At 61.0% G+C, this 53,915-nt stretch carries 44 protein-coding genes and 5 pseudogenes; 28 read left to right on the forward strand and 21 right to left on the reverse strand.

Translation table 11 applies throughout. From position 1 onward, the window contains the following. Positions 1-1,127 precede the first annotated feature (1,127 nt). From NKJ46_RS27460 to NKJ46_RS27500, 9 genes and pseudogenes are all read left to right on the forward strand, one after another. Positions 1,128-2,099 carry an AraC family transcriptional regulator gene (locus NKJ46_RS27460; RefSeq protein ID WP_352669125.1) on the forward strand — a complete coding sequence of 324 codons (972 nt, stop codon included), beginning with the start codon at positions 1,128-1,130 and terminating at the stop codon, positions 2,097-2,099. A gap of 116 nt (positions 2,100-2,215) precedes the next feature. Then, on the forward strand, positions 2,216-2,959 hold the full coding sequence (locus NKJ46_RS27465; RefSeq protein ID WP_352669127.1) for a nitroreductase family protein: 744 nt from the start codon (positions 2,216-2,218) through the stop codon (positions 2,957-2,959). A gap of 34 nt (positions 2,960-2,993) precedes the next feature. Continuing rightward, positions 2,994-3,539 carry a carboxymuconolactone decarboxylase family protein gene (locus NKJ46_RS27470; protein ID WP_352669129.1) on the forward strand — a complete coding sequence of 182 codons (546 nt, stop codon included), beginning with the start codon at positions 2,994-2,996 and terminating at the stop codon, positions 3,537-3,539. 44 nt (positions 3,540-3,583) lie between these two features. Beyond that, positions 3,584-4,015 (forward strand): NAD(P)H-dependent oxidoreductase, encoded by a 432-nt coding sequence (locus NKJ46_RS27475; RefSeq protein WP_352669131.1) that lies wholly within the window; start codon positions 3,584-3,586, stop codon positions 4,013-4,015. After that, complete coding sequence (locus NKJ46_RS27480; RefSeq protein ID WP_352669134.1) at positions 3,927-4,187, forward strand: NAD(P)H dehydrogenase; 261 nt, start codon at positions 3,927-3,929, stop codon at positions 4,185-4,187. The genes NKJ46_RS27475 and NKJ46_RS27480 overlap by 89 nt, the downstream gene beginning before the upstream one ends. 855 nt (positions 4,188-5,042) lie before the next feature. Continuing rightward, on the forward strand, positions 5,043-5,531 hold the full coding sequence (locus NKJ46_RS27485) for a DUF3788 domain-containing protein (RefSeq protein WP_352669136.1): 489 nt from the start codon (positions 5,043-5,045) through the stop codon (positions 5,529-5,531). 231 nt (positions 5,532-5,762) lie between these two features. Beyond that, the gene (locus tag NKJ46_RS27490; protein ID WP_352669138.1) at positions 5,763-6,698 is read left to right on the forward strand and encodes a VPGUxxT family thioredoxin-like (seleno)protein, type 2; all 936 of its coding nucleotides are present in this window, start codon (positions 5,763-5,765) and stop codon (positions 6,696-6,698) included. A 2-nt stretch (positions 6,699-6,700) separates the two neighbouring features. Further along, positions 6,701-7,513, forward strand: a complete 813-nt coding sequence (locus tag NKJ46_RS27495) for a transglutaminase family protein (protein WP_352669139.1) — start codon at positions 6,701-6,703, stop codon at positions 7,511-7,513. A 357-nt stretch (positions 7,514-7,870) separates the two neighbouring features. After that, positions 7,871-8,158: pseudogene (locus NKJ46_RS27500) on the forward strand (DUF6088 family protein); the annotation flags it as partial. Between the two features lie 547 nt (positions 8,159-8,705). Here NKJ46_RS27500 and NKJ46_RS27505 read toward each other — a convergent pair. Together NKJ46_RS27505 and NKJ46_RS27510 are read right to left on the reverse strand one after the other, a co-directional pair. Then, positions 8,706-9,047, reverse strand: coding sequence for a hypothetical protein (locus tag NKJ46_RS27505; protein ID WP_352669141.1), 342 nt, complete (start codon positions 9,045-9,047; stop codon positions 8,706-8,708). A 251-nt stretch (positions 9,048-9,298) separates the two neighbouring features. Further along, positions 9,299-9,546, reverse strand: a pseudogene (locus NKJ46_RS27510) (PLP-dependent aminotransferase family protein); the annotation flags it as partial. Between the two features lie 482 nt (positions 9,547-10,028). On the opposite strand from NKJ46_RS27510, the gene wrbA reads away from it, so the two are divergent. The 5 genes from wrbA to NKJ46_RS27535 all read left to right on the forward strand — a co-directional run bounded on the left by wrbA (position 10,029) and on the right by NKJ46_RS27535 (position 13,151). Next, positions 10,029-10,628 carry an NAD(P)H:quinone oxidoreductase gene (gene wrbA / locus NKJ46_RS27515; RefSeq protein WP_352669144.1) on the forward strand — a complete coding sequence of 200 codons (600 nt, stop codon included), beginning with the start codon at positions 10,029-10,031 and terminating at the stop codon, positions 10,626-10,628. 6 nt (positions 10,629-10,634) lie between these two features. Continuing rightward, positions 10,635-11,201 carry a DUF1003 domain-containing protein gene (locus tag NKJ46_RS27520; RefSeq protein ID WP_352669146.1) on the forward strand — a complete coding sequence of 189 codons (567 nt, stop codon included), beginning with the start codon at positions 10,635-10,637 and terminating at the stop codon, positions 11,199-11,201. 115 nt (positions 11,202-11,316) lie between these two features. Beyond that, on the forward strand, positions 11,317-11,922 hold the full coding sequence (locus tag NKJ46_RS27525; RefSeq protein WP_352669148.1) for a sulfite oxidase-like oxidoreductase: 606 nt from the start codon (positions 11,317-11,319) through the stop codon (positions 11,920-11,922). Further along, the gene (locus NKJ46_RS27530; protein WP_352669150.1) at positions 11,915-12,661 is read left to right on the forward strand and encodes a ferredoxin reductase; all 747 of its coding nucleotides are present in this window, start codon (positions 11,915-11,917) and stop codon (positions 12,659-12,661) included. Before NKJ46_RS27525 ends, NKJ46_RS27530 begins: the two co-directional genes overlap by 8 nt. Positions 12,662-12,779: 118 nt before the next feature. Further along, a complete protein-coding gene (locus tag NKJ46_RS27535) occupies positions 12,780-13,151 on the forward strand; it encodes a hypothetical protein (RefSeq protein ID WP_352669222.1) in 372 nt (123 codons plus the stop codon). Positions 13,152-13,224: 73 nt separating this feature from the next. On the opposite strand, the gene NKJ46_RS27540 is transcribed toward NKJ46_RS27535, so the two are convergent. The 4 genes from NKJ46_RS27540 to NKJ46_RS27555 all read right to left on the reverse strand — a co-directional run bounded on the left by NKJ46_RS27540 (position 13,225) and on the right by NKJ46_RS27555 (position 17,479). Next, on the reverse strand, positions 13,225-14,745 hold the full coding sequence (locus tag NKJ46_RS27540; protein WP_352669153.1) for a protein adenylyltransferase SelO: 1,521 nt from the start codon (positions 14,743-14,745) through the stop codon (positions 13,225-13,227). 49 nt (positions 14,746-14,794) lie between these two features. Continuing rightward, positions 14,795-15,091, reverse strand: coding sequence for a hypothetical protein (locus NKJ46_RS27545; protein WP_352648199.1), 297 nt, complete (start codon positions 15,089-15,091; stop codon positions 14,795-14,797). 54 nt (positions 15,092-15,145) lie between these two features. Further along, entirely contained in the window at positions 15,146-16,633 is a 1,488-nt protein-coding gene (gene gorA / locus NKJ46_RS27550; protein WP_502903461.1) for a glutathione-disulfide reductase, read from the reverse strand. Positions 16,634-16,963: 330 nt separating this feature from the next. Beyond that, a complete protein-coding gene (locus NKJ46_RS27555; protein WP_352669157.1) occupies positions 16,964-17,479 on the reverse strand; it encodes a Dps family protein in 516 nt (171 codons plus the stop codon). Between the two features lie 542 nt (positions 17,480-18,021). Between NKJ46_RS27555 and gnd the strand changes: the two genes are divergently transcribed. Beyond that, positions 18,022-19,044, forward strand: a complete 1,023-nt coding sequence (gnd, locus tag NKJ46_RS27560) for a phosphogluconate dehydrogenase (NAD(+)-dependent, decarboxylating) (RefSeq protein WP_352669159.1) — start codon at positions 18,022-18,024, stop codon at positions 19,042-19,044. Positions 19,045-19,212: 168 nt separating this feature from the next. Beyond that, positions 19,213-21,843, forward strand: coding sequence for a leucine--tRNA ligase (leuS, locus tag NKJ46_RS27565; protein ID WP_352669162.1), 2,631 nt, complete (start codon positions 19,213-19,215; stop codon positions 21,841-21,843). A gap of 88 nt (positions 21,844-21,931) precedes the next feature. Here leuS and ileS read toward each other — a convergent pair whose 3' ends face one another. Continuing rightward, positions 21,932-24,901, reverse strand: a complete 2,970-nt coding sequence (gene ileS, locus NKJ46_RS27570) for an isoleucine--tRNA ligase (RefSeq protein WP_352669164.1) — start codon at positions 24,899-24,901, stop codon at positions 21,932-21,934. A gap of 268 nt (positions 24,902-25,169) precedes the next feature. Continuing rightward, entirely contained in the window at positions 25,170-25,544 is a 375-nt protein-coding gene (locus NKJ46_RS27575) for a Na+/H+ antiporter NhaA (protein WP_352669166.1), read from the reverse strand. On the opposite strand from NKJ46_RS27575, the gene NKJ46_RS27580 reads away from it, so the two are divergent. Beyond that, positions 25,479-26,018 carry a hypothetical protein gene (locus tag NKJ46_RS27580; protein WP_352669226.1) on the forward strand — a complete coding sequence of 180 codons (540 nt, stop codon included), beginning with the start codon at positions 25,479-25,481 and terminating at the stop codon, positions 26,016-26,018. The genes NKJ46_RS27575 and NKJ46_RS27580 overlap by 66 nt on opposite strands. An 18-nt stretch (positions 26,019-26,036) precedes the next feature. Here NKJ46_RS27580 and NKJ46_RS27585 read toward each other — a convergent pair whose 3' ends face one another. From NKJ46_RS27585 to NKJ46_RS27595, 3 genes are all read right to left on the reverse strand, one after another. Further along, positions 26,037-26,300: a thioredoxin domain-containing protein gene (locus tag NKJ46_RS27585; RefSeq protein WP_352669168.1), complete on the reverse strand. Its 264-nt coding sequence runs from the start codon at positions 26,298-26,300 to the stop codon at positions 26,037-26,039. A 35-nt stretch (positions 26,301-26,335) separates the two neighbouring features. Then, positions 26,336-27,439: a site-2 protease family protein gene (locus tag NKJ46_RS27590; protein ID WP_352669171.1), complete on the reverse strand. Its 1,104-nt coding sequence runs from the start codon at positions 27,437-27,439 to the stop codon at positions 26,336-26,338. A gap of 130 nt (positions 27,440-27,569) precedes the next feature. After that, entirely contained in the window at positions 27,570-28,061 is a 492-nt protein-coding gene (locus NKJ46_RS27595; protein ID WP_352669173.1) for a TlpA family protein disulfide reductase, read from the reverse strand. Positions 28,062-28,556: 495 nt separating this feature from the next. Between NKJ46_RS27595 and NKJ46_RS27600 the strand changes: the two genes are divergently transcribed. The 7 genes from NKJ46_RS27600 to NKJ46_RS27630 all read left to right on the forward strand — a co-directional run bounded on the left by NKJ46_RS27600 (position 28,557) and on the right by NKJ46_RS27630 (position 33,771). Next, a complete protein-coding gene (locus NKJ46_RS27600; RefSeq protein ID WP_352669175.1) occupies positions 28,557-28,805 on the forward strand; it encodes a hypothetical protein in 249 nt (82 codons plus the stop codon). A gap of 31 nt (positions 28,806-28,836) precedes the next feature. After that, complete coding sequence (locus tag NKJ46_RS27605) at positions 28,837-29,130, forward strand: hypothetical protein (protein WP_352669178.1); 294 nt, start codon at positions 28,837-28,839, stop codon at positions 29,128-29,130. An 84-nt stretch (positions 29,131-29,214) separates the two neighbouring features. Continuing rightward, positions 29,215-29,658: a hypothetical protein gene (locus NKJ46_RS27610; protein ID WP_352669181.1), complete on the forward strand. Its 444-nt coding sequence runs from the start codon at positions 29,215-29,217 to the stop codon at positions 29,656-29,658. 37 nt (positions 29,659-29,695) lie between these two features. Next, positions 29,696-30,886, forward strand: a complete 1,191-nt coding sequence (locus NKJ46_RS27615; protein WP_352669184.1) for a mercuric reductase — start codon at positions 29,696-29,698, stop codon at positions 30,884-30,886. Between the two features lie 85 nt (positions 30,887-30,971). Next, on the forward strand, positions 30,972-31,541 hold the full coding sequence (locus tag NKJ46_RS27620) for an RraA family protein (RefSeq protein WP_352669187.1): 570 nt from the start codon (positions 30,972-30,974) through the stop codon (positions 31,539-31,541). 1,027 nt (positions 31,542-32,568) lie between these two features. Beyond that, positions 32,569-33,204, forward strand: a complete 636-nt coding sequence (locus NKJ46_RS27625) for a nitroreductase family protein (protein ID WP_352669189.1) — start codon at positions 32,569-32,571, stop codon at positions 33,202-33,204. A gap of 21 nt (positions 33,205-33,225) precedes the next feature. Beyond that, on the forward strand, positions 33,226-33,771 hold the full coding sequence (locus NKJ46_RS27630; RefSeq protein WP_352669192.1) for a carboxymuconolactone decarboxylase family protein: 546 nt from the start codon (positions 33,226-33,228) through the stop codon (positions 33,769-33,771). Positions 33,772-34,396: 625 nt separating this feature from the next. Here the strand turns inward: NKJ46_RS27630 and NKJ46_RS27635 are convergent. Further along, positions 34,397-35,075: pseudogene (locus NKJ46_RS27635) on the reverse strand (IS110 family RNA-guided transposase); the annotation flags it as partial. A 293-nt stretch (positions 35,076-35,368) separates the two neighbouring features. Here NKJ46_RS27635 and NKJ46_RS27640 point away from each other — a divergent pair. After that, positions 35,369-35,650, forward strand: coding sequence for a DUF427 domain-containing protein (locus NKJ46_RS27640; RefSeq protein WP_352669195.1), 282 nt, complete (start codon positions 35,369-35,371; stop codon positions 35,648-35,650). 330 nt (positions 35,651-35,980) lie between these two features. On the opposite strand, the gene NKJ46_RS27645 is transcribed toward NKJ46_RS27640, so the two are convergent. The 3 genes from NKJ46_RS27645 to NKJ46_RS27655 form a co-directional block, all read right to left on the reverse strand. Further along, the gene (locus NKJ46_RS27645; protein WP_352669197.1) at positions 35,981-36,172 is read right to left on the reverse strand and encodes a hypothetical protein; all 192 of its coding nucleotides are present in this window, start codon (positions 36,170-36,172) and stop codon (positions 35,981-35,983) included. Between the two features lie 1,114 nt (positions 36,173-37,286). Beyond that, entirely contained in the window at positions 37,287-39,155 is a 1,869-nt protein-coding gene (gene nhaA / locus NKJ46_RS27650) for a Na+/H+ antiporter NhaA (RefSeq protein ID WP_352669200.1), read from the reverse strand. 31 nt (positions 39,156-39,186) lie between these two features. Further along, entirely contained in the window at positions 39,187-40,248 is a 1,062-nt protein-coding gene (locus tag NKJ46_RS27655; RefSeq protein WP_352669203.1) for a sensor histidine kinase, read from the reverse strand. A gap of 1,141 nt (positions 40,249-41,389) precedes the next feature. Between NKJ46_RS27655 and NKJ46_RS27660 the strand changes: the two genes are divergently transcribed. Both NKJ46_RS27660 and NKJ46_RS27665 read left to right on the forward strand, forming a co-directional pair. Continuing rightward, positions 41,390-41,743, forward strand: a complete 354-nt coding sequence (locus tag NKJ46_RS27660) for a zinc metalloprotease (protein WP_352669206.1) — start codon at positions 41,390-41,392, stop codon at positions 41,741-41,743. 113 nt (positions 41,744-41,856) lie between these two features. Next, entirely contained in the window at positions 41,857-47,781 is a 5,925-nt protein-coding gene (locus NKJ46_RS27665) for an AAA family ATPase (RefSeq protein ID WP_352669209.1), read from the forward strand. Here NKJ46_RS27665 and NKJ46_RS27670 read toward each other — a convergent pair. After that, positions 47,747-48,136, reverse strand: a complete 390-nt coding sequence (locus tag NKJ46_RS27670) for a response regulator transcription factor (protein WP_352669212.1) — start codon at positions 48,134-48,136, stop codon at positions 47,747-47,749. The genes NKJ46_RS27665 and NKJ46_RS27670 overlap by 35 nt on opposite strands. 273 nt (positions 48,137-48,409) lie before the next feature. Here NKJ46_RS27670 and NKJ46_RS27675 point away from each other — a divergent pair. Then, a pseudogene (locus NKJ46_RS27675) lies at positions 48,410-48,550 on the forward strand (IS5/IS1182 family transposase); the annotation flags it as partial. A 13-nt stretch (positions 48,551-48,563) separates the two neighbouring features. On the opposite strand, the gene NKJ46_RS27680 reads toward NKJ46_RS27675, so the two are convergent. The 5 genes and pseudogenes from NKJ46_RS27680 to NKJ46_RS27700 form a co-directional block, all read right to left on the reverse strand. After that, entirely contained in the window at positions 48,564-49,475 is a 912-nt protein-coding gene (locus NKJ46_RS27680; protein ID WP_352669224.1) for a vitamin K epoxide reductase family protein, read from the reverse strand. 9 nt (positions 49,476-49,484) lie between these two features. Continuing rightward, positions 49,485-51,095 (reverse strand): NAD-dependent epimerase/dehydratase family protein, encoded by a 1,611-nt coding sequence (locus NKJ46_RS27685; protein WP_352669215.1) that lies wholly within the window; start codon positions 51,093-51,095, stop codon positions 49,485-49,487. A 676-nt stretch (positions 51,096-51,771) separates the two neighbouring features. Then, entirely contained in the window at positions 51,772-52,185 is a 414-nt protein-coding gene (locus NKJ46_RS27690; protein ID WP_352669218.1) for a cupin domain-containing protein, read from the reverse strand. 426 nt (positions 52,186-52,611) lie between these two features. Then, positions 52,612-52,770, reverse strand: a pseudogene (locus NKJ46_RS27695) (IS6 family transposase); the annotation flags it as partial. A 123-nt stretch (positions 52,771-52,893) separates the two neighbouring features. Continuing rightward, positions 52,894-53,388, reverse strand: coding sequence for a hypothetical protein (locus NKJ46_RS27700; protein ID WP_352669220.1), 495 nt, complete (start codon positions 53,386-53,388; stop codon positions 52,894-52,896). Between the last annotated feature and the right edge of the window lie 527 nt (positions 53,389-53,915).

The raw sequence follows: 53,915 nt of genomic DNA on the forward strand, positions 1-53,915 counted from the left end.
GGCCATCGTGATCTCCATCGAATCTCGCAAATCCGACAGAATCACAACCTGCTGAAATCACTCAACTCTTTTTGGAACGGACACTTAGAGAGGGTATCGTGTGCATGCGGCTTTTCCAATGGCGTTCGCTTGGATCTGTAGCAAGCGCAGCGGCCTAAGCATGGCTGACCCGAGATTTGCAAGGAGCAGCGATCCACATCGGCCGCGAGCCGTGCGCAGGCGTCCGCGAGGATGTCGGCGGAGCGTCGGTAGGGGTGCGCGTAGGCCAGCCATTGAGCCACGAAAGGGAATTCGTTCCGGATGCCGACCCCGTTAATTTGGCAGAAGGCGAAACGGACAAGCGCGATCTTCGCGAGCGCCTCTTCCGATCCCGTGGTCTGAGACCCCTGGCATGTGCGGAAGCTCCTTGTAGGGGAACCGGGAGATCTCTGGATCGGCCATACACCCCAAGACTACGGAGTGGATGGTCCGCAGCGGGAAGGCGAGGAGCCGTAGCGCTTCATCCCGGCCGTTCCCGCAGCCTGGTCTTGTCACGACGATTGCTTTCAGCTTCCACCTCTCGGGCCGTGGGATGTCGTCATTTTTGGGAATTTCTTTACAGGTGAACGAAAATAGAACGGCGAAAACCGATGGTCCAATGACCTTCGGCTATGGAATCGATGCCACCCCCCGACGCGAAAAAATTTTCAATCAATGAGGTTTGATTTTAACTGGCACCACTCTCGCAGGCGCGCGGTGTTTGAGACTTGCCGATGAGGATGATATGGCCTCACGAGGCGAAAACATTCACGACAACCGGGCTTACGCCCTGGGTTTTCAGAAATGCTCCGCCTTTTTGACGTTCGCCTCGTGCCGACAATAGTATGACCGGCCGACCGAAGGAGGGGAACCAGCGAACGGTCAATGACACCGGTTGCCCCGGCCAGAAATATCCTCGCAGTCACACCATTGCCCTCGTTTGAAACGCAATGTGCGTAATCTCGCCCGCGATGGGTTGCAAGAATTGCGATGCCGGCCGTCCGGCTTTGCAGCACTCTAGTGCCCGATCCCCTGCCGTCAGCAATCGGTCAGCAGCTTGGTGAACCAATGTGCGATTACGATAAGATACTACAGCGTTTCGAGGTCCCATGCCTGAAGTCGACTGGTTAAGCCATCTCCTCCAAATCATAACCGTTACCGGTCAGCTCGAGGTCCGCTGCGTCTACGGTGCACCGTGGCGCGTTGCCTGGAGCCAGGCTGCGGCGAACGAAATTCCCTACCACGTCATAGTCAAGGGACGAGCCATTCTCGAGGATCCGGAGACGAGAACAGCGCGAGAGCTGCTGAGTGGAGATATCGTTCTGCTGCCACACGGTGCAGCGCATGTGCTGCACGACGGTAGCGGGCAAACACCAATCCGTACCCACGAAAGCCGGGCCTCTGCCGGATGGATGCTGAGCGAGAACGATGGCCAGGGCGAGCAACTCGATCTGTTGTGTGGGCGATTTTTCATTGCCCCACCTCATGATCGGCTGATCCGTAATTACATGCCGGCCAATCTCGTGGCGCGAGCTATGGACGGTCATGGAGAAGAGGGCATCGGGTCCGCCACCAACCAACTGGCCAGCCTGGTGGGGCTGATGCGAACGGAGTCCGCCCGCGACCGAGCGGGGGGACGCGCAATTCTCAACGCTCTTTCTTCGGCACTGTTCACGCTGGTGCTGCGAGCGGCGAGCGAAGCCGAGAAAGCCCCCGAAGGCTTGTTGGCGCTGGCCGGCCATCCGCGGCTGGCTCCGGCAATCGCCGCGATGTTCGCCGATCCTGCGCGGTCTTGGAAACTGCCTGATCTGGCGGACTTGTGCGGCATGTCACGCGCGACCTTCATGCGGCACTTTCAAGACAGGCTAGGCTGCTCCGCCCTCGACCTGTTGACCGATCTCCGGATGAGTCTGGCTGCCAACGAGTTGAAGAAGCCGGCGATCAGCACCGAGACCGTGGCCGAGACGGTCGGGTATCAATCGGTTTCCGCATTCCGGCGTGTGTTCGCTGAAAGGATGGGGATGACCCCGGGGGAATGGCGCCGGCTGTCGCACAAGGGCGAGTATCCAGCCCCTGCCTAGTACCCATGTCGCGCAGGTTGATCCTTTCACGCATCTTTTTGAGCAAATTCAGTCTCGAAATTTGCACTGTCGGCCGTAAATTGGGCTCCGTAATCAACTGATGAGGGAGCCACCCAATGAACTACATCGCCACAGCCGCCGCCGAGCCCGCAACCGGCGCCATCGCGGAAATCTACGCACGGGCCGAAAAGAGCGGAAGCACTACCGCGCCTCAACCCTCCCCTTCAACCGCGCGACCAACCCCGACGAACGCCGTCATCGAAACTATCCTGAGCCGTAGCGCCGCCAAGTATTACGACGCTACCGCCACCCTGAGCGACGACCAGATCCGCGACCTGGTGCGCATCGGCACCGCCGCGCCGACCTCCTTCCACCTGCAGAACTGGCGCTTCATCGCCGTACGCTCGCCTGAAGCCAAGGCCCGACTACGCCCGATCGCCTGGGACCAGCCTGCGATTACCGACGCCGCCGTTACCTTCATCATCATCGGCCAGTTGGCCGATGCCAGCACCGTCCCCGAGCGCCTGGCGTCGGTGGTGGAAGCCGGCATCATGCCGGCACACCTGGTGCCGGAATGGGAAATCCCCGCTCGCGGACTGTATGACGATCAACCGCAGCGCCAGCGCGATGAGGCTGTGCGCTCCGCGACCTTCGGCACCGCGGCGATCATCTACGCGGCCCGCTCGCTTGGCCTGGGTTCCACGCCGATGATCGGTTTCGACGCAGAGGCCGTGCACAGCGAGTTCGGCCTGCGTGAAGACGAAGTCCCAGTCATGCTGCTGACCGTAGGACCGGAGCGAGCTGGTAACTGGCCGCAGAAGCCGCGCATGCCGGTGGCCGATGTGCTGGACTTCGCATAATCCTCAACCAAACCAATAACTTATGGAGACTACGATGCCAAGAACTACTGCTCTGAGACCGGAACACGTGCCGGCTGAATCGAAACCGACTCTCGATGCGTTCACCAAGAACATCGGGTTCACCCCCAACATGATGGCGGCCTTCGCGCAGAGCCCTATCGCGTTTAACTCGTGGGCCGCCCTGCTCGGCTCTCTGAGCAAAGCGCTCGACGTGAGGACACGCGACAGTATCGGCCTCGCCGTTTCCGAAGTGAATGGTTGCAACTATTGCCTGACGGTTCACAGCTTCACGGCCGAACATATGGCCAAGCTATCAGCTGATGACATCATTCTCGCCCGGAAGGGCCACGCCAGCGACCCGAAACGGGACGCCGCTGTCCAGTTTGCGCGTAAAGTCATCGAGACCCGGGGGCACGTCAGTGACGCCGATCTGAAAGCTGTCCGCGAGGTTGGCTACACCGATGCGAACATCATCGAGATCGTCGCATTGGTGGCCATGTACTCCCTGACGAATTTCTTCAACAACGTGTTCGATCACGACAAGGACTTCCCCGCCGTCGCGCCGGCCGGCTCAATCTGAGCTCTGTCCGTTCGCAACTTCTTGAAGCCATTGGGATCGATCACATGAAAATTCTCCATGTTGACTGCAGTCCGCGTCAAGAATCGCATAGCCGCGAGCTTTCGGCGGCGATCGTCAAAAAGCTTCTCGAGGTTGCGCCGGATGCGAGCATCAGCCGGCGTGATTTGGGGGCCGAACCCTTGCCGCACACCGTGGCTGAATACGCTGCTGCGTTATCGATGCCAGCCACGTTAGCGGCTCCGCCGGAGGGCGTCCTCGATCTTTCCGAAGCACTTATCCGGGAAATCGAGGGTCCGGTGATTGTTATCGGAACTCCGATGTACAACTTCAGCATTTCCCTCGACTCTCAAGGCGTGGATGGATCAAATCCTGCGTGTTGGTGCCACGATGAAGTCGACGCCGGTCGCGAAGGTGGGAATGCTGCGGGATCGTCCGATATTCGTCGGTGTCACTTCCGGTGGCGTCTTTACCGGTGACCGAGCCAACCAGCCCGATTTTCTAATGCCTTATCTGTCGTTGGCATTTAGCTCCATTGGGCTGAAGGCCCTGCAATTCCTGCCCATTCAGGCCGCAGCGTTCCTCGACAGGGACCAGACCGCATTAGCGAGAGACAGGGCCCTTGAGGAGATTGATCGGACGGTCATATAGGAGAGCTTCGAGGCGCCTATGGCTACCCGGCAGTGCCCTCAAGCGCCGCGTGATGCACAAACAACAGCCGGGCGATTTCCTCAACGGGCTTTTTCTCCGGATCGATGGGACGACCTGCGTGCGCGAGCTGGTCGGCCAACACGGCCAACAGCCTGCCGCGTCAAGCCTAGGGCGCTGCTAGCCAGATCCTCGTGGGGCGTCGAGACGCGAGCATATCCGCTAACCTTCACTCAAGCGACCAAGCCTGCCGGCCAGGTTTTTTCGAGGCGTAAGAACGGCCTGGATTTGCTCAGGCGGGTTCACGCTGCTCGACACATCGGCGTGGGTAGTTCCCACGCCGCGAGAAAACTGGCGGTCACGGAGAGAAGACCTTCAGCGCCTCTTATAACGTTCGGCTATCGACTCCATGGCCAAAGGTGATTTTTCTTTGCGCTGTCACAGCTCCAAGCTTCGATCCGTCATCGCCCGTTTTCGTGCCCGACCCACATCGTGCACCGTTGAACGATCGCCGGATAAAAAGGTCGAACATGCAGATCAAAGAGGCTCCCAATTGTCCTTCACCGGCTGGCGCGAGAGCCTTGTGCCGGAGGACGTCATGGTATTCGCAGACAGCTCCGGCGTCGAAGTTGGAGAACCGCGCCGATTCGGCCGGACGGTTCAGAATGGTCGGCGGTGTCGTCGCTGGCATCGTCACGTCCAAGTGGACGAGATTCGCCGCGCAACCGATTTTCGGCCGCGAAGATCGCGCTGTTCTGGGAGCGCCGCGTCAGGAGCTTTCTGAGCCCAGCGCAAGTCGTTGGCTCATCCGCACCATAAACCTCCGGCCCCGCCGGACCATGAACACGAGGTCGTTTGATGATTTTACCTACAAGAGCAACAGCGGCTGATGGCGGGACGCTTCCCCAGATCGGCGACAGGATCACCGACAAATCAACACCGCCCGATGACAGCGCCGTCCGCGACTGGATCGGACCGGAGGCGTTCGAGCATTGGGCCGAGCTGCGGAACTGGATCGAGGAATTCTACCCCGGTGTTTTCGCGCCGGACTGGCTCTATGGTGGCAAGAACCGCGGTTGGTCCCTGCGCTACAAGAAAACCAGGGCGTTCTGCACCTTGGTGCCCGAATACCGGCTCTTTTCGACCGTGGTGGTCATGGGAGGAGCAGAACGAGAGAAGTTTGAGGAGCGGCGTTATGTCTGGCGCCCGCAATTGGTCAAGCTCTACGATGAAGCCAAAACATACATCGACGGGAAATGGCTGACAGTTGCCATCTCATCGGCAGATGACCTGCATGATGTAACGGAACTGTTGATTATGAAGCGCCCGCCACCGTCGCGCGGTTGAGTTGTTACGGAAATCCTAGGATCGCCGCGAATACAACGCAGTGGTCCCCGGGGAATCCTCTCATCGTCGTCGTAGGCGGTCTAGTCGGCATCACGGGGCAACTCGACATTAGGTTCGCCGAGGAAGGCCGTCGGGCCCCATGACCTCAGGTGAGATGGGGTCTACTCGATCAGCGATGCAGTTAGCTGCCATCGTTGTTGTATTGCAAACTGGCTTCACCATATTATTGCCATGCAACAAAATGGAATTTCCTATCGCGAGCATCGTGAGCTCGGCGAAGTCGCGTGGCTGCGCGATCACGATCGCGGCTTGGCGCTGGCTGCCGAACAGGGCAAACCTGTTCTGCTGTTGTTCCAGGAAGTGCCCGGGTGTTCGACTTGCGTAGGCTTTGGGCAGGATGTCCTGACGCATCCGTTGATGGTGGAGCTGATCGCCGAGCGGTTCGTACCGGTGGCGATCTTCAACAACCATTCCGGTGCAGACGCCGAGATCCTGCGCCGCTACGACGAGCCACCCTGGAACAACCCCGTGGTGCGGTTTCTCGGGCCTGATGGAGCCGAGCTCCTACCCAAGCTGGCCGATCGCAACGATGGGCTGGGATTGCACGAACAGATCACTGCCGTTCTCGAAATGCTCGGCGATGATGTCCCCGGCTATTTCCGCTTATTGGGGCGCGACCTGCTGATCGAATATGGCCTCAGCAAATGCGTCACCTACACAACTCCGTGCTTCTGGTCGGGCGAAACGAGCCTCGCGCAGCATCCAGCGGTAATCACGACCGACGCCGGTTGGGTCCATGGCGAGGAAGTGGTGCAGGTGCATTTCGATCCGCACGAGGTCTCGCGCCCTGATTTGGATGCTTATGCCCGCGCGGAAGGGTTCAATCCGACCGAAAGCGGCGGGTTCGAGTTTGACCGTGAGCCGCAGTTCTACCTGCGCAAGTCGCCGGCCCGTCATCTGCCTTTAACCCCCGCCCAGCGTACGCGGATCAACCTGGCCGTGCCCTATCGCGGTTGGCTCGCGGGCCTGCTCAGCCCACAGCAATCCGCATGGCTTGTCGATCCGAAGTTGCAGCGGTCGAGCGGGGATGAAACCTATCGCCACGACATTCGCCAGAGCTGGCCGGCACTGATGGCACAGCTTGGTCTTATCGGGAAGGAGAAGTGATCATGGATGTCGCCACCATCGGCCTCATCGAGGATGAGGATATCCTGCTCGACCTGGCATCGCTGTCGCTGAGCCATCTGGATCACGAGAGTACGGATATCGCGCCCTATCTCGAACGGCTGGAAGAGATCGAGGACCGGGTGTGCGATGAAGGGCGGACCGCGGTTCTTTCGAGAGAACGCGCCGCCGTGCTTTCGCGCGTGCTGCATGGGGAGTTCAGGTTTGTCGGCGATACCGAAACTTATGATGCGCCGGTCAACGGCGATTTTAGCTGTGTGCTCGACCGTAAGCGCGGCCTGCCGATTGCGCTGTCAATCCTCTATGTCGCAATGGCCCGCCGGGCTGGATGGAGTGCCTATGTGCTCAATCTGCCGGGCCATGTGCTGGTCCAGATCGGCGAAAACAGCCCCGTGGTGATCGATCCCTTCGCAGGCGGCTGCCTGGTGTCAGAAGGGAAGATAAGGGCAATCTGCCGGGCTTACCTTGGCGAAGAAGGCGACGCTTCCGCACTCAACGTCGTGCGGATGAGCAATCGTGACGTGCTGGCACGTTTATTGAACAACCAGGCTGTTCGCGCGGAGAATGACAACGACCCTCATCGAGCCCTTGCGGTGTATCAGCGGATTACCCAGATCGCGCCGGGAGTGCTTGATGCCTGGCAAAAGCTTGCGCGTCTGCAGTTGGCGTTCAACGATGTTGCGGGGGCCAGGGCAAGCCTGTTCGCCATGTCGGAAGTCTCGCCCGATAAGAAAACGCGCGATCGGATCATGGATGCATTTGAAGCGCTTGGTTCAGCCAGACCGGTCTCACTATAGAGCTCATCGCCTTTCGGATCGCCTCCTCGTGGAAATGGCACCGGCCGGCGGCATTGTATCCTACCGTCCGCCTGTGATCCGGATGGTGCATAAGACGAGGCGGTTCGTCCGGGGTCCGCGCGCGGCAGGAGATCTGCGATGCTTCATGTCACCGGATTTCGCCGGACACGCTCGCCGATTACCAGAGCCGGGGCATGAACGACCGAGTGGCTGACCACGCAGGATAGGCGGCACATTCATAATCCCACCGAAGGTCAACCAGACCAGCCCTGGCCAGCGGCTTTTTCGATGCTGGGCGCCAAGGGAAATCATTCAATCGGGAGAATATGTCGTGGATTCAGTGATCAGTTTCTAGGATCGCCGCTTCTGACCAACGGACCCTCGCGCCGGATCGTGCTGGGCAAACGCGTGGTCGATCTGCGTCACGCGTCGCCCAAGCACCTGATCGCACCGGGTAGTCCAGCCTGCACCGTTGTCCAGGCCCTTCGCCACGTGGGTGCGGGGCGTGCTGCCGACGTTGCCCAGGTCGCCGCACGCCGGCTGTCGGCCAATGACAAGAAGGTGCTCGCCTCCAGTGCCATCCAGGCTCCGGCCTGGATGCGCCCCACGCTGATCTCGATCGGCAGCACAGCCTCGAGCTCGGTTGCTTCTGGCAACGGTGGCAAAGCACAAGACGATTTTCTTTCGCTCGGTCTGGGCCAGCTACCATAGCGCGGGCCCCGGTAGCGATCGCGTCGCTGCGTGGGTTTCGTCCCTTATCGCTACGCGGTCGGGCCCGTTCTTTCCGAGGCGAGGGAGAGGAGCGCAATGCGCCCGAAGCCTGTCCTGATCGGGATCGTGAATCCGACTTGATGCCGAACTCGGCCGCCTCCCCCGCGATCCTCCGACCGGGTGCCACATCGTTGTCACGACACGCTTTACCCATTCGCCTATGTCCGCGTCCGACTGAACGTGGGTGCCGGGTTCCAACTCGTCCTCGAATACCGGCGCCAGCGAGGCCTGAGACATGACGCATAGCCGCGAAGGCACACGCAACAAGATATCTGAAGCGCCCCTCGTCAACCCATGCACCTCGATGGCACGCTCGTTGTCGAGCGCGAAACTGCGCCCGCACCTTCACATCGCCCTCGATACAATGGTAAATCATAGCGAAGGCGTGACCGCCTTGGGTAGCTGACGCTAGACCGGGAGTTCAGGCGAGTCCCGGCGTGTATCGACCGTCGAACGTTGTCCCTCGATTTGCGTCGGCGAATCTGATCCCGACGGCGTCGCCGTCAGGACCCGCGATCCATGAAACATCGTAGGTAGCGTAATACGACGGCGGCCAGAACGACTGGAACCGCCCGTCATCGTCTACTTTCCATTCTCCAGACGACTGAGCCCCGTTGTCGGTGTACACGGTGCGCCCGTCGGGAGTGAACACCTGCGTCGCGCCGTCGGCGTAGGTAAAGGGTGCTCGCGTCAGTGCGGCGGCGATGCCGGCCGGGTCGATACGGTCGCCGTCGCTGACAGCGGGTGATTCTGTAGGGGACATCTCCTCCTCCTTTCGAATGGGTGTCTGTCAGGCGCTCGTCCGCCGACCCCAGGATGCCAAGCACAGGTGGCTCGACGGAATTGGCCAGGCGAGATTGTCACTCTTGCAGGATCGGTCCCCGTATTCAATTTAGTGGCAGGTATCGTTTTCATAGCGACTGGGAATTGGCCGACGACAGAAGGGGAATTCGGTCGAAAGGTGAACCCGCACGACCGGCACCCCGTCGAGCCAGCTTAATGAACGGCACGACGCGCGAGGCATGCCGCGACTTCCGCAAAGCGGGTCGCTAGCGCGGGAGGTGCGACGAGGAGACCAAGACGCAGAGTTGGACTGATGGTTTTGCTGAAAGATCCGATGTGAATGACACATCCGCTCCGATCCAGGGAGGCGAGTGCCGGAGCGGCGCGACCATTGAGCTGCAATTCGCTCAGGTAGTCGTCTTCGATTACCCAGCTTCATTCCTTGCCGCCCAATCCAGAAGTCGCAATCGTTGCGTCATCTCTCACCGACATTCTCAGCAAGGACGGGCGAGTTGCATCCGTTCGTGTGAAAAGCCAGTTGACCGTGACAATCAACGAGGGCGCGATTGCCGAGGCTGGGATGGGTTTGTCGCCACGGCGTTCAATAGCGCGAGAGCTGAGTTGGAAAGCGGCGCCCTGGTTCGCGTTCTGTCCGACTGGGACTTCGGCTCGATGGAAGTCAACGCATTGTTCCTCATCGGGAAGACCATCAAGCCAGCGGCACGCGCGTCCACGGACTTCCTGATTGAGAAGCTTCGAGGTGACCTTCTTCGGCATTCCTACCGCTTATCGATACGATAGCTTTACCCGAACGTTCACCGGATTTACGTTCCAAAACTACCGGCTGGGCTCGGTACGGCGCTGATTTATCCAAATGTGTCAGACGCTTACGCCGTTTTGCGACCGATCTGCGCACGAAATCAGCTGTGTGGAACAATATTCGAACGATAGGAGTTCAATCGTGGCCAAGGTACTCGTCCTTTATTACTCTTCTCACGGGCACGTCGAGACGCTGGCGCATGAGATTGCGGCTGGGGCGACTGCTGCAGGCGCGAGCGTCGACGTCAAACGCGTCCCCGAACTCGCGCCTGAGGAAGTAGCCAAGGCTTCCGGATACAAACTCGATCAGATCGCGCCCGTGGCTAAGATCGAGGATCTGCCGAACTACGACGCTATCGTCGTGGGCACGGGTACTCGCTTTGGGCGCATCTCGTCCCAGATGGCAAGCTTCCTTGATCAAGCCGGCGGCTTGTGGGCGAGCGGTGCCCTGCATGGGAAAGTGGGCGGCGCTTTCTCTTCATCTGCGACGCAGCACGGCGGCCAGGAACTGACACTGTTGGCGATCATCACCAACCTGTTCCACATGGGGATGACGGTCGTAGGGCTCGACTACGGTTTTGCAGGCCAAAGCAAAGTCGACGAGATCACGGGCGGCGCTCCGTATGGCGCGACGACCATTGCTGGTCCGGACGGCAAGCGCGAGGTCAGCGAAAGCGAGCTTGCCGGAGCGCGTTATCAGGGTCGGAGGATCGCCGAGGTTGCAGCCAAGCTCCACGGCTAGAGTCCCATGGAAGTCGCGAACCCTGAAATCGACGACATGGAGCCGACCGAGCGTGAGTTGCTCGCTGAGTTGCGACGGCTCCGTCGCTCATTGCGTCTTAATCCGAACGATATGCCTGATCCAATGGAGGCACTTTCAGTCGGTCAACGCGTGGCAGACTCGGTCGCAAGCGTCATGGGCTCCTGGAAATTTATCATTTTCCAGAGCGTCATCCTCGTGGGATGGGTTTCGATCAACCTTGTCGCTGTGGCAAAAAGCTGGGACCCCTATCCGTTCATTTTGCTGAACCTGATGCTCTCATTTCAAGCCGCCTACGCGGCGCCGATCATTGTGATGAGCCAGAACAGGCAACAAGATATCGACCGGATGGCGGCGGAGAATGACTACAAGATCAACATCAAGGCGGAGCTTGAGATCGAGCTGCTGCACGAGAAGATAGATGAGCTTCGACAGCAAGAGGTGCTGCGACTGTCCGAGGCCGTTAAATCTCTCACTGATCTGCTTCTAGTATCCAGGGAACCGCCCCGCTCGGATTTTGCCGGAGCCGTCGAACCACTGGATGGTGCCTCATAACCCGCCATCCAAACAGTGCCGCAATCTACCTTGTCCGTCAGTTGCCTTGCCACAAGTCTCAGACACGAAGACAGACAAATCCGCTGATCCACATCACGCTACAAAGGAGTCCGACATGGTCACCAGAGGCTTTTTCGGCCGAAATTCAGGAGGTGTGAAGGCCGATCGAATTCCACCAGGCCAGCACCTCGTCGAACACTGGCCTGTCCTCACAGCGGGACCAACGCCGCGCATCGAGACAGCCGACTGGAAGTTCACGCTCAAGATCGGGCCGAGGCCCGTCAAGGTTTGGAACTGGAGCGAATTCAACGCACTCCCCAAGACCAAGATGACAAGAGATATTCACTGCGTCACGACGTGGTCGAAACTTAATACGGCTTGGGAAGGCGTGATCATCGACGACATTCTTGCCGATGCGAGGGTGGAACGTCCCACTGATTTCATGCTCGCGCATTGCTACGATGGCTACTCAACGAACGTTCCCCTTGCAGATCTGGCGTCTGGAAAGGCCATGGTCGCTCTAAACTACGAAGGGCAGCCGCTGCCGCGCGACCATGGTGGCCCGGCCCGGCTCCTCGTCCCGCACCTTTATTTCTGGAAGTCCGCCAAGTGGATAAACGGACTTCAATTTACAGAGCGCGACGAGCTGGGTTTCTGGGAATTGCGCGGATACCACAAATATGGCGACCCGTGGCGTGAGCAGCGGTATACCAATGACTGAGCGAAGCGCACGGTCGGCGGTTTGGCAGACATGCACGATTACCGAGATCGTTGAGCAGACGCCCAGTATCAAGAGCTACTTCCTGCGGCTGAGCAAGCCATTTACATATATGGCGGGTCAACACGCCGATGTGCGACTGACTGCTCCGGACGGCTACGTCGCAATGCGTAGCTATTCGATCGCATCGGCACCGAGTGCCTCGCATATGATCGAGCTTGCGATCGAACGCCTCCCGGATGGTGAAGTCTCGCCGTTCTTCCATGATATTGCAGCCGTGGGCGACGAGATCGAACTCCGCGGGCCGATCGGCGGCCATTTTCTGTGGCCGGAACGCCCAACCGCACCGATTCTGTTGATTGGGGCCGGCTCCGGCATCGTTCCGCTGATGGCCATGCTCCGACACCGCCGCGATCTGGCTCAGACTGTGCCGACTGCGCTGCTTCTGTCATCGCGGACAGAGCGTGACGTGTTGTTCGGCGATGAGCTACTGTCATTGGAGACGGCCGACCCCAACTTCGAGTTGGCACTGGCGATTACTCGTGAGAGCCCAAAGAGCACCACTGATTTTGGCCGGCGCATCGACAGCGCCATGGTCGCTGAGGTTATTGGCCGGCTTCCGCGTATTCCGGAGCACGTTTTTGTCTGCGGATCAAACCCCTTCGTCAATATCGCGGCCGATGGCGCGCTAATGGCGGGAATGGACGCCTCGACTATCAAGACCGAACGATATGGCGGTTGATGGTACCCACGCGCATTCACCACACAGAAAGCAAACAATGTGACGCCAGAGGACAACGCACTGGATCGCCAGCGAAGCCGGCCTCGCGCGGCTGCCGGCGAACACGCCGTATCTCCGCCTGGTCGATTACGATAGCGGTCGATCTCCATACAGGGGGCTGCTGATGGCGCCGTCTTATGCCATTCCTCGTCTGCTCGCGCGGCATGGCCTGGGCTTTGAAGACGTTGATTCTCCGGGAGATCCACGAAGCCTTCGCGGCCCAGGTGCTGGCGAATGTCGCTGCGATGCGAATTTCGGCACCTTCCCCTGGGATCGGGTCAATCCGGATGACGGCTCGGTCGCGATCGGCCATCCCTTCGGCGCAACGGGGGCGCGGGACCTGAGTCAGGCAGTGAAGGAGCTTTGGTCGCGACCGGTGGGCTCGCGGGCAGTCATCAGCGTCTGCGCCGATGGTGGCCAAGGGGCCGTGGCGCTGCTCGAACCTGTTTAATAAACTGTGCCCCATACCCCGCTCGGCCATAACGAGGAGCTCAGCGATGCCGCGCTGATGGCCGTTTAACGCTCTACGTCCCGCAAAAAGTCTGCAAAACCCGCTCGTCCTCCCGCGGCGGCAAGGCGTAGTCTGACCGCTCAGGCTGCTCGTCGAACGGCCTGACGACCACGTCCAGCAATTCTTCGAACGGCCGGAAGTCGGCGCCCTCGACCGCCGCCTTGATCACCGCTTCGATGCGGTGGTTGCGCGGGATGTATCTTGGATTGGTCGACAGCATGACCTGCCGGCGCTCGGCGGGAAACGCCGACTCTTCGGCTAATCGCAGCCGCCAGCGCGTTGCCCAGTCGTCGAATTCCTTCGGATCCGCAAAGAGGCGGCGAACGCCGCTGTCGCCGGGCGGCCCCTCGATTTCTCTGGCCAGCCCCCGGAAGGTCAGCGAGAAATCGGCCCGGTTGCGCGCCATAATTCTCAGTAGATCGCCGATGAGCTGCAGGTCGCTTTCCTGCTCCGCGAGCAAACCGAGCTTGCGCCGCCAGCCGCGGTGGAATGTCTCGTCATGGGTGGCCTGGAACCTCTTGAGGGCCTCCTCAGCGAACCGCATTGCCTCGTCCTGATCCTCATGAATGATCGGCAACAGGGTTTCCGCGAAGCGCGCAAGATTCCAGACGGCGATGCCTGGCTGGTTGGCATAGGCGTAGCGGCCCTGCCGGTCGATCGAGCTGAACACCTTTGCCGGGTCGTACTCGTCCATGAACGCGCACGGGCCGTAGTCGATCGTCTCGCCTGAGATCGTCATGTTGTCCGTGTTCATGACGCCGTGGATGAAGCCGACCAGCATCCAGCGTGCGACCAGATCGGCCTGGACGGCAATCACCTGCTCGAGAAGAGCGAGATACGGCTGGTCGCATTTGGCGAGGTCGGGGAAATGGCGGCCGATGACGTGGTCGGCCAGCAGCCTGATTGCCTCCAGGTCTTCGCGGGCGGCGAAATACTGAAATGTGCCGATGCGGATGTGGCTGGCGGCGACGCGCGTCAGCACCGCGCCCGGCAGCGGCGTCTCGCGATAGACCGTCTCGCCGGTCAGAACGGCGGCGAGTGTGTGCGTGGTCGGGATCCCCAGCGCCGCCATGGCCTCGCTGACGACATATTCGCGCAGAACCGGCCCGACGGCGGCGCGCCCATCGCCGCCGCGCGAGAACAGCGTCCGCCCAGATCCCTTGAGCTGCAGGTCGCGCCGCTTGCCTAATGTGTCTATGATTTCGCCGACCAGCAACGCCCGGCCATCACCGAGCTGCGGTACGAAATTGCCGAACTGATGTCCGGCATAGGCCAGCGCGACCGGCTCTGCACCCGCCGGGAAACTGTTTCCGGCCAGCATGGCGATTCCGTCGGAGCTCTCCAGCCAATCGGCGCTGAGCCCAAGTTGCGCTGCCAGCGGACGGTTGATTCGGATCAACTTCGGCGCCGACACGGTATTGGCTCCGGGCCGCGTGAAGAACCGGTCGGGCAGGTGTGTGTAGCTATTGTCGAAGACCGGCGCGGCGACGTCCGCCTGCCTTCCCGACTGTCTCGCTGCCGTCGATTCCGCCATGGAAAACCTACTCTCCGAATGAGCTGCTGTGTCTTGAAAGTGACAGCGGCTACTGGTCTTGATCGTCTTTCCCTAACTCACCCGAATCCCGTCGGAACCCTAATACGAAGTCTCTGACCTTATCCGCGGACATCTCGCATGGCTTGAGGGATGCGTCATCCGTTCCCAGGCGGTAGAGGTTGAAACTGATGATGTCGGTTCCAGCCAATTCTCGCGCAAACAGACTGTTGCGTCGTCCGTCACCGGATCGGCGAAGGGTCACACCATATCGCCGATCCTCGTAGATCCCTTCGCTGTAACCCTCGGGGAACACGGCTAGCGCGCCCTCGAACTCAGCGCTCTCCATCCAACACTCCCTTTCTACATAGTGGCGAGCCCTTCTTAGCACGGAACGACGGCGTCAATGGGCGACACTTGTGACGAGTGGCATCGAAGCCTCGCGCCCATCGTATCGAACCGTCGGCGTGAGCATTCCCACGATCTCCTCGCCGATCGTCGGGTGCACGGCCATGACAGATGCGAAGCGCTTCATCGTGGCTCCGCTGCCGATGGCGATGGCCAGCACCTGGATCATCTCGCCGGCTTCCTCGGCGAAGATGTGTATCCCGAGGATCCTCTCCGACTCGCCGTCAACGACGACCTTCAACAGCGAGGTTTCGCAGGCCGTCACCGCCGCAGTCAAAGGGCGGAAACGGACTTTGTAGATATCGACAGCGGGGTATTGCGCCCTGGCCTCCAGCTCGGTCAGCCCAACCGTTCCAATTTCCGGGCTGGAAAAGACCGCAGTCGGGATATTGGAGTAGTCGACCTGCCAGGCCTTGTTGCCGAAAGCGCTGTCGGCGAAGGCATGTCCCTCACGGATCGCGACCGGCGTGAGATTGAACTGGTTGGTCACGTCGCCCACTGCATAGATGTTCGGGATGTTCGTGCGCGAGTTCGCGTCCACCGCGATGGCGCCGTCCCTCCCAGTCTTGACGCCAGCGCGCTCGAGTCCAAGCGCCGTCGTGTTCGGAGCGCGGCCGAAGGCGAGCAGCACTTGGTCGGCCATCAGCCGCCCACCCTGCTCGGTCGTGACGTCGATTCGTGCGGCTTTGTCGCCTTCCGCCTTCCGCTCAAGGCGGACGATGCTGTCACTGAGCATCAGCTTAATCCCGCGGTTCGTGTAGGATGCGGCGACCGCCTGGCGGGCGTCCTCGTCAAAGCCGCGGAGCACATTGCTTCCACGGCAAACGACTGTGATGTCGCTCCCCAGCGCGGCGAACAGGCCTGCAAACTCCATGGCAATGTACCCGGCGCCGCCGACGACGAGCTTTCTCGGGAAGGTCTTCAAGTCGAAGATCTCGTTCGACGTAATGCCGTGCTCAATCCCCTCAAAGGCAGCCAATTCGGGTCGTGCGCCAGTCGCGATCAGGATCGTGCGCGCACGCACCCGTCGCCCATCACCGAGAAGATGCACCGTATGGGCGTCCTCAAGTATGGCGCTGGACCTCACGACCTCGACGCCAGCAGTCTCTTGCCCAGCGCTGTACAGCTCTTCGAGACGCGCGATTTCATGGTCCTTCGCCGCAACCAGGGAAGGCCAGTCGAAACGCGGGACCGACAGACGCCAGCCGAATGCCGCAGCCTCGTCGAACTTGTCGCTGAAACGCCCCGCGTAGACGAACAGCTTCTTCGGCACGCAACCGCGAATGACGCATGTCCCTCCGAGCCGGTACTCTTCGGCGAGCATGACTTTGGCGCCATGTTTCGATGCCACGCGCGCCGCGCGGACCCCTCCCGATCCGCCCCCGATGACGAAAAAGTCGACGTCAAACTCAGGTTGATGCGGAACCACAGAAGCCCTGGCCGCCGTGGCTGAATGGGTTGACGTCGGCTGCACCAAATCCATGTCGTTCAAGTCAATATCCAATTCATTCCGCGTGGCCTGGCATGATCCAGGCCATCGTGTTGTCGGGGCGCAGCGTCCATCGCGCGCCCGTTGAATCCGGATTTCACCCTGAAATCGAACGGTCTCGATTCCTAGCGCGAGCCCTGAAACCTCGGACTCGCGGCGTCGTGTTTTGGACTTTCGGGGCAGATTGCTCGTCGGAGGTCACACGGCTGGCGCGTTCACACGCGGAAATTCGCTATGAGGCGGCGACTACGCAGCCGGCACGCCCGCTCGGCGCCATCGCCGTCCGCTTGTTCTACGTGCTTGATCCCGGTCGTGCGCTGAGGATCAAGCTCTCCTGGTCGACTCGAACAGGAACCATATACGGCGCTCTGCCTCGTCGATCCAATTTTCGATCAGGCTGGCGGTCGCGACGTCGCCATGCTCGTCGCAGACATTGTGGGTTTCCCACAGGCACTGGGCGAGCACCAGATTGTCTTCCTTGAGTTCGGCCAGCATGTCTCCGGGCGAGACGAAATCCGCATCATTGTCCTCGATGTGCTGCAGCCTGGCGATATGGCCGATCGAGCGGATCGTCGTTCCACCGATCTTGCGGGCTCTTTCCGCAACGTCGTCCGTCATCGCCAAGATCTGGGCTGCCTGCTCGTCGAGGAGGAGGTGATAATCCCGGAAATGCGGGCCTGAGATGTGCCAGTGGAAATTCTTGGTCTTGACATAAAGCGCGAACACGTCTGCCAAAAGCGCTGTGAGTGCGGCGGCGATATCCTTCGTGGCGTTCGAGCCGAGATTGCTCGGCGTGTTCAATGGTCCCTTGCGTCGACTTTTTGCGTCTTCCATACTCATTCTGACCTCTCCTTCAGGTTTGATGCACTCATATCGTTCGCCGAAGGATGGTAGTGCCCGCAAGAACGATGGCCGCATCTGGCAATGAGATAACGGCGTTTACCCCACCACCAGGAAGCGTGACGACTCCGATCTCGTTCTTGCTTTTGCATATCGACAATCCTCACTTTTCAATCTGACATCATGTTCCGCGTGTCGGTCGCGGCACCGACATTTCGGTACGACGATGCGTTGGAAACTGACGTTGAAACGCCGGCAAGGGAAATCACCTCTCGCCATTAAGTCGATAGACAATCGTTATTGCGTTTGGCCGCGCGGCGTGATGCCGTCGCGTGCGCAGTCTTCTTTGATTTACGAAAGGCTGTGACGGGCGCAGCACTATTTCCTGCTGCCATGGAAACTATGCATACCGGCTATTGGAAAATTTCGTCCCGCGCTGCTTTCAATGGGTATTGCAAATCGAGCATCGGCGGCACTCTTGACAAAGGATGGTCGGAGCTCAGTGCGATGTTGCGCGACACTATCACGTAGAGACCCGTCGGATGCAGATTGGATTGATCGGATTGGGCCGCATGGGCGGCAACATCGCTCGCAGGCTCATTGCCCGTGGTCGGCACGACGTCGTTGTGTACGCAAGAAATGGCAACGCGGTCGAAGGCCTCCGTCGAGAAGGGGCAACGGCGGGCTCGTCGCTGAAGGACCTGGTCGGCCAACTTGCCCCGCCACGGACGATCTGGCTCATGTTGCCGGCAGGTCCGGTCACCGAGGATTACGTATCCGAGCTCGGCGATCTCCTTAGTAGCGGTGACACGATCATCGATGGCGGCAACACGTTTTGGCAGGACGATATCCGTCGCGCCGCAGAACTGCGCAAGAAGAGCATTCACTACATCGATGTCGGAACCAGCGGCGGTGTATGGGGGCTTGAGCGCGGCTACTGCATGATGATCGGCGGCGAAAAGGCCATCATCGACCGCCTGGACCCGATCTTCGCGACGCTAGCGCCCGGCATCGGCCAGATTCCGCAGACTGAAGGCCGTGATGGTCGCGACCCCCGAGTCGAGCAAGGCTACCTTCATGCCGGGCCAAGCGGCGCCGGCCATTTCGTGAAGATGGTCCACAATGGCATCGAGTATGGCCTGATGCAGGCTTACGCGGAAGGGTTCGATATCCTGAAGAATGCGAATATGAACGCGCTGCCCGAACGACATCGGTTCGATCTCAACATCCCGGACATCGCCGAAGTGTGGAGGCGTGGAAGCGTCATCAGCTCGTGGCTGCTCGATCTGACCGCATCGGCACTTGCCAAGAGCGAAGCGCTGGAAAGCTATTCCGGATTCGTCGATGATTCTGGCGAAGGCCGCTGGACCGTCAACGCGGCGATCGACGAGGCCGTCTCGGCGGATGTGATCACGGCTGCACTCTACGCACGGTTTCGCTCGCGCAAGGATCATACCTTCGCGGAGAAAGTTCTTTCCGCGATGCGACATGGCTTTGGCGGTCATACCGAGCCTCCGTCGCCGGAACCCGTAGGGCAGTCAAAAAATCATCCCACGAGTTCGTGACATGAGTGCGGATGCGTTTGCGGAACCCAAGATTCCGTCTCCTGCTGTTTGCTTTGTTCGGAGCAACGAGGGATCTCGCGCAAGAAGTTTTGCATGGCTGGCGCAATGGGCAAGCCAACGCCGGCCCGCCGTCGCGTTTTTCTTGCCTCTAGCGAGTGAAAATCGGACATGACAATCGAACGCTACAACCCCCGTACATCCGAGCCCAAATGGCAGACGGCCTGGGACGAGGCGAAGCTCTTCGAGACGAGGAACGACGCACCGGGCGAGAAGTACTACGTGCTCGAGATGTTCCCGTATCCGTCGGGCCGCATCCACATGGGCCATGTCCGCAACTATGCGATGGGCGACGTGGTCGCGCGCTACAAGCGCGCCAAGGGCTTCAACGTGCTGCATCCGATGGGCTGGGACGCCTTTGGTCTTCCTGCCGAGAACGCCGCGCGCGACAACCGCGTCAATCCGCGCGACTGGACCTATGCCAACATCGAGACGATGAAGGGTCAGTTGAAGACAATGGGCCTGTCGCTCGACTGGGCGCGCGAGTTCGCGACCTGCGACCCCTCCTACTACCGCCACCAGCAGAAGATGTTCCTGGACTTCTGGAAGGCCGGATTGGTCGAGCGGCGCAAGGCCAAGGTTAACTGGGATCCGGTCGACATGACCGTGCTGGCGAACGAGCAGGTGATCGACGGCCGCGGCTGGCGCTCGGGCGCGCCGGTCGAGCAGCGCGACCTGACCCAGTGGTTCTTCAAGATCACCTCGATGGCGCAGGAGCTGCTCGATGGGCTGGAGACGCTGCCGCGCTGGCCGGACAAGGTCAAGCTGATGCAGTCGAACTGGATCGGCCGTTCCGAGGGCCTGCAGATTCGGTGGAAGCTGGACCCGGCTTCCGCGCCTGATGGGGAGAGCGAGCTGGAGGTCTACACCACCCGGCCCGACACGATCTTCGGCGCGTCGTTCATGGCGATCGCCGCCGATCATCCGCTAGCGAAAAAGGTGGCGGAAAAGAACCCGCAACTGGCGACCTTCATCAATGAGATCAAGCGATCCGGCACGTCGGCGGCGGAAATCGAGACCGCCGAGAAGAAGGGCTTCGACACCGGCATCCGCGTGGTGCATCCCTTCGACCAGAACTGGACGCTGCCGGTCTATGTCGCCAACTTCGTGTTGATGGACTACGGCACCGGCGCGATCTTCGGCTGCCCGTCCGGCGATCAGCGCGACCTCGACTTCGCCAACAAATATGGCCTGCCGGTGGTGCCGGTGGTGATGCCGGAAGACGCCGACGGGGCGACGTTCCAGATCACCGAGGAAGCCTTCACCGACGACGGCGTGATGATCAATTCGCGTTTCCTCGATGGCATGACGACGGCGGAAGCGTTCAACGAAGTAGCCCAGCGCCTTTCCGGCGTGACCATCGGCGGCAGGCCGCGGGCGAGCCGGAAGGTGCAGTTCCGCCTGCGCGACTGGCTGATCTCGCGCCAGCGCTACTGGGGGTGCCCGATCCCGGTGGTCCACTGCGTCAATTGCGGGGCGGTGGCGGTCACCGCCGACCAGTTGCCGGTGCGGCTGCCCGATGACGTGTCGTTCGACAGGCCGGGCAACCCGCTCGACCACCACCCGACGTGGAAGCACGTCGCCTGCCCGAACTGCGGGAAGGATGCGCGGCGCGATACCGACACGATGGACACGTTCGTGGACTCCTCGTGGTATTTCGCGCGCTTCACCGATCCGTGGAACGAGGCACAGCCCACCGACCTTGCCTATGTCGACGGCCCGAAGGGCTGGCTGCCGGTCAACCAGTATATCGGCGGCATCGAGCATGCGATCCTGCATCTGCTCTATTCGCGCTTCTTCGCGCGGGCGATGAAGGTCACCGGGCACCTGAACAGCGTCGAGGAACCCTTCCAGGGCCTGTTCACCCAAGGCCTTGTCGTCCACGAGACCTACAGGCTGGGCAACGGTGCCTGGGTCACGCCGGCGGAAGTCAAGGTCGAGGAGGCCAACGACAGGCGACGCGCCAACATGATCAACTCCGGCGAGGAAGTCACGATCGGCCCGATCGAGAAAATGTCGAAATCGAAGAAGAATGTCGTCGATCCCGACGACATCATCGCAAGCTACGGCGCCGACACAGCGCGCTGGTTCATGCTGTCGGATTCGCCGCCCGAGCGCGACGTCATCTGGACCGGGGCCGGCGTGGACGGGGCGCACCGCTTCGTCCAGCGGGTGTGGCGGCTCGTCTCGGAGATCGCGCCGGCGATGGCGGGCGTTCGGCCAGCCCCTGCGCGCGTCGGCGATGCGGCTACGGTCTCGAAAGCGACGCACAAGGCGGTGAAGGCAGTCGGTGAGGATATCGAGCGACTGGGCTTCAACAAGGCGATCGCGCGCCTCTACGAGCTGGTCAACGTCCTGTCACCTCAGGTGGCGGGTGCATCCAGTGCCGATGCCGCCCTCAGGGCGGCGCTGCGCGAGGCGGTTGAAGCGCTGGTGCGGATGATCGCGCCGATGGTGCCGCACCTGGCCGAGGAGTGCTGGGCGGCGCTGGGCGGTGATGGTCTGGTAGCGAATCTGCCCTGGCCGGACTTCGATCCGGCGCTCGTCGTCGACGACGAAATCGTGGTGCCCGTGCAGATCAACGGCAAGAAGTGCGGAGATGTGACAATTGCCCGCGATGCGGACCAAGTCGTCGTCGAAGAAGCGGCGCTAGCGCTCGATTTCGTCCGCAAGGCACTCAACGGTGCCCCGCCTCGTAGGGTGATCATCGTGCCGCGCCGTATCGTGAACGTCGTTCCCTAAACGGATGATAACGTCAGACACTGTTCGATGACTGGAATGCCAGTGCTCAATCCATTCAAGCTACGCGAGCGAATTGCAAGGGGCTGATTTACAGCCGCCCGAGTTCCCTTAGTTCCCGCAAGGCTGCCGCATCGCGCGCGGTGACATCCGGAAATTCTAGATCGGACCCGACATCGTCGGTATAGCGCCAAGAGCGGGCACATCTTTTCCCCTTCGCTCTGTCGGAGACGACGGCGACACCCTTGACGTCCTCCAGCGAGAAAGCGCCGGACGGCGCTACCTCGGCTCGGATGTCGATGCCGCTGGTGATGCAGATCTCGGCCATATTGACGCCTTCGATCGCAGCCCCCAGGACGGGGTCGGCAACATATACCACTGGAGCTGCCTCCAGCGACGACCCGATCCTCTTTTCCTTGCGCTCAATTTCCAACGCACCGGTGACGACGCGGCGAACCTGCCGGATTTTACGCCACTTCCGCGACAATGCGTCGTTCCGCCATTCTTCTGGCAGTTCTGGAAACTGCTCGAGGTGCACTGAGACCGCATCCCGCTTGCGGTCGAGCCAGGCTTCTTCCATGGTGAAGGGCAGCATTGGGGCGAGCCACTTCACCGCGCAGTCGAACAGGGTGCGCACGACCTCGATTGCCGCCTTGCGACGGGTGCTGGATGGCGCGTCGCAGTAGAGCGCGTCCTTGCGGATGTCGAAGTAGAATGCCGACAGCTCCACCACCATGAAATCGAGCAGAGCGCGGCTGATGTGGTTGAAGTCGAAGGCGTCGTAGCCCTTACGCACCAGCTCGGCGAGCTCGGCTAGGCGATGCAGCATCAGGCGCTCCAGCTCCGGCATCTGGGCAAGCGGTACATCCTCGCCCTCGTCATGCGCGAGCGTGCCCAGCATCCAGCGGATGGTGTTCCTGAGCTTGCGATAAGCGTCGATATTGGTCTGGATGACGTTCCTGCCCAGCCGCTGTTCCTCCCGATAGTCGGTGGTCATCACCCACAGCCGCAGGATATCGGCGCCGGACTGCTTCATCACACCCTGCGGCGCGATCGTGTTACCAAGCGACTTCGACATCTTGCGGCCCTCCTCATCCACGGTGAAGCCGTGGGTGATGACAGAGTCGTAGGGTGCGCGTCCACGCGTGCCACAGCTTTCGAGCAGTGATGAGTGAAACCAGCCGCGATGCTGATCGGAGCCTTCCAGATAGACATCGGCCGGCCATTTCAAATCCTGCCGATCTTCCAGTGCGTATGTGTGGGTAGAGCCGGAATCGAACCAGACGTCGAGGATGTCCATGACCTGCTCCCACTCGGCCGGATCGTGGACTTTGGCAAGGAAGCGCTCTTTGGCGCCGTCGGCGAACCATGCGTCCGCGCCCTCGGCCTCGAATGCCTCAAGAATGCGGGCGTTGACGGTCTCGTCCTTCAGCACCTCGCCGTTCGCGTCGGCAAAGACGCAGATCGGCACACCCCAGGCGCGCTGGCGCGACAGCACCCAGTCGGGCCGGTCCTCGATCATCGCACGCAGACGCGCCTGGCCGGCAGCCGGCACGAAGCGGGTGGCATCGATGGCCTTGAGCGCGCGGCTGCGCAGCGTGGTGCCGTCGCCGAGCTCCTTGTCCATGTAGACGAACCATTGCGGTGTGTTGCGGAGAATCACCGGCTTCTTCGAGCGCCACGAATGCGGATACTGATGCTTCAGCCGCCCGCGGGCAAACAGCATGTTCGCCCCGATGAGCGCCTCGATGACGGTCTCGTTGGCGTCGCCCTTTTTGCCATTGTCGTCTATGACGCGCGCGGCACCACCCTCACGATCCGGGCCGAAGCCCGGCGCATCGTTGGTGAAGAAGCCGGCATCGTCGAGGGTGAACGGGATGTCGGTGTCGATGCCACGCGCGGCAAGCTCCTTGGCCGCGTCCATCCACGCGTCAAAGTCCTCGCGGCCATGGCTCGGCGCGGTGTGCACGAAACCCGTGCCGGCCTCGTCGGTGACGTGATCGCCGGGCAGCATGGGGACGACGAAATCATAGCCGCCGCCAAGCCCCTTGAGGGGATGGACGAGCGTCATCGATGCAAGCTCTTCGGCCTTCACCTCGCGCAAGCGTTTGTATTGCAGCTTGGTCTTGGCGAACGATTCCTCGGCCAGTGCATCCGCTAAGATCAGCTTTTCGCCACGCTGCGGGCCAAATTCGTTTTCTGTAGCCGTGACCTCGTAGAGACCATAGGAGATGCGCGGTGAATAGGAGACGGCGCGGTTGCCGGGAATGGTCCAGGGCGTCGTGGTCCAGATGACGACAAAGGCCTTCGCGAACTCGCTCTTGCTCTGATCATGTTCGGCGCGCGTGGTCTCGGGCTCGAGGTGGGTGACCATGTTGCCGAGATCTACTGGAAACTTCACCCAAACCGTATCGCTCTCGTAGTCATGATACTCGACTTCGGCCTCGGCCAGTGCCGTACGCTCGACCACGCTCCACATCACCGGCTTGGAACCGCGATAGAGCTGGCCGGACATGGCGAACTTCAGAAGTTCGCCGGCGATCCGCGCCTCGGCATGGAAGGCCATGGTCGCATAGGGATTGTCGAAGTCGCCCTCGACGCCGAGGCGCTTGAACTCCACCGTCTGCACGTCGATCCAGTGCTGGGCGAATTCGCGGCACTGCTTGCGAAACTCGACGACTGGCACCTCGTCCTTGTTCTTGCCTTTGGCGCGATACTGCTCCTCGATCTTCCACTCGATCGGCAGGCCGTGGCAATCCCAGCCGGGCACATAGTTGGAGTCGTAGCCGCGCATCTGGAACGAGCGGGTGATGACGTCCTTTAGGATCTTGTTCAGCGCATGGCCGATATGGATGTTGCCATTGGCGTAGGGCGGCCCGTCATGCAGCACGTATTTTTCACGGCCGGCCGCGCTCTCGCGCAGCCTGCGGTAGAGGTCCATGTCCTGCCAGCGCTTGACCAGCAGCGGCTCCTTCTCGGGCAAGCCGGCGCGCATCGGAAAATCCGTCTGCGGCAGATAAAGCGTTTTGGAATAGTCGATCTTCTCAGCGGCCTTGGTCATTGCTTCGCCACGACAGGTGAAACCTTGCTTGATTGCAATTTGAGTTGGCGCCTCTCAATGACGTTCTGTTTCGTCCAGCGAGTCGGGCGTGTGGAGCCGCGGGGGATTCCTCAAGCTCTTTCGGCCAACTCAAGCAGTCCGCCAACTCGCGCATGCAGCTTTTGTTGTCTTGTCGTCTTGCAGGATAGCTTCAGTGATACGCACCGCGAATCCACAATCTGTCGCCGTTCGTCCAGAGGCGGAACTCGCCCCAGGAGCCCGAGCATGTTTATGCTTCGCTCGGCGATTTTGCGTTCCAGAGGATGATCGTGCCGATAGTTCCGGCGCACACCGAGGCCACGAGGATAGCGATCTTGGCGGCCGCAAATTCACTGGTGGATGGAAAAGCCTGACCAGCGATGAAGAGCGACATGGTGAAGCCGATGCGCGCGAGCGCCCCGGCACCCGCGAGTTGGCGCCAACTATAGGCTCCTGGTTTCTCGGCTATACCGGTTCGTACCGCGATCATGGAAGCGCCGATGAGGCCGAGCGGTTTGCCCAACACCAGCCCTGTCATGATCGCCAGTACAAGGGGACCGTGGCCATCAAGACCGTCTGCGGAAAGGACGACGCCCGCATTCGCCAACGCAAAGATTGGGAGCACAAAAAAGCTGGATCGTGCCCCGGGAGCGAGCTCCCAGTGACAGAATTCCGCGAAGGCATCGCCAACGGGTGGTTCGAGAACACGAGTGCCAGCACGGTCGCAATGAATCCAAGGACACCCGCAGACGGACCCCAGCTTGCAAAATCGAGTGCGGTTGCCCTGACACGATGGCCGAGCCTACCGAGCATCGCATCGCCGAGCGTGACATCGTCCCATGGCCCGTCGTACCTCCGCCGTCGGCGTGAAAACCACGCCATTGGCGTTGGCTGGGCGTTCATCCTCATCAACACGCGCCCGCGCTCGCTCGGAGATTTCCGGAGATTCGAGATCGAGTTCGGCCTTGACCGCGAGGAGATCGTCTTCAGTCAATTCCGACGAACGCGTCATCAGTTCCAGCTGAACTTTCCAGAATTGTTCCGGCGTGGCGTACTCCGCGATTTCCGCCGCGCGGCGTGCGAGGTCGTTGTTCGCTAGTGGACGATGCCGAAACACCTACCGTATGCGGTCGCCGAACCGATCACACAGTGAGGCGATGGTCTCGTTCGCCACTCGGCAATGGGGACACGCGTAACTCCCGTATTCGACCAGCGTAATTGGGGCATCGGAAGCGCCAAGGATATGGTCGCGTGTCTCGTCTACAGGTGGGTCAAGACGGCGGGATAAGCAAGAAGAGAAATCTCCGTTTCCTGGTCGTACTGACGGGCAAGCAGGATTGTGAGCAAAGACATGACCCACCGCACCTACCGTACGAGCCACACCGACCGTCGCCAGCCCATCGTTTGCTCATTGGATCAGGAAACCGAACTGTCTAAGCCTCGAACCCGACGCGTAACTGAGCTGAAAGCCCCTCCACTCCCGCCACGGCCTGGAAATGCCATAAGCGCCATCATTTCCGCGAGCGTCTCGCTCGTCACGAGACCGACCAGCTTCCCGGTGGCGTCCATCACCCCCACAGTCGACGCGGAATTATCCTGCATGGCTCTGAAAGCATGCTCGAGGGTGGCGCGACAGTCGACCGTCGGAGCAGGCACGCTCATGGCGTCGGCCACCCGTGCATCCGGCCCCACCTGTTTCCTCGACCGAAGGATGTCCGTGCGATCCAGAATGCCGACGAAACCTCCATTGCCGTCGACCACGGGAAATGTTCTTTGTTCGGTCCGCAATAGAGCCTCTACAGCGTCGTCGATGTGAGTATCCGGCTGGAGCGTCACGAACTGAGTCATCATCGCCTGGCGCACCGGCACGCCATGCGAGACCGCGCGTAACGCGACCGAATGGGCTTCCGAGGAGGCAGCCAGATAAACCAAGATGGCGATGAAGACGAGTATCGGATTGTGGAAGAGCCCGAGGAAGCCGAGTACGAAGGCGGTGAATTGGCCGATCGAAGCGGCGCGCTCAGTCGCCCGCACAAAGCCCATGCGGCTTGCGAGCGCCGAACGAAGCACGCGGCCACCATCCATGGGGAAGGCGGGAATAAGGTTAAAGAGCGCGAGAATGAGATTCACCGTAGCAAGCCGGTCCACCATTGGAACCTTCATGTCGTCGATACCCATTGCGGCAGTTGCGCTCAGGTGTGCATGGGCAACGACGATCAACGCAGCGGCGATGGCCACGTTCACGGCTGGACCTGCAATCGCGATGAGCAATTCCTCCCAAGGCTCCTCCGGAATACGTTCGAGCTGCGCGACACCGCCAATTGGCAACAGCGTCACGTATGGCGTCGGCACACCGAAAGCCCGGGCGGTAAAGATGTGCCCGAACTCGTGCAGCAGTACGCACAAGAACAGTAGCACCACGAAGAGCAGCGTGTTCCACGCCATGGCGGCGCCGTTCGACGCGTAGCTCGAGGCGAAGATCCACGCGAGAAACAGCACGAACGTGATGTGCAGTCGCACTACTGTTCCCGCTACCTTTCCGATGTTCAGTGACCAGGACACATAAGCCTCTTATTGCTAGTTATGTCTGTTGTGATGGACAGGAAATGTCCGGTGCGAGTGAGGTCGGCAGACTTCTTCCCGCGCATCTTCACGGGGCGGCCGGACCGCTCCCGCTGACTGCTCTAATAAACCTGTCGGTGTCGATGCTGAATCCGTCCTGTAGAACCACGCCGTCGGGGTCTATCGCCACGAACCACGGCGTGCCGCCGGTGCAGTAGTTTTCCATCGTCCTCGGATTGACGCCAAGCGGCGAGCGGCCCTCGTGGCCAAAGGGAATTCGCAGGCCGTACCGTTGCTGGTCTAAGGGCAGCTTATCTCGGGTGTTGACATAGGTGCCCTCGAACGCGGTCTGGACTGCTGCAAAGCCGACGTTCTTGGTGCTGGGATTTTGAACCAGCGCCTGGAGAGTCGGGAATCCGGTCGAATGGCAGCCGTCGCACCAATGTTGATAGAAAAACAGTAGTCTATAGCGCGCACCGAGCTCCTCCATGGTAAGAGGCGGGCGCTGCTTCCCGTCAGCATCGATCCAGTACGGAACAGCGAGTTCCGGGGCAGCTCGTCCTGCGATGGTCTGGATCATGTCGTTGCTCGCAATCCTGATTGCGGCCAAGTGCCGGCCGTCGGCAGCGGTCTCTCCACGCCCCCTCTGCAGTCGGAGTTATTGCCGTGAAATTCGCCGGTAAAGGTATGATTTTAATAACCGCATGTAATGCCGCGGCCGGGATGATCGTAGCGTGAAGAGACCGCTGTCGCCGGCCGAGTGTGCCGCTCGAGGGAATGCTCGTGAAATAGGCGCCTCACTCTCGCTACGGGGCCCAGGCGGACCTCGCCGTTCCGGGAAAAGCCGGCGTCCGCTCGGCAGACGTGATCTTAAATTTCAACGGGATTGAACTCAATCCTCAACTCATTATCGCCCGCCGCCCGTTGGCTCCGGAATTGGCGTTCCATTCTACCCATCTACTCCCTCGGCCCCATCGTCGATGTGAACGCCTGGGAATGGATTCGATAACAGTCGGATATTTCCCAGCGAGAGGCTGCTGACGTACCGTCCGCAAAGACTCACTAGGAGTTTCGGATGAGTTTAAAAATAGCTGATGTCGTGGACGTCGTTTCGCAGCTCGTCGACCAGGGTTACGAACGCGAGTTTCGCATAAAGGATGGTCGCCTTTTCGACCTGGCACGTAGTTCGGCGCTGGACACGAAGGACATCCACGTGGACACCGCCCTCCGGTTGGCGAGCGGGAGAGACGGCGAGGATGCCTCCAATATCTATGCCATTTCGGATCTGAAGTCGCACAGCAAGGGATTGCTCGTCGACGCGTAACGACATTTTCGACGAGATCTGCGACCGGGGATTGGCGGATCGGCTGGCGGAGAACCGCAAAGCCGAGTTTGTCGAAGGTAGTGATGTCCCGAGCCGCTACGGCTTGCGCAAGGTCTACAAGCGCGAGTTCGACCGCGATCCAGAGCGCTACGTCCTGCGCATCGACTACCCGGACTTTCCGGAATGCCCCTTCGGCGAGTCATTCTCGATGCTCGGTTTCGATACGGCCGAGCAGACATATGTTTGGCTGGTGACCAGCATACTCCAGGATTCGCGGCTGAACCAAATTCCATATCAGGGCGCGGATGTTCCCGACAACGAATGAATTACGTCCGCGACCATGGCGATACTCCTCAAACCGCAGTGGATAGCCGGACCGAGCGGAACAAGATCCCTGAGGGAGTGAACGATGGACAAGAACGTCATCAAAGAGACGATGCTCTCGCTTGAGGCCGCCGCCTTTCAAAGTGCCCGCGAAAAATACTTCGATTATGTTGCTGACGCTCGGCTCGACCGCAGTGAGCCGATAGAGAACGATGAGCACGCACAGGCGGAGGTCGCCAGTGATTTTTCCGAAGCACTGGACGATACGGTTCACGATCACAGCGACAAGCTCGATAAGCTTAGAAAGATCGACTTCGGGCCAAAAACGACCGTCACCGAGGGAGCGCTCGTGCAGCTTTCCGGTCGCTACTTCATCATTGCGGTCTCCACGGCCAAGTTCACATGCGAAGGTCGGGAGATCATGGGGATTTCCACAATGGCTCCGATCTTCGAGGCAATCGAAGGAGCACGGGCCGGAGAGACGGTGGAGTTCAAGGAGAGGAAGCTTGTGATCGAAGACATCGCATAGCGATGCTCACCGAATCTCCTGCGAACGAGAGAACCGCATGGCAGAAGAATTTGACGCGATCATAGTCGGCGCAGGCCAATCCGGTCCCTTCCTTGCGGTCCGTTTGGCCGAGCAAGGTCAGGAGGTTGCCCTTATTGATCGTGAGCATCTCGGGGGAACCTGCGTCAATGACGGCTGCACGCCGTCAAAGACGTTGATTGCGAGCACGCGGGCTGCATGGACGGTTGGCGTCGGGAACCTCACGCTGAGGGCCGGGCAGATCTTCATCAATACAAGCGCATCGGCCGCCATCCCGGATTGGCCTGGTCTTGCTGATGTGCCCTACCTCACCAACACGACGATGATGGAACTCGAAGCGGTTCCGGATCACCTCGTGATTGCCAGCGCGAGCTATGTCGGTTTGGAGTTCGCCCAGATGTACGCCCGCTTCGGGGCCAAGGTGACTGTCATAGAGCGGGCGAAGCGGCTTGCGCCGCGCGAGGACGAGGACATCTCCGCAGCTACCCGTGCGATATTGGAAGCAGGTGACGTCAGCTTCCTGGTCGACAGTGCGATCGAAGAAGCAACGGCGACGAAGCGTGGCGTCCGTATCTCATTCAGATCGAACGATCGGATCGGTTCTGTCGAAGGAAGCCATCTTCTTGTTGCACTCGGGCGGTCGCCAAATTCGTCCGACTTGGATCTCTGTGCTGCCGGGCTCGATACTGGTGCCCGTGGTTACATGTCCGTCGACGATCATCTGCGCACGAAGGTGACCGGGATTTGGGCCATTGGTGACATCAACGGCCGCGGTGCCTTCACTCACACCTGGTACAACGACTATGAGATCGTTGCGAATAGCGTGATCGATCGCCGTTCGATTGCGAATCGAATCCCAGTCTATGGCCTTTTCATCGATCCTCCGCTTGGCCGCATCGGCATGACCGAGGCCGAGGTGCGCGATTCAGGCTGGGCTGCAATGATCGCCACCTATCCTATGGCGAATGTTGCCCGCGCTCACGAGCGTGGCGAAACGCAAGGGCTGATAAAGGTTCTCGTCGACTCAAGTTCCGGGAGAATCCTGGGTGCGGCAGTCCTCGGAATAGGGGGTGACGAAGTCGTACACTCGCTTCTGCAGCCGATGGCGGCCGGAACATCGTACGAGCAGATGATGCAGACGGTACACATTCCTCCGACGGTAAGCGAGCTCATTCCCACGGTGTTGGCCGGCCTCAAACCACTTGAGTGATCGACTTGAACCGGGGCCAAGGTATCCGGGCGACGGCTGCGAAAAGAGCGTCGCCACGGTCTGAAGCGCGGAAGGAGGCGCAGCGTTGATCGGCAGCGTGCAGGAACGGCAGGAGCGCCCAAGTGTGGCGGCTGTGACCGACGCGCTTGGACGGGTGCTCAATCACCAGGCCAATGCACTGGACCTCGTCTCGCCGACGCCCGGACGCGTCCTCTTCGGTGTTGCCGTCACAATCCGTTTCCTTCCCTATCGGGACGATCTGTTCCAGGAAGAGGCCAACAGCTTCGCGCGATGCTTCTATGCGGCGATCGGCAATGAGCCGCAGGGAAAGGTCATTGTGTTTGACAGCGCCGGGTACGGCAATACGTCGGTAGGCGGCGGCACGAAACTTTCCAGGCTAAATAACACTGGCGTCGCCGGATTGATAACCGACGCACGGCTGCGCGACTTTCGCGAGCTGGTCTTGCACGGTGTCACCGTCGTCCCCGGAGATTATGTGTACGCCGACTCCTCGGGTGCCGTTATTATACCCGCAACGCACTTCGAGGAGGTGTGGGGGGCAGCCACCAAAATCGAAACCAACGAAGTAGTCCAACGGCAATCGATCCGAGAGGAAAATCCGGAAGACGTGAACGTGGGAAGCCGCGAACACTGAAGCGGGTGGCTCTCTTGGCGCGATCAAGCCCTTGAGTTGGTGCTGCGATGTCGGAAGCCGAAACGACGCTTCTGCACTCGCCCGCGAGATGGCGGCTTTCCTTTGGGCCATCGGCCACCAGGTTGAGCCAGTGCGCTGAAGATGCGGTGCGCTTCCCCCCGTGAAGATCGAGCTTCCGGCAAACGCTCGTCTCCCGCTGGGGTCGCCGCTAATTGATCGGCTTCAATCCGGCGGAACAACCGGGACAGCACTGAGACGGGATGTGGCAACGGTGGGGGATTCCCGCGCTAGCTATGTGGCTGGGCAACGGCCCAACGCCCGATTCTAGACAAGGACAGCCCAAGACGGATTACGGAAGTGCGGTAGCCAACCCGCGGATAAGAGCATGATCGACCGTCGTCTCAAGGGCTCATCCCGTCCCCGGGCTGTCCATCAAAGGCAAACATCCTGTGGCAAAGACATGGGACGGAACAGTTCATCTACCACGCTTGACCATGGTCATAAGAGCTAGCCGACCGCGCCGGACGCACGCGCGCATGATGCTTTAAGGCGACGATACCCTCGTCTATCGAATGCATGTCCAAACGGAATTTCCAATGCCCTCTGCAGCGTCCGATCATGAGATCCACTGGGTTGGCCGAACATCCAACCGCCTCGACGTTGGATGAAGTCATTGCGCTGAGCTGTTTGCGCACGCGGGCTATAAAGGAGGACCGAATGAACCACAGAAGACCGTCGGCCCGGCTGTCGCCGTCTCGCTGGTCGCGTGCAAGCGTGGCGGCGCTCGCGTAGATGAGCAGACCCGCGGCCCGATCGCGAACGTCGTGGACGCTGATATGTCACCTGTCAAGCCGTCGCGCTGCGCCGAGTAGTCCTCGAAGCGAGGCCACATGGTTCACCTTTGCTTTCGGACACGACCCAAGGCCTCCGGCATTAGATGTCTACGCGCCTCGTTGCCGCGGCATTTTCAACAAAGAGGGCGAAAGCACTCTCGTACCTCAGCCTATCCTGAACAATAGGAATCTTCATGACCAACGGAACGACCATGACCAACGCCGTCATTGACTGCATTCTGAGCCGCAGCTCTACCAAATACTACGATCCCACCGCCGCCTTGAGCGACGACCAAATCCGCGAGCTGGTGCGAATCGGCACCACCGCGCCGACATCTTTCCACTTGCAGAACTGGCGCTTCATTGCCGTGCGCACCCCGGAGGCCAAAGCCAGGCTGAGCCCAATCGCATGGAGTCAGCCCGCGATCACCGAAGCGGCCGTTACCTTCATCGTCTGCGGACAGTTGGCCGATTCCAGCGTAATACCAGAGCGTCTGGCACCGCTGGTGGAGGCCGGCATCATGCCCGCAAAGATGGTGCCGGAATGGGAAATCCCCGCACGCGATCTGTACATGGAGTACCCGCAGCGCCAGCGCGACGAGGCAGTTCGCACCGGCACGTTCGGCGCGGCGGCGATGATCTATGCGGCCCGCTCGCTAGGCTTGGGTTCGACGCCGATGATCGGCTTCGATGCCGAGGCGGTGCACCGCGAGTTCGGACTGACCAAGGATGAAGTACCGGTCATGCTCCTGTCCGTAGGGGCGGAGCGTCCGGGAAACTGGGCGCAGAAGTCGCGCCGTCCGGTCGCCGATGTGCTGCATCTCGTATGAGTATTAGTTAGGAAGAACACGATGCCAAGAACCGCTGCCCTAAAGTCGGAACAGGTACCGACCGATTGCAAACTGACTCTCGACGCGTTCTCCAAGAACATCGGGTTCACCCCAAATATGATGGCGACCTTTGCGCAGAGCCCGATCGCGTTCAACGCGTGGGCCTCCCTGCTCGGCTCCTTGAGCAAGGCGCTCGACGTGAAGACGCGCGACAGCATTGGCCTCGCAGTCTCGGAAGTGAATGGCTGCAACTACTGCCTGACGGTTCACAGCTTTACGGCCGAGCACATGGCTAAGCTTCCGACCGATGAAATTATGCTCGCACGGAAGGGACACGCCAGCGACCCGAAGCGGAATGCCGCGGTCCAGTTCGCGCGCAAAGTCATCGAGACCCGAGGCCATGTCAGTGACGCCGATCTGAAAGCCGCTCGCGATGCTGGCTACACGGATGCGAACGTCATGGAGATCGTCGCGCTGGTGGCTATGTACTCCCTAACGAACTTTTTCAATAACGTATTCGATCCCGAGAACGACTTTCCGGCCGTTGCGCCGGCGGGCGCGATCTGAATGCTATCCGGTCTCATCGACCATTTGCTAGAGCACTTGGAGGCGTCGTTTGATGCGAGCGTGACGTCATCGCCCAGATGCACCGAGGACCGTTTCTCGGGAACGCGTCTGGGCTTTTCGGATCTATCGAGAAGGTTAGGGTAAATTTCGCACCAAATCAGGATTGCACAATTATCCCCACGGCCGATCGCGCAAAGCCATGTGCTGCTTCGGAAGATCGAATGGGGAAAACGGAAAACAAAGAATGCGGCGGCGCTACGGTCGTAGCAAGGCGTTGCTTCCAAGAGCGCTGGATGCCGTATAGGGAGGGTCCAGCATCAGTCTCACGAGAACGACGCTGTTTATCGGTCCTTCTGCCATGCATTCGGCACAAGCGGTGCAATCCGTCCCGCTCAATGAACCTCAGGTTTGAGCCCGTTTCCTGATCCGCGCTGATGCACATATCAACCTCACATCCGGTCGCCGCTCGTGCGGCCGCACCATAAAATCCAGCCTTCGGCGGCAAGGGCTCAGGGGGACGAGACCAGTTTGATGACGGCGTTTAACGCATGCCGCAATGCGGTCGTCTACCTGGTTCCGGCGGGACTGATCAGCCCCGGGGCCGAACTGCGATTCACCAAGGTCGTCATGGCCTGACGACAGCTCCCTCTATCACCACGCCGGCGCTGACATACTTCCACAAAGCCACGACCAGCTTGCGGGCCAACGCCGTGATCATCACCTTCTTGAAGCGACCGCCATTCTGGGCAACGCGCTAGTCGAACCATCGACTGAGCAACGAACCTGGTTGGTGTCGCAGCCAAAGCCAGGCCATTTCCAATAGCGTCGATCGCAATCGCGGATTTCCGGACTTGCCGATCCCTGTTCCCGGTTGATCGATCCGCTCTGCCAGGGCGTCGGCGCAAGACCGGCATAGGCAGCCACCTGCCTTCGTGCCAAACTGACGGAATAGCTCTTCGCCCCAGAGAACGGCGGCAAATTCCGGCCCGACACCGACGACCTTCGACAGCAAGGCAACTTCCCGCGCGGATTGCCGTTCTTTTGCAAGCATGGCGTCCCGCTCGGCTTCTGCTGCCTTGATCTGATCGAGCAGCATCTCCATCCGGGCGAACTCGCGCAGGACCCGGAGCTTCATGTGTTCGGGCAAATCCTATTCATCGCCTCTGCGAAGTGCCTCCAACCGATCGCACGATCACGCCGTAGAGGGTCGGCGCCGGTGATGCCCTGTGAGAAGATGAGCCCCTTGGTCCGGTTGCTGTGCCGGATGCGTTCCTCCATCAACCCTTGCGTTCCCGTACGATGCGGCACAGACGCGCTGGCACGAAGTCCAACCGTCTTGATTGAAGAGCACTCGATCCCATCCGGCCCTGCCTCGACGATGACCAGGTCGCTGAGATTTTGCGCGAACGGACCTGGAGAGGTTTGGATCGAGCGCTTCGGTCAGTCGTCGATGGAACGTCGCGATGTCCCAAGCCTGACGGTGGCATGACCTGGCGAAGCGTAGCGTCATGCAATCCATTCCCGATCGTTATTTCGCTGCGGCGACGGCTCGCGATAGTGTCGCGGTGAATGTGGCTATGACTGCGAGGAGCAGGAAATGAAGACGGCGACTTGGAACGGCGCGACGATCGCGGAGTCCGATAAGACAATCGTCGTCGAGGGAAACCACTACTTCCCGCCAGGGAGTGTCCGCAAGGAATTCCTGCAGGCGAGTTCGACGACGAGCCGATGCCCATGGAAGGGCACGGCGAGATATTATTCGTTGCTGGTGGATGGAAAGACCAATGAGGATGCCGCGTGGTACTACCCGGAGCCGTCCACGGCGGCCGCGAACATCAAGGACTACGTGGCTTTCTGGAACAGCGTCGACGTCAGATAGCCGAACCGCCTGTCCTCCAAGAACGTGCCGGGGGTCCAGATTCCGTGTCCACGAATCCTCGGAGTGGCTTCTGCTTTGACGGCAATTCGCCTACGGGTCAATACTCGTCTGAGGACGGAAAAAATATCAGGCGCAACACCGATTCGAAACTCGGGAACATTTGCGACAGATCCTTTGCGCAAGATCAAGTTGCAGCCAGCCAAGTCCTCCGAGGCCGCGGAATTCCAGACTTTTAGCGCGAATTCAGGATTTTATCGGCAGCATATAGCTGGATGCCGTGTTGAATGATGCATCGGCCGGCCTCCAACGACCTGGAGCGATTTTGCGTGGTCAGGTTGGACAGGAAAAGCCGAAGCGGAGCTCGTCGGAGGCGAGTCGAACCACTGTCATGCGCGTCGAGTAGCGAAACTTCGGCCATGGCCAACCGAACCGGATTGCCGGGCCGTCCACGATCCATATGTTCCGCGCGCCGAGTTTCAGCGTGTTGAGCGGCGGATAGGTGATCTGTGCATCGTCGAGCATCGGTCGGAAGCGTTGGCGTCTGAGGCGGGCTAGGCCGCGACAAGCCCGAGCGTGCTGTCGCTCATCTATGCCGGAGGCACCACCGCCGTGAAGACGATTTCGATGAGCTGCTCGGGAAAAGCCAGTCTCGAAACGCCGATCAGATTGCTGGCGCACTGAGGCCGCGCGGTGGCCTAGGCTTCCTTGCGTACCTTGCCCGCAACCCGCAAACGCTTCATCGACGTCGAGGACATAGAGTGTCTCTTAAACTACGTCGTCGAGGGTGCGCCGAAATGCGCTAGAGTCTTTGCCGCGTTGGCATAGGTCACCCGCATCTGCTCTGCCATCATCGAGAAGTCGGCCGTTAGCCGGATTCATCGAGCGCCGCGGGCGCGATCATGGCCGCCTCGGCGGAAAAGCTAGCCGCACTCAAACTTGCGTTCGACAAGGAAAAGCGGACAGGTAACGCTTACAGCAGGGAATTCGTAACCTATTACCGACGGCGCCGCCGGTTGCTGGATCACCAACGAGGCCGGCCTTGCCCGGTTGCCGTCAAATACGCCCTATCTGCGACTGGTCGATTACGAGATAGCAGCGGTTGACCACCATACCGCGCGCCCTCCTATGCGATTCATCGCCTGCGCGCCCGCCACGGTCTGCGTTTTGACGATATAGATGATCTCTGGGAGATCCACGAAGCTTTCGCTGCCCAGGTGCTGGCGAATGTCGCTAAGAGGACGCCTGCTGAAGTCCTTCGCGAGCTCGCCTATGATCTTGCCTCTCAGGTCGCGATGGAAGTGCTTGCGCATCTCGCCTAGGGTCCTGGGGTCGGACACAACGACCAGGTGTTCTATGGTCCCTGTCCAGGCTGAGCTTGTTCAGGAACGCGGCCGTCGCTGCCGCGAAGTCGTCCTCGACGAGCCGCCTGCCATCGGGGTTGGCAAAGCCGGTCTGATGGCGCTGAGTGGGCGGGCGCAGGCGGAGCCGCCGTGATCTCGACCAAATGCACCCCAGGTTTCACGCCAGTATTGTGGAACAGGCGGACCGTCTCGCGGTCAGCGACTACAACTGTTGTAGCGGTAGGTAGCATCATCCAAAGACCTCCTGTTGACGATCCCGCAAAAACGCCTGCCGGCTATGATACTTGCGTGCCGACGCTCTGCGGCGCCTCTTCGATAAGCTCTTGGCGCGTAGCTCCCCAGAGCAGGGTAGTCCCAACGACGGCCGAAAGAATCGACGCGGCAAACACGGCGATCTTGGCGGACGAGAAGTCACTGGTGCTTGGAAACGCCTGCCCGGCGATGAAGAGCGACATCGTGAAGCCGATGCCAGCGAGGGCACCTGCCCCGGCCAACTGCCGCCACGTGTACTCCGCCGGCTTGACAGCTATGCCTGCGCGCACGGCCGCGGCGGCCGCGAGGAAAACGCCGAGCGGCTTTCCTACGGCGAGGCCGGCGATGATCGCGGCCATGAGCCAGCCATGCCCAACGAAGAGAACCGGGCTGATCGCCACACCCGCATTCGCCAGTGCGAAGATCGGGAGGACAGCGTAGCTCGACCGCGCACCGGCGTGCCGCAGCAGCCGGTCGGCGGGCGATTCAAGTCTGTCGTAGATCGCGTCGAGCGCGTGCAGGGCCGGGGTGGAGGGGCCATGCCTGAGAACCTCGCCCTCGTGCCGGGCCTCGGAGGCGATGATGGTGCTGGCCTGCATCATCAAGGCGGCCAAGTCGGCGGGCGGCCGTGTCGGAATGAACAGCGCAAGTACCACGCCGGCCAGCGTAGCGTGGAGGCCGCCCGCGTAGACGAACGCCCACAACACGACGCCCAACAGGATATAGGGCGACAGCAGGTAGACCCTCGACCGGCTCAGCAGCGCCAGCGCAACCACAACCGCCGCGGCCGCGGCAAGGTAGGCCAGATGGATCTCGCCGGAGTAGAACACAGCGACGACCACGATCGCGCCGATGTCGTCGACGATGGCCGCAGCGGTGAGAAAGATGCGCAGCTCCACGGGGACGCGCGCGCCCATTACGGCGATCAAGGCGATCGCGAACGCCGTGTCCGTCGCCATCGGGATGCCCCACCCGTGCGACCACGGCCCCGCTGGGATGACCAGCGCATACAGAAGGGCGGGCACGACCATGCCGCCGAGCGCGGACGCAATCGGAAGCGCGGCGGAGCGGCGGCTCGCAAGGTGGCCGACCGTCATCTCGCGTTTCACTTCCAACCCAACGACGAGAAAGAACACCGTCAGCAGGCCGTCGTCGACCCAATGGAGGATGGACATCCGGAAGGCCGCGTCACCCAAGCTCACACCGAGCTCCTGGCGCCAGAACGCGTCGAACGCCGGCCCGAGCGGAGAGTTCGTCAAGACGACCGCCACCACGGTCGCGAGGACCAGCAAAATGCCGGCGGAGGCGCCCCAGCTGGCGAAGTCCAGGGCTGCTGTACGGACCCGGTGGCCGAGCGTTCCAAGCATCGCATCGACGAGAGAGCTCTCGTCCCAGGGTCCGTCGTAGCGCCGGCGGTTGATGTAGAAGGTCGGCGTGAACCTCACGCCGCTTGCGCGTGAGCTTGCGACATCCGCCTCCACCCTCGCCCTCGCACGCCGCACGGCGTCGCTGTCGCCGACCGCGAAGTCGGCGTTCACGCCGAGGTCCGCGGCGACTGCCAAGAGGTCGTCCTCTGTGAGCTGCATCGACCTCGTCATCAGTTTGATGTGCGCGGACCAGAACGCCTCGGGCGTATGGGCAAGCTCAGCGAGTTCGGCGGCCCGAAACGCTAGACTGTTGTCCGTGAGCGGCCTGTGCCGGAAGGCGTAACAGACGCGGTCGCCGAGTTGGTCGCGTGCTTGCGCGATGCGCTCGTTGGCAGCCCTGCAGTGTTGGCATGCGTAGCTGCCGTACTCGACGAGCGTGATCTCGGCATCGGCGGGGCCGAGCACGTGGTCCGTCTCGTGGTCGACGGGACGGTCGAGGCGGCCGGGCGGGATCATAAGCTGCATCGCTGAGCCGGTCTCCGGGTGTTCGCGCCGGCTACGACGTCGGCGCAGCCGTCCCTGGGTTGATGACGTGGAATTCGCCGCCGTCAGGTGACGACGTGTACGCGATCTCCCTGCGGACGACGCTGCTGGGGAGCCCAGCTGCTTGCACCCGCGGCAGGAAGAGCCGCACCAGCGTGCCGGCACCCCGCCCGCTCTCTATACGGACCGCGCCGCCTCGTCCTTCGGCGAAGCGCTGGACCTGGGGGAGCCCGAGGCCGGAGCCGCGGCCCGCGGGTTTTGTCGTGAAGTACGGGGTGAAGGCCTGCGAGAGGACCTCCTCGGGCATGCCCACCCCGTCGTCGGCGACGACGATCTCGACGAATCCCTGCGCCGTGCCATGTTCGACGTTCCGCGCCGCAACAGTAATCACGCCGCCGTACGGCATCGCATCGGCCGAGTTTCGGCAGAGGTTCAGCAAAGCAAAGTACAGCTCTTCCGGGTCGGCATCGAAGGCCCATAAGTCAGAAGCGATCTCGCTGCGGACTGTGACGTCTGGATGCAACGCCCGGTCAAGCGTTCCTGCTATCGCTGCGAGGCGACTGCCTGCGACAAACCCGTCGATCGACTTGGGGCACGGCCGCGCAGCGTCGAGCAGCTGCCGGCTGAGCAACGCGCCTCTCGTGATCGCCTCCTGCATTTTGCCGACGATGACCTTTCGGGAAGCGGCATCGCTCTGGCACTCGAGCAGCCGCAGGCCGCTGCCGATCACGGCGAGAACGTTGTTGATGTCGTGGAGGACAAACTGCGCCACGCCCGCTATCGCCCTCACCCTGTCCCGCCCGCCAGCGACGACCGCGCCAAGCGTGTCGGACTGCGAGCCGGTGTGGCACAAAATCCCCGAGACCTCGCCGTCGGACCCCAGCAGCGGGATCTCCACGCACCTGGACGCAATGAGACCACTACCGCCATCTTGGACGACCCGGACCCTTGCACTGAACGCGCGCCGCACTCCAAGCGCGACCCCGGCGCTGTCCACGAGCACGACGACATCCTCCAGCGGCGGGCTTTCGATCGAGCCGGGGAACGAAACGCCAATTGTCTCTTTGATCTGCATGTCGGATCTCCTAGCCTGCGATCGTTCGATGGATCGAAGAGTGAGTCCATGACGGTCGAAAGGAAAATCACCTCTCGCCATGGAGTCGATAGCTGGCCGTTATCGGAATGACCCAGGGCGCCTGGGGCGCGCCCGGAGATGTGCGCCGCGCCTCTCTGCGAGGACTCGCCGAGCAGCACTCTTGGCCGCGGAGAAGAGGTCCTCGGCTATCCTGCCGGCTGCGGGGCATTACGGGCGGTTATCGAGATCATAGCTTTACCAGCCGATTCCACGGCAATACCGCTGGTGCCGCGAGCGCGGTCGTGAGACCGAACCGACCGCATCCACCCGCCGCAGTCAGACTTGCGAGTATAGCCATGACTCATTGCATCGAAGGACAGCCTGCTCCCGAACTCACGGTCCCCTGCTGGATCGATGCTGAGGGAAAGGAACGCCCGCCTCTCAGCCTGAAGCAGCTCGGCGCGCGGTACAGGCTGCTCTTTTTCTACGAGCATTGGTGCGGTGGCTGCCACTCGCACGGATTTCCAACTCTCGAGGCGTTGGTTCAAGATCCCGCGCCACGGATGTCGGGGTCGCCGCAGTCCAGACCGCATTCGAGGGCGTCTACGTCAATACGCGCAACAAGCTGCCCGTGGACCAGCAACGCTACGGCCTCCGAATTCCCTTCGGCCACGAGGGCCGCTCGCCGCTCGGCGTTCATCCCATGACGATGGAAACTACCGCACTGGCGGCACGCCGTGGTTCTTTGCCATCGACCCTGACGGAGTGGTCCTTCAGGACGGCTTCGTCATCGACGCCGACAGGTTTGCCCGAGCGCTCGGCGAGAGCGGTCCAGCTGTCCCGTGAAGGTGTGCGGGACGCGACCGATTCTTGGCCCACGAAAGAGACAATCGCCCCTGTCCCGCAGCAGTGTGCTGCGCAGTCCTTGGTCTCACCCGCCGCACCCGCACACACCGTGCATCGGCGTCGCTCGCGCCCGGACGCCTCCTGTCCATAACAACAGACATAACTAACAAGTTGAGGCTTATGTGTCCTGGGCAATGAACATCGGAAAGGTAGCTGGCACCGTTGTACGCCCGTCTTTGCCCACGCGTACCCGCGCGCCACTGCCGCTATCGGTGTCGACGACGTGCAGGTTCCAATGGTGGACCGGCTTGCCGCGGTGAACCTCGTTCAGGCGCTCTTCAACCTATTCCCGCCTTCCCCATGGACGGCGGCCGCGTGCTTGCGCGGCTCTCTCGCAAGCCGTATGGGCTTGTGCGGGCGACTTGAACGCGCCGCTTCGATCGGCCAGTTCACAGCCTTCGTACCCGGCTTCATCGGCCTCTTCCACAATCCGATTCTCGTCTTCATTGCCGTCTTCGTTTATCTGGCAGCCTCCTCGGAAGCCCATTCGGTTGCGTTGTGCGCCGCCGTAGCGAGTAAAGCCGGGCAAACCGCTCCAAATTGCCGCTATAAAGGAAGGACCGCCGTATCCGGCAAGACCAACGGCTGACATTTCTCGGGCGATGGAGTACGATTCCTCCAGGCTGGAGAGAGCCCGCGTGTGGCGCACGAAGAGCTTGATCAGCCGACGTCAAGCCGAAGCCCGACGCCGGAGTCTGACAGATGGTGCAGCAGTCGCTGAACCTCGCGTACTCGGATGGTAGCTCTCAGGTGCTGTGGGAGGACGGCGAGCGCGTGTTCAGCCGTGGCTGGCGACTGGACGACGATGGCAACCGGCTCGCCGTGCTGCTTGTTACCCCTGCCTCCGACCACCCGTCCCGGTCAAGACTCGATCGCCTCACGCACGAATACGAGCTGAAAGAAGAGCTCGACGGGGCATGGTCGGTGCGGCCGCTGGCCCTCATGAGCGACGCCGGTCGGACGGTGCTGGTGCTCGATGATCTGGGCGGCGGGCCGCTCGACCGTTTGCTCGGTGAGCCCATGGAGATAGGACGCTTCTTGCGCCTGGCTATCGCCCTTACCTTGGCTCTGGGCAAGCTCCATCAGCGCGGGCTCATCCACAAAGACATCAAGCCAGCTAATATAGTGGTGGACTGCGCGGATGGACACGTGCGGCTCACCGGGTTTGGCATCGCATCGCGCCTGTCCCGCGAGCGGCAGGCGCCCGAGCCACCCGAGACCATCGCCGGTACGCTCGCCTACATGGCACCCGAACAAACCGGGCGGATGAACCGTTCGATCGACGCCCGCAGCGATCTCTACGCACTCGGCGTCACGCTGTACCAGATGCTCACGGGCGTTCTACCCTTAACGGCGGCCGATCCCATGGAGTGGGTGCACTGCCATATTGCCAAAAAGCCGGTGCCGCCCGGGGAGCGGTTAGAGAGTGTCCCAGCGCCCGTCTCCGCGATCATCATGAAACTGCTCGCCAAGACACCCGAGGATCGTTACCAGACCGCCGGCGGTGTCGAGCGCGATCTGCAACGCTGCCTGGCGGAATGGGAAGCGCGCCGCCGCGTCGATCACTTCCCGCTCGGCCTGCAGGACACGCCAAACCGGCTGCTGATCCCCGAAAAGCTATACGGACGAGATCGTGAGATCGCGACGTTGCTTTCCTGCTTCGATCGCATCATCAAGACCGGTGTGCCAGAGTTGGTGCTGGTCTCAGGATATTCCGGCATCGGCAAGTCCTCAGTCGTCGACGAACTACACAAGGTGCTGGTGCAGCTGCGCGGCCTGTTCGCGTCCGGCAAGTTCGACCAGTACAAGCGCGATATCCCTTACGCGACACTGGTGCAGGCTTTTCAAAGTCTCGTCCGGCCTCTCCTCAGCAAGAGCGACACCGAGTTGGCAAGCTGGCGCCACGCGCTTCTAGAGGCGCTGGGATCGAACGGGCGGCTCATGATCGACCTCATACCCGAACTCAAGCTAATCATCGGAGACCAGCCACCGGTTCCTGAGTTGCCGCCGCAGCAGGCGCAAAGCCGCTTCCAGATGGTGTTCCGGCGCCTGCTCGGCGTCTTCGCCCGGCCGGAGCATCCGCTGGCGCTGTTCCTCGACGACCTGCAATGGTTCGACGCGGCGACGCTCGACCTGCTCGAGGATCTGCTGACCCGGGCGGAGGTCCGCCAAATCCTGCTGATCGGCGCCTACCGGGACAACGAGGTCGATGCCGCGCACCCGCTGGCCCGAAAGCTGCGGGCGATCCGCAACGCCGGCGCCAAGGTGGCGGAGATCGCGTTGGCGCCGCTCGCCCGCGCGGATCTCGGCCAGCTGATCGCCGATGCGCTGCGCTGCGAGCCGGGGCGCGCCGCGCCGCTGGCGGCGCTGGTGCAGGAAAAGACCGGCGGCAATCCGTTCTTCGCCACGCAGTTCCTGGCGGCCCTCGCCGAGGAGGGATTGCTCCGCTTCGACCATGAGGCGGCGGGCTGGTGCTGGGATACCGGTCGCATTCACGCCAAGGGCTACACCGACAATGTAGTGGACCTGATGGTGGGGAAGCTGACCCGCCTCCCGGCCCCGACGCAGAGAGCGGTGCAGCAGCTCGCCTGCGTCGCCAACACCGCCGAGATCGCGCTGCTTGCGATCGCGTTCGGGACCTCGGAGGCGCCGGTCCATGCGGCCATGTGGGAGGCTGTCCGTGCCGGGCTGGTCGAGCGGCAGGGCGGCTCGTACCGCTTCATCCACGACCGCGTCCAGGAGGCCGCCTACGCGCTGATCCCCGATGACGCGCGGGCGGCGGCGCATCTGCGGATCGGCCGGCTGCTCGCGGCGCATACCCCTGCGGAACGGCGCGAGGAGACGATCTTCGACATCGTCAATCAGCTCAACCGCGGAGTGGGCCTGATCACCTTGGATGAAGAGCGAGAGCAGCTTGCCGAGTTCAACCTGATCGCGGGCAATCGCGCCATGGCATCGACCGCCTACGCCTCGGCGCTGAAGCATTTTATCGCCGGTCTGGAGTTGTTGTCGAAAGATGCATGGGAACGTCATCATGAACTGACCTTCGCGCTGGAGCTGCAACGGGCGGAATGCGAGTTCCTCACCGGTGCGCTGGCGGCGGCGGAGGAGCATCTAGTGGAGCTGTCGAGCCGCGCCTTAACGTCCGTCGAACGCGCCAGCATTACCTGCTTGCAGGTGGATCTTTACACTACCCTCGACCAAGGCAGTCGCGCGATAGCTGTTGGTCTCGATTACCTGCAGCACCTGGACATCGACATCAACTGGTCACCGCACCCGCCGGAAGACGAGGCTCGGCGTGTGTATGAGCGGATCTGGTCCCAGCTTGGCCCCCGCACGGTCGAGAGTCTCATTGGTCTACCATTGATGACCGATCCCGCAACGCTCGCCACTCTGGATGTCCTGACGAAACTCGGACCGCCAGCACACTACACCGATGCGAACCTACGTTCCCTGATCATCTGCCAGGCAGTCAACCTCAGCCTGGTAAACGGCAATTGTGACGGGTCGTGCTACGCCTATGCCGTGCTTGGCGGGATTGCCGGGCCCTACTTCGGTGATTACCAGGCCGGATTTCGGTTCGCCCGTCTCAGCTATGAACTGGTCGAGCAGCGGGGTCTGAAGAGATTCCAAGCAAGAACCTATCTGAACTTTGGATATTTGCTCATGTTCTGGACGAGACACGTCCGGAAAGGTCGCGAGCTGCTGCAGTGTGCGTTCGACACGGCAAACCAGACCGGCGATCTCACCTATGCGGCATACTACTACACTCACCTGAACACCTACCTTCTCGCGGTGGGCGATCCGCTCGAAGAGGTGCAAGTCGAGGCCGAGCGTGGCTTTGCGTTCGCTGAGAAGATGCGGTTCGGTTTTGCGATGGACTCAATCGCCGGGCAGCTTGGGCTTATTCGGACACTCCGCGGCCTGACGCCGCTTTTCGGCCGCTTTGACAATGGACAGTTTGACGAACTCCAACTTGAACGCCAATTCCGCAGTAACCGCGATCTGGCGATGGCGGAGGGCTGGTACTGGATCCGGAAGCTGCAGGCGCGTTTTTTCTCCGGCGACTACGCCGAGGCGTTAGCAGCGGCCGCGAACGCGCAACGCCTCCTCTGGACAACTGACTCCTTCTTCGAAGGGGCTGAATACCACTTCTATGGTGCCCTCGCGCAGGCGGCCGCTTGCGATTTTGCAACCGTGGAGGAGCGGCATGGGTGTCTCGAGACTTTAGCTGATCATCGCAGGCAGCTGGTGCTTTGGGCCGAGAACTGTCCCGACCACTTCGAGAACCGCGCCGCGCTGGTCGGCGCCGAGATCGCCCGCTTGGAGGGCCGCGACCTTGATGCCCAACGTCTGTACGAGCAGGCCATCCGCTTGGCTCGCGCAAACGGCTTTGTCCACAATGAAGCCCTCGCTTACGAAGTGGCCGCGCGCTTCTATGCGGCACGTGGCTTCAATGAAATCGCGCGTCTCTACCTGCGAAACGCCCGCGACTGCTACCTGCGCTGGGGCGCGGACGGCAAGGTGCGCCAACTTGATGCGATGTATCCGCGCCTCAGAATGGAAGAGCCCGCACCTGCTTCGGCAAGCACGATCGCAGCGTCGGTCGAGCAACTCGACCTCGCAACGGTGATCAAGGCGTCGCAGGCCATATCGGGCGAGATCGTGCTGGAGAAGCTGCTCGAAATGCTTATGCGCACGACGCTTGAACAGGTCGGTGCCGAAAAAGGCTTGTTGATTTTTTCACGCGGGGCTGAGCAGCGGATCGCGGCGGAAGCCACCACCAACGGCGACGCCATCACCGTGGATCTGCGCGACCAGCCGGTGAGCGCGGCCGTGCTGCCGGAGTCGGTGCTCCACTATGTCCTGCGTACCCAGGAAAGCGTTATTCTCGACGATGCGTCATCTCACAATCTATTTTCTGCCGATCCCTACATCGTTCAGCGTCGCGCGCGTTCCATTCTTTGTCTACCGTTGATCAACCAGCGAAAGTGCATCGGCATTCTCTACCTTGAGAACAATCTCACCCCGAACGTGTTCACGCCAGGGCGTGTCGCTCTATTGAAGGTGCTTGCGTCGCAGGCGGCGATCTCGCTCGAAAATTCGCGGCTTTATGACGACCTGGCGGATCGGGAAAGGAAGATTCGACGTTTGGTCGACGCCAACATCATCGGGATCTTCATCGCCGACCGCGAAGATCGGATTCTTGAAGCCAATGACGCGTTTCTACGTCTCGTAGGATATCGCCGTGAAGACTTGGTTGCGGGCCGCGTGCGCTGGACCGAGCTGTCCCCGCCCGAATGGCGCGAGCGCGACGTACTCACCCAGGCTGAACTAAACTCAACCGGCATCGTTCAGCCCTTCGAGAAGGAGTATTTTCGGAAAGACGGCAGCCGCGTTCCGGTGCTTGTTGGCGCCGCGCTGTTCAAGGAAGGAGGCGACCGCCTTGCGTTCGTGCTGGATTTGACCGAACGCAAACGTGCCGAGGAGGCGCTCCGTGAAAGCGAGCGGAGTTTGCGCTCGGCGATTGACGGGATACCGGGCCTCGTTGCGATCTTGGCCCCGAATGGTGACCTCGAAGCCGTAAATCGTCAGATCTTTGAGTATTGTGGCCAGTCTCTGGAAGAGCTGAGGAACTGGGGCACAAACGGAACGATCCATCCTGATGACTTTCCCCATCTCGCTGAAGTTTTCACAAAATCGATCGCCGCCGGCGTTCCCTATGGGACCCAAGCACGCGTCAGGCGCTTCGACGGCGAATTTCGTTGGTTTGATATCCGAGGCATTCCGGTCCGGGATGCCTCCGACCGCATTGTTCGCTGGTATTCTCTGCTGACTGACATCGAGGATCACACACAAGCGCTGCTGCGACTGCAGCAGATGCAATCGGATTTCGCTCACATGAACCGCGTGAGCATGATGGGAGAATTGGCCGCCTCGCTTTCACATGAAATCACGCAGCCGATTGCCAGCGCGCGCAATAACGCGCGGGCGGCACAGAATTTCCTGAAGATGCAGCCGCCGGACCTGGGCGAGGTCAGGGAAGCACTTTCCTGTGTCGTCGGAGATGCTGATCGGGCCGGAGAAATCATCGATCGTATCCGAGAGCAAATCAATAAAGCGCCGCCGCGAAAAGAGTGTTTTGATCTCAACGTGGCAATCCACGAAGTGATCGTATTGGCTCGAAGCTTGACCCTCAGGAATGGCGTTTCGGTCCAGACCCGGCTTGCGGAGGGGGTACTTTCGGTTCTGGGGGATCGCGTTCAGCTGCAACAGGTCTTGCTGAATCTGATTCTGAATGCGGCTGAAGCAATGGGTTCGATGGAGGAGGGGGCGAGAGAGCTGTTGATCAGCACAGAGGAGGATCAAGCAGGCGTCCTCGTGGCCGTGCGCGATTCCGGGCCGGGCATTGATCCGGCGCATCTCGATCAGGTCTTCGACGCCTTCTACACCACGAAGTCCGGTGGAACAGGCATGGGGCTGTCGATTTGCGGCTCTATCATCCACGCTCATGGCGGCAAGCTATGGGTGGAGGCGAACGAACCCCGCGGCGCCGTGTTCCAGTTCACCTTGCCGGGAGCGGAACGGGAGCTCACGACCCCTCTTCAGGCGAGCCTGCCGACGTGAGAGCCGCGCAAACACATCGTGTGAGATGGACCTCATGCACCGGCTTATTCAGGTAACACAAGACCCCATCGTTCAGGGCGCGAGCCCGCTCAGCATCATTGGGAAAGGCCTTCACGAGGATTGTCGGTATCGCGTTTCCCGTGTCGATAAGGCGCCGGTAGAGTTCGAGCCCGGTCATGGCAGGCATATGGATGTCGGCGATCAGGCAGGCTGTTTCGGCAAGCCGCGGGGAGGCGAGAAAATCGGCTGCGGACGAGAAAATGTCAACCGTATAGCCCAGCGATCTCATGAGCCTGCACATGGACTCACGAAGGAACCGATCATCTTCAACGACCGAAACCAGTACCTTTTTCATCACCTATGGCCAGTTGCTGGACCCGTCGTGCAGGCGGCCTGATAGTGCCGTAACTCCGCGTGGAATCGCTTGATTTGTCTCAAAAATGCCACCGGTGCGCCGTAAACTTTACTTTATGTCAAATCGACAATTCTGCCGCCTGAGACTCTTGCGCTTCCATCGGAGTTCGGCTGCGACGAACGAGGCCATGCGACAATCTCTACGACCAGGTGCCGGGTGCCATAAGCCGTCGTATCGTCGTCGTGCTCCTATGGTCGACCGGCCTCTCGCTCCGGCTATGCCCAGCGCCATCCTGTGGAATGCTGCTTCAGCAAGCTCAAGCAGTTCCGTCGCGTCGCAACCCGCTTCGAAAAGACCGCCCGAAATTACCGAGCCGTCATCACTCTCGCTGCCATCGTCCTATGGATGCGATAAGTGTCCACACACCCTAGACCAGGTACCGGTCCCACGACCCGTAGTGCTCTTTGTTTCTCGTCCCGCGCCGGAGGCTGAGACCGACGACGGCGATCCCGATGGCGACGTCGTTCCAGATCGAGGACGCGTCGCCCCCGCTGAGCAGCCACGGTGCAGCGATCAACCACAGTCCGAGCAGCAGATTGGCGAATCGAAGCGGCCGCGCCACTTCGGCCATGGCGCAGACCGCGATCGTGATAATCAGCCCACCGACGAGGTGATCGTTGTTTGCGGTGATCCCCCCGGCTCCCAGAACCAGCCGCGAAAGCATGAGCCATGCTCCGGCGAGGCAGCACGCGGCGAGCGTCCAGGGTACGGTCACACCGCGGACCGCAGCGGCAGACTGAATTTCAAGCGCGCCGGAGAAGCCCGGGTCGCTCTCGTCCGCTCCTCCGCTGGGCTCCGGCCCGCCACGGAGGAACGTGCGCCAGAACGGCCTGCCCTCCCGAACGCTTCGCCGCATGTACTGGGCCATTGCAACCACCTCGTCGAGCGTCAGCGGGATCATGACCAGCATAGCGAGCGCTGCGAGCAGGCACAGGGTGCAGTAAGTGCCGATGACGATCGGCTGAATGATGATAAAGAAAATCGAGACGCCACCCAGCGGGACCACCAGGACGAAGAAGAATGCCACCATCCAGGGCATCGTCCGCCAACGCGTGGCGGTGCCCATGGCACCCATCAAGGCCTCGATCAGGTAGGCGGCCGCGCCAAGCCCCGCGTCGGGGATCGGCCAGGACCGCGACACCGCAGACGTGATGATGAACTCCGTGCCGTTCCTGGCGCCGCCGGAGAAGAACGGCTCCCACACCGCGCCAACCTGCCCGAGCTGGTAGACGGCGAGATAGCGGGCGATCAGGAAGCCGAAGAAGCCGAGCGCGATAATCGGGAGCCGCTAGTGCCAGGACGACGGCGAATAGGTCCAGCCGGGCGGGACGGTGCTGCTATCCATCATTCCTTCGCGGCTCATGCCCGGCATCATCGGAACGAGGATCGAGAAGGTGATTGCCAGCGCTCCGATGATCGTGTCATTCGCTGTGGCGGCTGCGCTTGGCGTCCAGAGGAAAAGGGGTGCGAACAGAAGCCAGAGCCCGACGCCCGTCGAGCCCCATTGCGCCCAGGAGAAACGACGGGACAGCGCGAGCGGGCCAAAAGTCATCAGCAGGACGCCAGACGCGATGTCGCTCCACCCCGTGAGCGCATTGCGCAACACGGGCTCCCACAGTCCGCGTTCCTGCGTGATGTCGCGCACGGCGTGGGCCGTTGCTGGATCGAAAAGCGCGAACTGAAGCGGGCTGGTGAGAAGCCAGATGCCAAGAATGAACACCAGGAAATGAGGCCAGAGCGTCCGCTTGCCCATTCCAGCCATTTCCATCATGTGCCCCGGCTCCATCTCTTCTCGGTTGGCGTGAAGCGCCTCCGACGGCTCTCGCTGCGCGGTCTCCTTCCCTGCCACCTTCGCCGCATTGAGTTTGTTCGCCTGATACCAGCCTGCGGGGTCCGCCTTGAGCGCCTCGATCATGCGCGGCAGCGTCTCGCGCAATGAATGCGCCGGCTCCCAGCCGAGGAGATGACGGGCGCGGCTGATATCGATGGCATAATGGTCATCGGCAATATCGACCATCCAGGATCGAATGAAGGAATCTTCGCCTAGAAGATCCTGTTGGACCCAGGCGCCTGCCTTGGCGAGGGCCTTGGGAATCTCGTGGGTCTCCCAACTCTCACCACGGATCAGCCGTCCGATCTCGGCCTGAAGATCGCCGTAGCCAATAACGTCGGGCTCGCCGAGAAGCAGCGCCACCTCCGGGGAAAACGCCTTGCGCCGCTCGACCAAGCGCGCCATCGCCTCGGTCAGGTCGTCCAGATGAAGGAAGGATTGCCCGGTGTGCAGGTTGCCCGGATAGACGTGTCCGATCGGATCCCGCTCGTAAATCCGCGCAATCTGGTTGGCGAGAAAAGCGTTGCGGCAGAAGCCGTCGTAGATGCCGGCCGGCCGGATATAGACAACCGGGATCGGCCCGTGCTGCTCTCGTATCAAGCGCTCCGCCTCGATTTTTGAAGCCCGGTACGGCAGGCTCGCATCCAGCGGCGAGTCCTCACTGATCACGTCGCCCGGCCGGCCCGCTTTGTGCGCCAGCATCGAACTTGCAAAGACGAATTGCTCGACCTCGAACGACTGAAGTGCGCGCAGCAGATTTGCGGTGCCGCGAACCGTTATCTCATCGTAAAGCGGGTTCGGCTCGCCGGTGAGATCGAAATAGGCCGCAAGGTGAATCACTGATGCGATGCGGGTGCCATAAGTAGTCCGGACACGTTGCAAACCGGCCGCGATCGCGTCTTCCGATGTCAGGTCGATGCAAATGCATTCGGCGGCCGGTGGCGGTTGGTGTGTGGCCGCCCGATCCAGTCCGACCAGGGCGAATCGCCCAGCGAGTTTGTTGACCAAGGCCGAACCAATGAAGCCCGTACTGCCAGTGATAATGACCGTATCCTTGCGCTCTGCCATTCGAGTCTCACGCTCCTCGTGTCGGGTGGATTCTACTCTCCACCGTCCCTGTCCACTCGGCTGGTCGGGAATCTTGCCACGAACGACATCAATCGCGGCGAGGCTGTCGCGGTATCGATTCTCGGCCCGCTCATGACCGCATCGCCTCAAGCGCAACTTTGGCCCTGAACTCGGCCGAGAACTGTCTGCGTGTCTTCGTGCTGGATCGTCCTTTTCATCGGTCGACCCACCTTAGGCCGCTGTCTCAAAATCCGGGACCACCTCTAACATCCGTCGTGATGTGAAGATTGGGTGGGCGAAGAGCACTTAGTACTGAGCCGGTCGATCCAGCGATTAAGACAACCCACTTGTGCGACCGCATCGTTTGCATGCGCGCTTTTGACGGGGAGCTGATCCGCGAGGGTATTATGACCCGGTCATGTGCACGATTGTTCTGCCATCCTTGACGATGCAAAGCTGCGAAGTTCGCTCTGTTTTGCACGCGCAATTTGTCGGCCAAAGTGCTGCGTTGTAAGCTGATTGTGCTGCCCATAAAGCGATGATTGAGGCGATTGCCGAGCGCGGAAGAGCACAGCGCCACGACCCCAGCGCCGGAGGTGGCTACCTCCGGGCACAACTCAATTCAGTGCGCGATGGCCCCGGCGGAGTCACGTACGCAGCGCGCCGCGGTGCCGCCCTATGGGACCGTCAGGCCGAAAGTGGCCGGGTCGGGCTCCTTGCCGTCCTTGGGGACCAAGAAGCGCTCGAACCCACCCGGCACGAAGCTGAGTAGCAGGGTCGCCTGTTCGCCGACCACCTCGATTGTATGCGGCACGCCGCGGGGAAGAGCCGCGTAGGCGCCCGGCCCCACCTCGACTCGGGTATCGCCAACCCGCGCGATTAGCTGCCCCTGAACCACGAAGACCAGCTCGTCCTCGCGCGAGTGGGTGTGCAGCGGCGGCTCCTCGCCGGCCCGCAGCGTCCACAGGACAGCGCCATAGTCGCCTCCGGACTGGCTGCTCTCCACTTTCAACTCGACGCTCGAGCCTTTGCTCGATGTCACCATCTCACCGCCGTGCGGCGCCGTGAGAACCGGCTTCTGGACTGACATTTGTAGCCTCCTGATTGCGGACCATTGATTGTCGCGCTTGCCTGACGGCCCAGCCCGACCGAACCGCCCGATGCTGTGTGCCACAGCACAGCGGCCCTAATCGCATACTGCGAATTGGTTGGAGGATGCCGCCGCCGCCCGACAAAGGGAAATTCCCTGTGACTATCTATCTGATAACCATTCATCATGGACCTCAATCCGGGTGCGATCGCATCGCGGCGACCTTGCCTGGTGTGCGGCTGCCGTGGCGACGTCGCCGTGTTTTCAATCTGAGTTCCGCCAATGCCTCGCGGCGCCGAGCCTGATTCGCATCAACCGTCCTCTGGCGACTGAACTCGGGATCGACGCCGGATGGTTGGAGAGCCCTGACGGGATCGAAAGGCGCTGTATCTGAGGTTGGACGTGAAGGGACCGCTGACAGAGATATCAGGCAAGGGCTCGGGTCACAGCTCTCCATTCCGCCATAGCGTTGAGGCGATGGAGATGGATCTGAAATGCGGACCGTTTTGAGCGGGCTGGGACGAAGAGATTACGGAAGGCTGAGAAGATCGAGATGAAGCGTTGGAGGCTTCCTGGCGATCGGAAAGCCGTCTGCTTCCATGCGGGCTGTTCGAAGGCCAGTACTTTTAGATGTGACCACCGACCTGGGGCTTGGCTCTCCGAAGCGCGTGTAGCTTGGAGGTCTGTGAGGCAATCGGCCAGCTAGCGCTACCTGATGAGTGCAATAGCCACTAGCCCGGTGACCGCGCCGTACAGCACGTGCAGCAGAAACGTAACGTCAAGGACTCCAAGCGCTATCCTGAGACGGATGGCTGGGGTTACTAAAACTTCAATCACCAACCAGACGGGGTTGAACTGGACGTGCTTGCGTGCGCCTTCTGAAGCAGAGCCAATCAAGAAATGATTGAAGAGCCAGAAAAAGATACCCACCGCGATGCCCGCAAAAACGAATCCAATGTTGAGCTGGTGGGCAAAGTACACGATCGCAATACCGCATATCGCCGAAAGCAACATGTGAAAGTAGACGCCCACTAAGGTCACCATGCCGAATGAGCGCGTATTTCCCGCTTCGGCCCCCGCCAGGATGCCGCCGATACGGTTGGGCAGAGACCAAAAGCCACCTCCGGTGACCGCACTGTAGATCATCCCCACGCCTGCGACGGCGACGCCGCCAACGATGCCGGCGAGAGCGGAAAGGTCCATTTGAATCTCCAACCCTGATCGCCCGTGATCTTTATCACTGGCGTCCTCGACGACTTCGAAGCAGGTGAATGCTTATCCTCCAATTCGCCATAGCATTGGGTTATCTTATCCATGACCGTTGGAGCAGCGGAAGCATTATCGCCGCTTCCAGACCGACTCGCGGATAACACCGGTTGCCAGGCGAGACCGGCCGCGGCGTCTTCCATGCGCGGCAGCACCACCAGCGCAACGGCGGTCACAGCAGGCGCCGAGACAGCGAAAAGGAGCCACGCGGCCGAGCGGGCTCTATTTTCGTTCTGCTGTCAGAGCGGCGTGCCAGGCCAGCAAGCCTTTGACAGTTCTTCCCACGCCATCGACATCTAGCTCTCCGTCAGACGTGCCCGCGGTCCCAAGGCGGCGCGATTCCTGGGGACTGCCGGACCGCGTCATGAGCGCCATCGGGCAGGCGAGTGCGCCGCTCACTTCGTCTTCAGGACATGGATGAGCCCCCGGCGGTTGCGTGCCTGACGCGGGGGCAATGGGTAGCG

Source organism: Mesorhizobium sp. M0166, from assembly GCF_040322255.1.
Lineage (GTDB): Bacteria > Pseudomonadota > Alphaproteobacteria > Rhizobiales > Rhizobiaceae > Mesorhizobium.

Excerpts from the sequence above, each read along its gene's own strand:
- NKJ46_RS27690 (WP_352669218.1), bottom strand. The coding sequence starts at position 52,185 with ATGTCAGTCCAGAAGCCGGTTCTCACGGCGCCGCACGGCGGTGAGATG.
- NKJ46_RS27480 (WP_352669134.1), top strand. The coding sequence starts at position 3,927 with ATGAAGTCGACGCCGGTCGCGAAGGTGGGAATGCTGCGGGATCGTCCG.
- NKJ46_RS27540 (WP_352669153.1), bottom strand. The coding sequence starts at position 14,745 with ATGGCGGAATCGACGGCAGCGAGACAGTCGGGAAGGCAGGCGGACGTC.
- NKJ46_RS27615 (WP_352669184.1), top strand. The coding sequence starts at position 29,696 with ATGGCAGAAGAATTTGACGCGATCATAGTCGGCGCAGGCCAATCCGGT.
- NKJ46_RS27600 (WP_352669175.1), top strand. The coding sequence starts at position 28,557 with ATGAGTTTAAAAATAGCTGATGTCGTGGACGTCGTTTCGCAGCTCGTC.
- leuS (WP_352669162.1), top strand. The coding sequence starts at position 19,213 with ATGACAATCGAACGCTACAACCCCCGTACATCCGAGCCCAAATGGCAG.
- NKJ46_RS27640 (WP_352669195.1), top strand. The coding sequence starts at position 35,369 with ATGAAGACGGCGACTTGGAACGGCGCGACGATCGCGGAGTCCGATAAG.
- NKJ46_RS27610 (WP_352669181.1), top strand. The coding sequence starts at position 29,215 with ATGGACAAGAACGTCATCAAAGAGACGATGCTCTCGCTTGAGGCCGCC.
- NKJ46_RS27625 (WP_352669189.1), top strand. The coding sequence starts at position 32,569 with ATGACCAACGGAACGACCATGACCAACGCCGTCATTGACTGCATTCTG.
- NKJ46_RS27525 (WP_352669148.1), top strand. The coding sequence starts at position 11,317 with ATGGTCACCAGAGGCTTTTTCGGCCGAAATTCAGGAGGTGTGAAGGCC.
- NKJ46_RS27645 (WP_352669197.1), bottom strand. The coding sequence starts at position 36,172 with ATGCTCGACGATGCACAGATCACCTATCCGCCGCTCAACACGCTGAAA.
- NKJ46_RS27490 (WP_352669138.1), top strand. The coding sequence starts at position 5,763 with ATGCAACAAAATGGAATTTCCTATCGCGAGCATCGTGAGCTCGGCGAA.
- nhaA (WP_352669200.1), bottom strand. The coding sequence starts at position 39,155 with ATGCAGCTTATGATCCCGCCCGGCCGCCTCGACCGTCCCGTCGACCAC.
- NKJ46_RS27655 (WP_352669203.1), bottom strand. The coding sequence starts at position 40,248 with ATGCAGATCAAAGAGACAATTGGCGTTTCGTTCCCCGGCTCGATCGAA.
- NKJ46_RS27670 (WP_352669212.1), bottom strand. The coding sequence starts at position 48,136 with ATGAAAAAGGTACTGGTTTCGGTCGTTGAAGATGATCGGTTCCTTCGT.
- NKJ46_RS27520 (WP_352669146.1), top strand. The coding sequence starts at position 10,635 with ATGGAAGTCGCGAACCCTGAAATCGACGACATGGAGCCGACCGAGCGT.
- NKJ46_RS27470 (WP_352669129.1), top strand. The coding sequence starts at position 2,994 with ATGCCAAGAACTACTGCTCTGAGACCGGAACACGTGCCGGCTGAATCG.
- NKJ46_RS27530 (WP_352669150.1), top strand. The coding sequence starts at position 11,915 with ATGACTGAGCGAAGCGCACGGTCGGCGGTTTGGCAGACATGCACGATT.
- NKJ46_RS27595 (WP_352669173.1), bottom strand. The coding sequence starts at position 28,061 with ATGATCCAGACCATCGCAGGACGAGCTGCCCCGGAACTCGCTGTTCCG.
- NKJ46_RS27465 (WP_352669127.1), top strand. The coding sequence starts at position 2,216 with ATGAACTACATCGCCACAGCCGCCGCCGAGCCCGCAACCGGCGCCATC.
- NKJ46_RS27460 (WP_352669125.1), top strand. The coding sequence starts at position 1,128 with ATGCCTGAAGTCGACTGGTTAAGCCATCTCCTCCAAATCATAACCGTT.
- gnd (WP_352669159.1), top strand. The coding sequence starts at position 18,022 with ATGCAGATTGGATTGATCGGATTGGGCCGCATGGGCGGCAACATCGCT.
- NKJ46_RS27665 (WP_352669209.1), top strand. The coding sequence starts at position 41,857 with ATGGTGCAGCAGTCGCTGAACCTCGCGTACTCGGATGGTAGCTCTCAG.
- NKJ46_RS27700 (WP_352669220.1), bottom strand. The coding sequence starts at position 53,388 with ATGGACCTTTCCGCTCTCGCCGGCATCGTTGGCGGCGTCGCCGTCGCA.
- NKJ46_RS27545 (WP_352648199.1), bottom strand. The coding sequence starts at position 15,091 with ATGGAGAGCGCTGAGTTCGAGGGCGCGCTAGCCGTGTTCCCCGAGGGT.
- NKJ46_RS27485 (WP_352669136.1), top strand. The coding sequence starts at position 5,043 with ATGATTTTACCTACAAGAGCAACAGCGGCTGATGGCGGGACGCTTCCC.
- NKJ46_RS27505 (WP_352669141.1), bottom strand. The coding sequence starts at position 9,047 with ATGTCCCCTACAGAATCACCCGCTGTCAGCGACGGCGACCGTATCGAC.
- NKJ46_RS27555 (WP_352669157.1), bottom strand. The coding sequence starts at position 17,479 with ATGAGTATGGAAGACGCAAAAAGTCGACGCAAGGGACCATTGAACACG.
- gorA (WP_502903461.1), bottom strand. The coding sequence starts at position 16,633 with ATGGATTTGGTGCAGCCGACGTCAACCCATTCAGCCACGGCGGCCAGG.
- NKJ46_RS27630 (WP_352669192.1), top strand. The coding sequence starts at position 33,226 with ATGCCAAGAACCGCTGCCCTAAAGTCGGAACAGGTACCGACCGATTGC.
- ileS (WP_352669164.1), bottom strand. The coding sequence starts at position 24,901 with ATGACCAAGGCCGCTGAGAAGATCGACTATTCCAAAACGCTTTATCTG.
- NKJ46_RS27495 (WP_352669139.1), top strand. The coding sequence starts at position 6,701 with ATGGATGTCGCCACCATCGGCCTCATCGAGGATGAGGATATCCTGCTC.
- NKJ46_RS27475 (WP_352669131.1), top strand. The coding sequence starts at position 3,584 with ATGAAAATTCTCCATGTTGACTGCAGTCCGCGTCAAGAATCGCATAGC.
- NKJ46_RS27685 (WP_352669215.1), bottom strand. The coding sequence starts at position 51,095 with ATGGCAGAGCGCAAGGATACGGTCATTATCACTGGCAGTACGGGCTTC.
- NKJ46_RS27660 (WP_352669206.1), top strand. The coding sequence starts at position 41,390 with ATGGTGGACCGGCTTGCCGCGGTGAACCTCGTTCAGGCGCTCTTCAAC.